Source organism: Pseudomonas paraeruginosa, from assembly GCF_003025345.2.
Classification (GTDB): Bacteria; Pseudomonadota; Gammaproteobacteria; order Pseudomonadales; family Pseudomonadaceae; genus Pseudomonas; species Pseudomonas paraeruginosa.
In genome coordinates this window covers 956,925-1,011,593 of sequence record NZ_CP020560.1, presented here as the reverse complement: position 1 = coordinate 1,011,593, position 54,669 = coordinate 956,925, and the positions used below count along the sequence as shown (strand labels likewise).

General features: G+C 68.2%; 54 protein-coding genes and 2 pseudogenes (2 of these 56 running past the window's edge). 25 read left to right on the top strand and 31 right to left on the bottom strand.

The genetic code is table 11. The annotated features are described in order from the left end of the window. On the top strand, positions 1–163 hold the end of the coding sequence (locus tag B7D75_RS04910; RefSeq protein WP_003093127.1) for a globin. Its footprint begins 230 nt before the window's first position; only the last 163 of its 393 coding nucleotides appear in the window; the start codon falls outside the window, past its left edge; the stop codon is at positions 161–163. Positions 164–196: 33 nt separating this feature from the next. Here B7D75_RS04910 and B7D75_RS04905 read toward each other — a convergent pair whose 3' ends face one another. Next, complete coding sequence (locus tag B7D75_RS04905) at positions 197–766, bottom strand: pseudouridine synthase (RefSeq protein WP_034079824.1); 570 nt, start codon at positions 764–766, stop codon at positions 197–199. Positions 767–904: 138 nt separating this feature from the next. Between B7D75_RS04905 and B7D75_RS04900 the strand changes: the two genes are divergently transcribed. Next, the gene (locus B7D75_RS04900; protein WP_012074449.1) at positions 905–1,993 is read left to right on the top strand and encodes an MBL fold metallo-hydrolase; all 1,089 of its coding nucleotides are present in this window, start codon (positions 905–907) and stop codon (positions 1,991–1,993) included. Here the strand turns inward: B7D75_RS04900 and B7D75_RS04895 are convergent. The 6 genes from B7D75_RS04895 to ladS form a co-directional block, all read right to left on the bottom strand. Further along, positions 1,951–2,517 carry an SEC-C metal-binding domain-containing protein gene (locus B7D75_RS04895; RefSeq protein WP_012074448.1) on the bottom strand — a complete coding sequence of 189 codons (567 nt, stop codon included), beginning with the start codon at positions 2,515–2,517 and terminating at the stop codon, positions 1,951–1,953. The two genes, B7D75_RS04900 and B7D75_RS04895, sit on opposite strands and share 43 nt — an antisense overlap. A 153-nt stretch (positions 2,518–2,670) precedes the next feature. After that, the gene (gene amn, locus B7D75_RS04890; RefSeq protein ID WP_023443091.1) at positions 2,671–4,170 is read right to left on the bottom strand and encodes an AMP nucleosidase; all 1,500 of its coding nucleotides are present in this window, start codon (positions 4,168–4,170) and stop codon (positions 2,671–2,673) included. A 54-nt stretch (positions 4,171–4,224) separates the two neighbouring features. Further along, positions 4,225–4,656, bottom strand: coding sequence for a PaaI family thioesterase (locus B7D75_RS04885; RefSeq protein ID WP_034079822.1), 432 nt, complete (start codon positions 4,654–4,656; stop codon positions 4,225–4,227). 11 nt (positions 4,657–4,667) lie between these two features. Then, positions 4,668–6,317 (bottom strand): acyl-CoA dehydrogenase family protein, encoded by a 1,650-nt coding sequence (locus B7D75_RS04880; protein ID WP_034079821.1) that lies wholly within the window; start codon positions 6,315–6,317, stop codon positions 4,668–4,670. Continuing rightward, entirely contained in the window at positions 6,314–6,961 is a 648-nt protein-coding gene (locus B7D75_RS04875) for a TetR/AcrR family transcriptional regulator (protein WP_012074445.1), read from the bottom strand. Before B7D75_RS04875 ends, B7D75_RS04880 begins: the two co-directional genes overlap by 4 nt. A 105-nt stretch (positions 6,962–7,066) precedes the next feature. Beyond that, positions 7,067–9,454, bottom strand: coding sequence for a hybrid sensor histidine kinase/response regulator LadS (gene ladS, locus B7D75_RS04870; protein ID WP_043100514.1), 2,388 nt, complete (start codon positions 9,452–9,454; stop codon positions 7,067–7,069). A gap of 208 nt (positions 9,455–9,662) precedes the next feature. Here ladS and B7D75_RS04865 point away from each other — a divergent pair, with 208 nt between their 5' ends. The 4 genes from B7D75_RS04865 to B7D75_RS04850 all read left to right on the top strand — a co-directional run bounded on the left by B7D75_RS04865 (position 9,663) and on the right by B7D75_RS04850 (position 13,176). Then, positions 9,663–10,460 carry a hydroxymethylpyrimidine/phosphomethylpyrimidine kinase gene (locus tag B7D75_RS04865; protein ID WP_034079820.1) on the top strand — a complete coding sequence of 266 codons (798 nt, stop codon included), beginning with the start codon at positions 9,663–9,665 and terminating at the stop codon, positions 10,458–10,460. Between the two features lie 10 nt (positions 10,461–10,470). Further along, a complete protein-coding gene (gene thiE / locus B7D75_RS04860; protein WP_012074442.1) occupies positions 10,471–11,100 on the top strand; it encodes a thiamine phosphate synthase in 630 nt (209 codons plus the stop codon). Between the two features lie 38 nt (positions 11,101–11,138). Continuing rightward, complete coding sequence (gene hemL, locus B7D75_RS04855) at positions 11,139–12,422, top strand: glutamate-1-semialdehyde 2,1-aminomutase (protein WP_012074441.1); 1,284 nt, start codon at positions 11,139–11,141, stop codon at positions 12,420–12,422. 205 nt (positions 12,423–12,627) lie between these two features. Then, positions 12,628–13,176 (top strand): tetratricopeptide repeat protein, encoded by a 549-nt coding sequence (locus B7D75_RS04850; RefSeq protein ID WP_012074440.1) that lies wholly within the window; start codon positions 12,628–12,630, stop codon positions 13,174–13,176. A gap of 18 nt (positions 13,177–13,194) precedes the next feature. Here B7D75_RS04850 and B7D75_RS04845 read toward each other — a convergent pair whose 3' ends face one another. Then, a complete protein-coding gene (locus B7D75_RS04845; RefSeq protein WP_003093157.1) occupies positions 13,195–13,527 on the bottom strand; it encodes a DUF1820 family protein in 333 nt (110 codons plus the stop codon). 127 nt (positions 13,528–13,654) lie between these two features. On the opposite strand from B7D75_RS04845, the gene miaB reads away from it, so the two are divergent. From miaB to lnt, 5 genes are all read left to right on the top strand, one after another. Continuing rightward, the gene (gene miaB, locus B7D75_RS04840) at positions 13,655–14,995 is read left to right on the top strand and encodes a tRNA (N6-isopentenyl adenosine(37)-C2)-methylthiotransferase MiaB (RefSeq protein WP_107113791.1); all 1,341 of its coding nucleotides are present in this window, start codon (positions 13,655–13,657) and stop codon (positions 14,993–14,995) included. Positions 14,996–15,164: 169 nt separating this feature from the next. Next, on the top strand, positions 15,165–16,187 hold the full coding sequence (locus B7D75_RS04835; RefSeq protein WP_003157107.1) for a PhoH family protein: 1,023 nt from the start codon (positions 15,165–15,167) through the stop codon (positions 16,185–16,187). Then, complete coding sequence (gene ybeY / locus B7D75_RS04830; protein ID WP_003157108.1) at positions 16,177–16,659, top strand: rRNA maturation RNase YbeY; 483 nt, start codon at positions 16,177–16,179, stop codon at positions 16,657–16,659. Before B7D75_RS04835 ends, ybeY begins: the two co-directional genes overlap by 11 nt. Further along, positions 16,656–17,495 (top strand): HlyC/CorC family transporter, encoded by an 840-nt coding sequence (locus B7D75_RS04825; RefSeq protein WP_012074437.1) that lies wholly within the window; start codon positions 16,656–16,658, stop codon positions 17,493–17,495. The genes ybeY and B7D75_RS04825 overlap by 4 nt, the downstream gene beginning before the upstream one ends. Positions 17,496–17,691: 196 nt before the next feature. Beyond that, the gene (gene lnt, locus B7D75_RS04820) at positions 17,692–19,227 is read left to right on the top strand and encodes an apolipoprotein N-acyltransferase (RefSeq protein ID WP_107113790.1); all 1,536 of its coding nucleotides are present in this window, start codon (positions 17,692–17,694) and stop codon (positions 19,225–19,227) included. A 48-nt stretch (positions 19,228–19,275) separates the two neighbouring features. Here the strand turns inward: lnt and B7D75_RS04815 are convergent, their stop codons facing one another. Together B7D75_RS04815 and B7D75_RS04810 are read right to left on the bottom strand one after the other, a co-directional pair. Next, the gene (locus B7D75_RS04815) at positions 19,276–20,037 is read right to left on the bottom strand and encodes a YdcF family protein (protein ID WP_053816713.1); all 762 of its coding nucleotides are present in this window, start codon (positions 20,035–20,037) and stop codon (positions 19,276–19,278) included. A gap of 72 nt (positions 20,038–20,109) precedes the next feature. Continuing rightward, a complete protein-coding gene (locus B7D75_RS04810) occupies positions 20,110–20,541 on the bottom strand; it encodes a hypothetical protein (RefSeq protein ID WP_034079893.1) in 432 nt (143 codons plus the stop codon). 170 nt (positions 20,542–20,711) lie between these two features. Between B7D75_RS04810 and leuS the strand changes: the two genes are divergently transcribed. From leuS to B7D75_RS04780, 6 genes are all read left to right on the top strand, one after another. Beyond that, complete coding sequence (gene leuS / locus B7D75_RS04805) at positions 20,712–23,333, top strand: leucine--tRNA ligase (protein WP_033998585.1); 2,622 nt, start codon at positions 20,712–20,714, stop codon at positions 23,331–23,333. Positions 23,334–23,399: 66 nt separating this feature from the next. Beyond that, positions 23,400–24,023 carry an LPS-assembly lipoprotein LptE gene (locus tag B7D75_RS04800; protein WP_053816712.1) on the top strand — a complete coding sequence of 208 codons (624 nt, stop codon included), beginning with the start codon at positions 23,400–23,402 and terminating at the stop codon, positions 24,021–24,023. 37 nt (positions 24,024–24,060) lie between these two features. Beyond that, on the top strand, positions 24,061–25,098 hold the full coding sequence (holA, locus tag B7D75_RS04795; RefSeq protein ID WP_003152232.1) for a DNA polymerase III subunit delta: 1,038 nt from the start codon (positions 24,061–24,063) through the stop codon (positions 25,096–25,098). A gap of 91 nt (positions 25,099–25,189) precedes the next feature. Next, positions 25,190–25,342, top strand: a complete 153-nt coding sequence (arfA, locus tag B7D75_RS04790) for an alternative ribosome rescue factor ArfA (protein ID WP_003152231.1) — start codon at positions 25,190–25,192, stop codon at positions 25,340–25,342. A gap of 178 nt (positions 25,343–25,520) precedes the next feature. Beyond that, entirely contained in the window at positions 25,521–25,655 is a 135-nt protein-coding gene (locus tag B7D75_RS29900) for a hypothetical protein (protein WP_023442969.1), read from the top strand. Positions 25,656–25,915: 260 nt separating this feature from the next. Then, positions 25,916–27,262, top strand: a complete 1,347-nt coding sequence (locus tag B7D75_RS04780; RefSeq protein WP_003152230.1) for a lytic murein transglycosylase — start codon at positions 25,916–25,918, stop codon at positions 27,260–27,262. Positions 27,263–27,423: 161 nt separating this feature from the next. Here B7D75_RS04780 and B7D75_RS04775 read toward each other — a convergent pair. Beyond that, positions 27,424–27,941 (bottom strand): annotated as a pseudogene (locus tag B7D75_RS04775) (alpha/beta fold hydrolase); the annotation flags it as partial. A gap of 105 nt (positions 27,942–28,046) precedes the next feature. Here B7D75_RS04775 and B7D75_RS04770 point away from each other — a divergent pair. After that, the gene (locus B7D75_RS04770) at positions 28,047–28,940 is read left to right on the top strand and encodes a LysR substrate-binding domain-containing protein (protein WP_107114652.1); all 894 of its coding nucleotides are present in this window, start codon (positions 28,047–28,049) and stop codon (positions 28,938–28,940) included. A 228-nt stretch (positions 28,941–29,168) separates the two neighbouring features. Here the strand turns inward: B7D75_RS04770 and lipA are convergent, their stop codons facing one another. The 12 genes from lipA to B7D75_RS04710 all read right to left on the bottom strand — a co-directional run bounded on the left by lipA (position 29,169) and on the right by B7D75_RS04710 (position 40,287). Continuing rightward, the gene (gene lipA, locus B7D75_RS04765) at positions 29,169–30,152 is read right to left on the bottom strand and encodes a lipoyl synthase (protein ID WP_041025292.1); all 984 of its coding nucleotides are present in this window, start codon (positions 30,150–30,152) and stop codon (positions 29,169–29,171) included. After that, positions 30,149–30,802: a lipoyl(octanoyl) transferase LipB gene (gene lipB / locus B7D75_RS04760; protein ID WP_003093177.1), complete on the bottom strand. Its 654-nt coding sequence runs from the start codon at positions 30,800–30,802 to the stop codon at positions 30,149–30,151. The genes lipA and lipB overlap by 4 nt, the downstream gene beginning before the upstream one ends. After that, positions 30,802–31,083 carry a DUF493 domain-containing protein gene (locus B7D75_RS04755; RefSeq protein WP_003153382.1) on the bottom strand — a complete coding sequence of 94 codons (282 nt, stop codon included), beginning with the start codon at positions 31,081–31,083 and terminating at the stop codon, positions 30,802–30,804. The genes lipB and B7D75_RS04755 overlap by 1 nt, the downstream gene beginning before the upstream one ends. Before the next feature lie 70 nt (positions 31,084–31,153). Beyond that, complete coding sequence (locus tag B7D75_RS04750; protein WP_034079811.1) at positions 31,154–32,314, bottom strand: D-alanyl-D-alanine carboxypeptidase family protein; 1,161 nt, start codon at positions 32,312–32,314, stop codon at positions 31,154–31,156. A gap of 65 nt (positions 32,315–32,379) precedes the next feature. Beyond that, on the bottom strand, positions 32,380–33,408 hold the full coding sequence (gene rlpA / locus B7D75_RS04745) for a septal ring lytic transglycosylase RlpA (protein ID WP_052150454.1): 1,029 nt from the start codon (positions 33,406–33,408) through the stop codon (positions 32,380–32,382). Further along, complete coding sequence (gene mltB, locus B7D75_RS04740; protein ID WP_023443052.1) at positions 33,405–34,427, bottom strand: lytic murein transglycosylase B; 1,023 nt, start codon at positions 34,425–34,427, stop codon at positions 33,405–33,407. The genes rlpA and mltB overlap by 4 nt, the downstream gene beginning before the upstream one ends. A gap of 8 nt (positions 34,428–34,435) precedes the next feature. Beyond that, positions 34,436–35,539, bottom strand: coding sequence for a rod shape-determining protein RodA (gene rodA, locus B7D75_RS04735; protein WP_074197275.1), 1,104 nt, complete (start codon positions 35,537–35,539; stop codon positions 34,436–34,438). A 31-nt stretch (positions 35,540–35,570) separates the two neighbouring features. Further along, positions 35,571–37,511, bottom strand: a complete 1,941-nt coding sequence (gene mrdA, locus B7D75_RS04730) for a penicillin-binding protein 2 (protein WP_003153390.1) — start codon at positions 37,509–37,511, stop codon at positions 35,571–35,573. Positions 37,512–37,523: 12 nt separating this feature from the next. Continuing rightward, positions 37,524–37,991, bottom strand: a complete 468-nt coding sequence (rlmH, locus tag B7D75_RS04725; protein ID WP_107113789.1) for a 23S rRNA (pseudouridine(1915)-N(3))-methyltransferase RlmH — start codon at positions 37,989–37,991, stop codon at positions 37,524–37,526. 7 nt (positions 37,992–37,998) lie between these two features. After that, entirely contained in the window at positions 37,999–38,355 is a 357-nt protein-coding gene (gene rsfS / locus B7D75_RS04720) for a ribosome silencing factor (RefSeq protein ID WP_003153392.1), read from the bottom strand. A gap of 22 nt (positions 38,356–38,377) precedes the next feature. Beyond that, on the bottom strand, positions 38,378–39,022 hold the full coding sequence (gene nadD, locus B7D75_RS04715) for a nicotinate-nucleotide adenylyltransferase (RefSeq protein WP_003153394.1): 645 nt from the start codon (positions 39,020–39,022) through the stop codon (positions 38,378–38,380). Beyond that, entirely contained in the window at positions 39,022–40,287 is a 1,266-nt protein-coding gene (locus B7D75_RS04710; protein WP_107113788.1) for a glutamate-5-semialdehyde dehydrogenase, read from the bottom strand. Before B7D75_RS04710 ends, nadD begins: the two co-directional genes overlap by 1 nt. Positions 40,288–40,582: 295 nt before the next feature. Between B7D75_RS04710 and B7D75_RS04705 the strand changes: the two genes are divergently transcribed. After that, on the top strand, positions 40,583–41,806 hold the full coding sequence (locus B7D75_RS04705; protein ID WP_107113787.1) for an alpha/beta fold hydrolase: 1,224 nt from the start codon (positions 40,583–40,585) through the stop codon (positions 41,804–41,806). 7 nt (positions 41,807–41,813) lie between these two features. Here the strand turns inward: B7D75_RS04705 and B7D75_RS04700 are convergent, their stop codons facing one another. Continuing rightward, positions 41,814–42,671: a class I SAM-dependent methyltransferase gene (locus B7D75_RS04700; protein ID WP_012074423.1), complete on the bottom strand. Its 858-nt coding sequence runs from the start codon at positions 42,669–42,671 to the stop codon at positions 41,814–41,816. Between the two features lie 63 nt (positions 42,672–42,734). On the opposite strand from B7D75_RS04700, the gene B7D75_RS04695 reads away from it, so the two are divergent. After that, positions 42,735–43,454, top strand: coding sequence for a DNA-3-methyladenine glycosylase (locus tag B7D75_RS04695; protein WP_003155579.1), 720 nt, complete (start codon positions 42,735–42,737; stop codon positions 43,452–43,454). After that, positions 43,451–44,764, top strand: coding sequence for a bifunctional DedA family/phosphatase PAP2 family protein (locus B7D75_RS04690; protein WP_053813411.1), 1,314 nt, complete (start codon positions 43,451–43,453; stop codon positions 44,762–44,764). Before B7D75_RS04695 ends, B7D75_RS04690 begins: the two co-directional genes overlap by 4 nt. A 10-nt stretch (positions 44,765–44,774) precedes the next feature. Here B7D75_RS04690 and B7D75_RS04685 read toward each other — a convergent pair whose 3' ends face one another. The 3 genes from B7D75_RS04685 to B7D75_RS04675 are packed head-to-tail and all read right to left on the bottom strand — an operon-like array spanning position 44,775 to position 46,460. Then, on the bottom strand, positions 44,775–45,368 hold the full coding sequence (locus tag B7D75_RS04685; RefSeq protein WP_058136950.1) for an LON peptidase substrate-binding domain-containing protein: 594 nt from the start codon (positions 45,366–45,368) through the stop codon (positions 44,775–44,777). Positions 45,369–45,387: 19 nt separating this feature from the next. Then, the gene (locus B7D75_RS04680; protein ID WP_043103692.1) at positions 45,388–46,098 is read right to left on the bottom strand and encodes an LrgB family protein; all 711 of its coding nucleotides are present in this window, start codon (positions 46,096–46,098) and stop codon (positions 45,388–45,390) included. Then, entirely contained in the window at positions 46,098–46,460 is a 363-nt protein-coding gene (locus B7D75_RS04675) for a CidA/LrgA family protein (protein WP_003155583.1), read from the bottom strand. The genes B7D75_RS04680 and B7D75_RS04675 overlap by 1 nt, the downstream gene beginning before the upstream one ends. A 193-nt stretch (positions 46,461–46,653) precedes the next feature. Here B7D75_RS04675 and B7D75_RS04670 point away from each other — a divergent pair, with 193 nt between their 5' ends. From B7D75_RS04670 to B7D75_RS04660, 3 genes are all read left to right on the top strand, one after another. Beyond that, a complete protein-coding gene (locus tag B7D75_RS04670) occupies positions 46,654–47,109 on the top strand; it encodes a MaoC family dehydratase (protein ID WP_012074418.1) in 456 nt (151 codons plus the stop codon). Between the two features lie 208 nt (positions 47,110–47,317). Further along, positions 47,318–49,057 carry a C13 family peptidase gene (locus B7D75_RS04665; protein ID WP_107113786.1) on the top strand — a complete coding sequence of 580 codons (1,740 nt, stop codon included), beginning with the start codon at positions 47,318–47,320 and terminating at the stop codon, positions 49,055–49,057. A 46-nt stretch (positions 49,058–49,103) separates the two neighbouring features. Further along, positions 49,104–49,745, top strand: coding sequence for an oxidoreductase (locus B7D75_RS04660; RefSeq protein ID WP_107113785.1), 642 nt, complete (start codon positions 49,104–49,106; stop codon positions 49,743–49,745). A 19-nt stretch (positions 49,746–49,764) separates the two neighbouring features. On the opposite strand, the gene B7D75_RS29695 is transcribed toward B7D75_RS04660, so the two are convergent. From B7D75_RS29695 to eatR, 4 genes and pseudogenes are all read right to left on the bottom strand, one after another. Next, on the bottom strand, positions 49,765–50,058 hold the full coding sequence (locus tag B7D75_RS29695; protein ID WP_124082834.1) for a YceK/YidQ family lipoprotein: 294 nt from the start codon (positions 50,056–50,058) through the stop codon (positions 49,765–49,767). Continuing rightward, positions 50,042–50,670 (bottom strand): annotated as a pseudogene (ubiX, locus tag B7D75_RS04655) (flavin prenyltransferase UbiX). The gene B7D75_RS29695 and the pseudogene ubiX overlap by 17 nt, the downstream one beginning before the upstream one ends. Then, a complete protein-coding gene (mpl, locus tag B7D75_RS04650; RefSeq protein ID WP_034079802.1) occupies positions 50,667–52,034 on the bottom strand; it encodes a UDP-N-acetylmuramate:L-alanyl-gamma-D-glutamyl-meso-diaminopimelate ligase in 1,368 nt (455 codons plus the stop codon). Before mpl ends, ubiX begins: the two are co-directional and overlap by 4 nt. A gap of 145 nt (positions 52,035–52,179) precedes the next feature. After that, positions 52,180–54,102, bottom strand: a complete 1,923-nt coding sequence (gene eatR, locus B7D75_RS04645) for a sigma-54-dependent transcriptional regulator EatR (protein ID WP_034079801.1) — start codon at positions 54,100–54,102, stop codon at positions 52,180–52,182. Between the two features lie 337 nt (positions 54,103–54,439). Between eatR and exaC the strand changes: the two genes are divergently transcribed. After that, positions 54,440–54,669: the 5' end (the start) of an acetaldehyde dehydrogenase ExaC gene (gene exaC, locus B7D75_RS04640; protein ID WP_053813409.1), read on the top strand. The gene runs 1,291 nt beyond the window's last position; the window shows 230 of its 1,521 coding nt (coding positions 1–230); it begins with the start codon at positions 54,440–54,442; the stop codon falls past the right edge of the window.

Sequence of the window (54,669 nt, the reverse complement as noted above, 5' to 3'; positions counted from 1 at the left end):
TTCGCGCGCCGCGCTGGATATCCGTCCGGAACTCTACGACCTGTGGCTCGACGCCCTGCTGATGGCGGTCGCCGAGCACGACCGCGACTGCGACGCCGAGACCCGCGACGCCTGGCGCGACGTGATGGGTCGCGGCATCGCCGTGATCAAGTCGTACTACTGATCGGTCCGCGCCCGCTGGACGACGCCCCTCTCGTCAGTCCAGCCGCGCCGGCACTTCCCGCCACTCCCCCAGGCCCAGGCCGTCCAGGCTCCAGGGGCCGATCCGCACTCGCACCAGCCGCAGCGTCGGCAAGCCCACCGCCGCCGTCATCCGCCGCACCTGGCGATTGCGCCCCTCGCGGATCACCAGTTCCAGCCAGTGGGTCGGCACCGACTTGCGAAAACGCACCGGCGGCACCCGCTCCCACAAGGCCGGCTCGTCCAGCAGACGCGCCTCGGCGGGCAGGGTCGGGCCGTCGTTGAGCGTCACTCCCTCGCGCAGACGCCGCAATTGATCCTCCTCCGGCGTGCCTTCGACCTGCACCCAGTAGGTCTTCGGCAGCTTGTGCCGGGGGTCGGCGATGCGCGCCTGCAGGCGACCGTCGTTGGTCAGCAGCAACAGGCCCTCGCTGTCGCGGTCCAGGCGCCCGGCCGGATACACGCCCGGCACCGGGATGAAGTCCTTGAGGGTCGAACGCCCTTGCTCGTCGTTGAACTGGGTCAGTACGTCGAACGGCTTGTTGAACAGCAGCAGCTTCGGCTCGCTCGGCGGCGCCTTGGCCATCCGGCGTGGCGCAGGACGGGCGGGATGACGCGGGGAAGAACGCGGGGGACGGGACATGACTGGAAACGAGTTGGCTTGATCGGGATACCGGGCGGCATGCTAGGTTGTCGGCGAGCCTGACCGCAAGAGCATCCCCTCATGCCCTCCCTGCGTCCCACCTGGCTGATCAGCCTGCTGACCCTGGCCGGCTGCACCGGCAGCGCCTACCAGGGTCCACCCTCGGATCATTTCGACGGCGAGCGTTTCCGCAACATCCAGCCCACCGAGCAGAAGAGCCTGCGCGACCTGCTCAAGTGGCAATGGAACCGTCCGCCACAGCGCCCCTGGATCGCCCTGCCGCCCACGGAAACCCCGGCCAGGGTGGACGAACGCGCACACGGCGACGAATTGCGGGTCACCTACATCAACCACGCCACCCTGCTGATCCAGCACCGTGGCCTGAACATCCTCACCGACCCGGTCTGGTCGCAGCGAGTCAGCCCGCTCCCCTTCATCGGCCCGAAGCGCCACCACCCACCCGGACTGACCCTCGACCAGTTGCCGCCGATCGACCTGATCCTGGTCAGCCACAACCACTACGATCACCTCGACCTGGAAAGCCTGCGCCAGCTCCATCGGCGCTGGCCGGCGGCCAAGGTGGTCAGCGGCCTGGGCAACGCCGGGCTGATCCGCCGGACCGGCTTCGTCGATGTCGAGGAAATCGACTGGTGGCAGGAGCTGGCGCTGGGCGAGGGCATGACCCTCCACGGCGTACCGGTGCAGCACTGGTCGTCGCGCACCCGCAGCGACACCAACCGCACGCTCTGGCTCGGCTTCGTCATCGACTCGCCGGACGGCCCGCTGCTGTTTCCCGGCGATACCGGGCTAGGCCCGGAGTTCGAGCTGATCCGCCGGCGCTTCGGCCCGCTGCGCTTCGCCGCCCTGCCGATCGGCGCCTACGCGCCGCGCTGGTTCATGCGCAACCACCACATGAACCCCGAGGACGCGGTGCAGGCCCATCGCACGCTGCAGGCGCAAACCAGCATGGCCATCCACTTCGGCACCTTCAATCTCACCGACGAAGAGCAGGACGACCCGCCCCGGGCGCTCCGGGCGGCGCTGCTCGCCCAAGGCGTGGACGCCACCAGCTTCCGGGCGCCGAAGCCGGGCGAACAGTGGCGCGTCGCGCCGCGCGCCGAGCAGGTTCAGGAGGTCGAGGACACCAGGCGCGTGCAGCAATTGCGGTAGCGCTTGCCGCTGCCACAGGGGCAGGCCTGGTCAGCGCGACCGCCGAGCGCCAGCCAGCTTTCCAGGCGCCCGGACATGCCGGCCAGGCGCTCGCGGGCTTCCTCGTCGAGTCCGGCGCGGGACAACCGGCGCTGCAGGCCGAGGTAGTCCTCCAGCAGCACGTCGCGACTCAGCGCCTGGTACTGGTCGGCCAGCGGCACGCCTTCGTAGCGCCGTTGCGGATCGGCCAGGAAGGCGATGGCTTGCGCCTGCGGCAGGACGTTCCACAGGTTGCCACGCGGATCGCGCCAGCAGGCACCGAACCGCGCGCGCAAGGCCAGGCCGCGCCATTCTTCGAGGATCCAGCCGTCGACCCGCTCACCACCGAGGCTGTCCACCGCCCGCCCGACCGAGAACCACGGCTCGCCAGCCAGGCTTTCCGGCATCGGCAGGGGCGATGCCACTTCCGGCGTGCCGTCCGGCACCAGGCGGCGGGCGAAACGACGCAGCGGGTTGCTGAGATGGGGCGGGGCACTGAACGGCATGGGGCTCACATCGATGGGCAGGCGTGGTCGTTCCGACCGGCAGGAGGCGCCGCGGTTCCGCGCGGAGCGAAGGGCCATCATTGTAAGCCCTCGACGTCGCGCGGCGTAGCGGGGCGCCCCCCGGTTTTCACGAGGAAGGCGGGAGGCGACGGCTCAACGGAACGGCGGCTCGTCGAAACTGCGCAGCTTGCGCGAGTGCAGCGAGTTGAGCTGGCTGCGCAGCAGGTCGAGGGCGGCGATGCCGATCCGCAGGTGCTGGTTCACCGCGCGCTCGTAGAAGGCGTTGGCCGAGCCGGGCAGCTTGATCTCGCTGTGCAGCGGCTTGTCCGAGACGCACAGCAGCGTGCCGTAGGGCACCCGCAGGCGATAGCCCTGGGCGGCGATCGTACCGCTCTCCATGTCCACCGCGATGGCCCGGGCCAGGTTGATCAGAGGCCGCTCCTGGGCCCAGCGCAGTTCCCAGTTGCGGTCGTCGTAGGTCAGCACGGTGCCGGTGCGCAGGCGCCGCTTGAGGGCTTCGCCACGCTCGCCGGTGACGTCGGCGGCGGCCTCCTGCAGGGCCACCTGGACCTCGGCCAGCGCCGGGATCGGGATATGCGGCGGCAGGGCGCGGTCGAGAATGCCGTCGCGGCGCATGTAGGCATGGGCCAGCACGTAGTCGCCGATGGTCTGCGACTGCCGCAGGCCGCCGCAGTGGCCGATCATCAGCCAGCAGTGCGGACGCAGCACGGCCAGGTGGTCGGTGATGTTCTTCGCGTTGGACGGGCCGACCCCGATGTTGACCAGGGTGATGCCGTCGCCGTCGGCGGCGATCAGATGGTAGGCCGGCATCTGGTAGCGGTGCCAGACCACCCCGGCGACGATGGCGTTGGCCTCGCCCTCGTCCATCCCGCGCTCGATGATCACGTTGCCCGGCAGGACCATGCGCACGAAGCGCGGGTCCTCGCGCAGGCGGGTCAGGCCGAGGCGGATGAACTGGTCGACGTAGCGGTGGTAGTTGGTCAGCAGGATCCACGGCTGAACGTGGCGCCAGTCGCTGCCGGTGTAGTGCACCAGGCGGCGCAGGGAGAAGTCCACTCGCGCGGCGTCGAACAGCGCCAGCGGCAACTGGTCGGCGCGCTCCCATTCGTAGAGCCCATCGGCGATGTCGTCGGAGGCGGCGGACAGGTCGGTGCTGGGGAACACCCGCGCCAGCTCGGCGGCGGTCACCCCGGAGCCGGCCAGCTCGTCGCCCTGCTCGACCACGTAGGGATAGGGGATGTCCTGTTGGCTCGGGCCGACCTGCACCTGCACGGTGAAATCGTCCATCAGCGGACGCAACTGTTCCAGCAGGTACTTGCGGAAGGCGTCGGGGTGGGTGACGGTGACACTATAGTCGCCCGGCACCTGGACCTTGGCGTAGGCGCGGGTAGAGGACGGCACCTCGCCCTGGCAGCGGTAGCCGATGCGCAGTTGCGGGTAGTGGAAGTTCTGCCGCTCGGCCTCGCTCGGCTCGACGCGCTCCTTGATGTAGCGCTTGAGCGCCTGGCTCAGCGCCGAAGTAGCCTCGCGATGCAGCGCGGCGAGGCGGTCGACGGCCTCCTCGGCCGTGCGGGCGACGACGAACCCGTCGTCGGAATCGATACTCATGGTGGATTTCCTGTCGGTTCGCATGGGAAACATCTTGCCTGTACCGACAGGAAAACACAGCGCTTTTCTCCCGTTGCCTCATTCGGGCAACGCCACTACCGCCATGGTCACGGTGGCCTTGCTGAACAGGCATCGCCGGCCGCCCTCCTCGGCGAACACCTCGGCCTCGACCACCGTCACCTGGCGCCCGGCCTTGAGCACCTCGGCGCGACACAACAGGCGCTGGCAGCGCGCCGGGCGCAACAGGTTGAGCTTGAACTCCAGGGTCAGCACGGTCTGCCCCTCCGCCACCAGGGTCGCGGCGGCGGCCCCGGCGGCATGGTCGGCCAGGGTCGCCTGGACCCCGGCATGGACGAAGCCGTTCTGCTGGGCGTGACGTGGCAGGATCTCCAGCCCCGCCTCGACCCAGCCCGGCCCGCAGTCCAGCGGACGGATGCCGAGGTCACCGACGAAACCGGCCGCGGCGAAGCCCTGCTCGACCAGCTCCCGGTAGCGCGGATGCGCCTGCATCGCGGCGCGCCTCAGGCCAGGTGCGGGGTGGCGCGAGCCAACAGCGCCTCGACCTCGGCGCCACGCGGCAGGGTGCCGTAGACCCGCCCGCCGTCGCCCAGGCGACTGCCGATGAAGGCATCGGACACCACGGAGTTGCCGGCTTCCAGCAACAGCTTGGCCTGCAGGGCGACCGCCACGTCCTCGGTGAGCTGACGGGCGCGGTACTGGATGTCGGCGGTGTCGGCGAAAGCTGCCTTGAGGTTGCCGATGTGCGCGGCGAGACGGGCATCGCCATGGCCGTCGCCAAGTTCGGCGAACAGCGCGTCGAGCACGCCCGGCTCCTTCGACAGAGCACGCAGCACGTCCAGGCACTGGACGTTGCCGGAACCTTCCCAGATCGAGTTCACCGGCGCCTCGCGGTACAGCCGCGGAAGGATGGTTTCCTCGACGTAGCCGGCACCGCCCATGCATTCGGAGGCTTCGTTGATCATCGCCGGCGCACGCTTGCAGATCCAATACTTGCCCACCGCGGTGACCAGGCGGGCGAACTTCTCCTCCTGCTCATCGTGGGCACGGTCCAGGGCATGCCCCATGCGCAGGGTCAGGGCCAGGGCCGCCTCGCTTTCCAGCGCCAGGTCGGCGAGCACGTTCTGCATCAGCGGCTGCTCGGCCAGCACCCGCCCGCCGACCTTGCGGTAGGCGCAGTGGTGCGCGGCCTGGGTCAACGCCTGGCGCATCAGCGCGCTGGAACCGATCATGCAGTCGAAGCGGGTCATGGCGACCATCTCGATGATGGTCGGCACGCCACGGCCCTCCTCGCCGACCATCCAGGCCAGGGCGCCGCGGTACTCGATCTCGCTGGAGGCGTTCGACCAGTTGCCCAGCTTGTCCTTCAGGCGCTGGATGTAGAACTGGTTGCGGCTACCGTCCGGCCGGTGGCGCGGCAGCAGGAAGCAGGTCAGGCCCTTGTCGGTATAGGCCAGGGTGAGGAAGGCGTCGCACATCGGCGCCGAGCAGAACCACTTGTGCCCGACCAGTTCGTAGGCCTGGCCCGGCCCGGGAATCCCCACCGGGTAGGCCCGCGTGGTGTTGGCACGGACGTCTGTGCCGCCCTGCTTCTCGGTCATTGCCATGCCGATGGTGACGCCCGCCTTCTGCTCCATCGGCACGTTGCGCGGGTCGTACTCGCGGGAGAGGATCTTCGGCAGCCATTTCTCGGCCAGGTCCGCCTGCAGGCGGATCGCCGGCACGCTGGCGTAGGTCATGGTCAGCGGGCAACCGGTGCCGGCCTCCGCCTGGCTGTGCAGGTAGGACAGCCCGGCCCGCGCCACCTGGGCGCCGGGTCGCGGGTCGGTCCAGGGCAGCGAGGGCAGTTCGTGCTCGATGGCGGCGCGCATCAGCTCGTGGTAGGCGGGATGGAATTCCACCAGGTCGACGCGGTTGCCGTAGCGGTCGTGGCTGTGGAATTCCGGTTTGTGCTGGTTGGCCAGGAAGCCGGCCGCCATCAGCGGGCCGCCGGCCAGCTCGCCGTAGCGCTGAAGGCGCTCCTCGGCCCAGCCGCCCTGGTAGCGACGCACCCACTCCTGGAGAGGCAGGTCGAGGCGGTAGAGGTTGGCGCCATCCAGCGACGGTACCTGATTGGTCACTTCGTGGGTTTCGGCGTACTGGTGCAGGTTCATGAGGGTTCCTCGCAGACAGGCGCGCCCACCGCGCGCAGGCAGAAGTTCACCAGAGCCGTACTCACCGGCTCCAGACTCGGTTCCGGCTGGCCGCTGTCGCGAGCGGCGCGCGCCGGGGGAGACAAGGGGCCGACCAGCGCCTCGGCGATGGCCCCGACCAGGCAGGCCGCGGCAAGCGGCACCAGGGAAAGCCGGAATGCGCCGCTGCGCCGGCCTTCCTCGAGCAGTTCGACGAACAGCGCGGCGTAGGCCTCGCGATAGCGCAGGCGCTGCTCGTCGACTTCCGGGTCCACCGGCTCGGCGATCAGGGCGAAGGCCAGCCGCTGGCTGCTCCAGGCGCGCGCGGCGAAGCGCCGCAAGCCCTCGGCCAGGCGCCAGGCGGGCGCGCCGGGACCGCGCAGGACGACGGCCAGGGCATCGACCTCACGCTGGCTGGCGCGGCGGAAGATTTCCGCCGCCAGCTCGCCTTTGCCACGGAAATGGCGGTACAGGCTGCCGGTGGCGATCCCCGCGTCGTCGGCCAGGGCCTGCATGGTCAGCGCGGCGAAACCGCCCTCCGCGACACGCCGCAGGCCCAGCTGGAGGATACGCTCGCGCAGCGCGGAATCGCGTTGCAGGCGGCGTTCGGTGACACGATAGACCATGACTGAATCCGGATTCACTTTTTCCCAGTGAATCACGCTTCAGGCTTTGCCTAAAGAGACATACAGGTCGCGCAGGCCGGCATTTCAGCCAGCCGAGGAAAGGCTTCAGGCGGACTTGGTGACGATCGGCTGGCACAGCAGCCAATCGTGCAGCAGGGTCTGCAACTCTTCGAACTTGACCGGCTTGGCCATGTAGTCGCTCATGCCTGCCGCCAGGCAGCGCTCGCGATCGCCGCTGTGGCTGTGGGCGGTCAACGCCAGCACCGGCAGTTCCGCGCAGCCGGGCAGCGCGCGGATCGCCCGACAGGTGGCGAAGCCGTCCATCACCGGCATCTGGCAGTCGAGCAGGACGCCGTCCGGCCGCTCGCGCGCCAGCGACTCCAGCGCCTCGCTGCCGTTGTCGGCGGTGCGCACCCGGTAGCCGAGCTTGAGCAGCATGCCGCGAGTCACCAACTGGTTGATGGCATTGTCCTCCACCACCAGCACCGTGCACTCCTCGGGACGCCGCACCGCCTGCCCGCCGGCGCGCCGCGGCGGCGGCGCCAGGCCCTGGGCCGGCTGGGTCAGTTGCAGGCGCAGGAGGAAGCGGCTGCCCTGTCCCGGCCGGGACTCATGGCTCAGCTCGCCGCCAAGCAGCTCCACCAGCTTGCGGCACAACGCCAGGCCGATGCCAAGCCCACCATAGCCCCGGGTCAGCGAGCTGTCGGCCTGGACGAAGCGCTGGTAGAGGTCGCTGCCGGCGGCCATGTCGAAACCGATGCCGGTGTCGATCACCTCCACCCGCAACGCCACGCCGTCATGGGTACGCCCGGCGGCGACGCGCAGGGTCACGCTGCCCCTGGCGGTGAACTTGATCGCGTTGTCGATCAGGTAGCCCAGCGCCTGGGCCAGCTTGCCGGCATCGCCTTCGAGGGTATCCGGCAGGCTGTCATCCAGTTGCAGGACGAAGCGCAGGCCCTTCTCCTCGGCGCGCGGCGCGTATTGCGCGCGCAGGCTGTCGAACAGGCCGCGCAGGCTGAACGGCTCGCGCCGCGGGTAGAGCTTGCCGGCCTGCAGCTCGATGAGGGCGAGGATGTCGTTGACCATCCGCATCATGTCCCGCGCCGAGCCGGCGGCGGTGCGCTGGTACTCGGCGAGTTCGACGTCCATCGGCACCGTCTGCATCAGTTCCAGCGAACCGATCACCCCGCTCATCGGCGTGCGCAACTCGTGGGTGACCGTGGCGAGGAACTCGTCCTTCAGGCGGTTGCTGTTGGCCAGTTCCTGGTTCAGCGCCTCCAGCTTGCGGCTGGACTCCTGGAGGATCCGCGCGCGCTCCTCCTTCATCGCGTTGATCCGGTCGGCCAGCGCCAGCGACAGCAGGCCCACCTCCAGCGCCGAACCGATCTGGCTGGCATACATGGTGAGGAACATGTTCGGCAGGTAGCCCAGCACCATCAGGGTGTTGACGATGCCGCCGAGGAGGAAGGCGGTCCAGGCGATGATGAAATAGCGCGCCACCCGCATGCCGCGCAGCCAGGCGAGGATGCCGGCGGCGAAGATCAGGCCGGTGAAGGCCAGCGCCAGGTAGGTGGCCAGGCGCAGGGCCACGGCGTAGCTCATGGTCAGCGCCAGCAGCATCACCAGCGCACCGACCGCCATCAGCGCCAGCAGGCCGCGATCGACCCACACGCTGTGGTCGCGGGTGTGCAGGAAACTGCGGGCGAACTGGCAGCCGAACAATGCCGCCGAGCCGATCAGGAACGGCGTGGCGGCGTTCGCCCACCAGGGATTCTCAGGCCAGAAGTACTCGATGCCGGCACCGTTCACCGACACCTGGTAGAGACCGAACGAGGCGATGTAGAGGATGTAGTAGAGATAGCTGGTGTCGCGGACGCTGAGGAAGATGAACAGGTTGTAGATCAGCATCACCAGCAGCACGCCGTAGATGATGCCGAGCACGTAGATGCGCCCGGGCTGCTCCTCCAGGTAGGCCTTGGGCGACCAGAGGGTCAGCGGCGCCTGGATCGACCCCTGGCTTTCCAGCCGCAGGTAGACGCGTTGCGGCTTGTTCGGCTCCAGCGGCAGCTCGAAGAGGTAGTTGTTCTGCCGGATCGGCCGGCTGGCGAACGGCAGGGTGTCGCCGGTGCGCTGGGCCAGGCGGTAGCCGCCCTGACCGTCGGGCAGGTACAGGTCGAGCTTGTCCAGCGGCGGATAGGCCAGCTCCAGCAGCCAGGTGCGCGGATCGCCCGTGGCCAGCGGACGATAGTCGAGGTCCAGGCGCAGCCAGAACACCGAGCGCGAATAGCCGGCGTTCAATACCTCCTTGTCATGGCGGCGAAAGCTGCCATCGATGGCTCGGGAGGTGATGTCGTTGATGTCGGCGCTGCCACGCACGTCCTCGAAGACGTCGATGGACTGCCCCAGCGGCAGGCGCTCGACCCGTTCGTCGAAGCTCACCGCGCCCGCCAGGCAGGGCAACGCAAGAAGAAAGAGAATCAGCCAGTGCCGCATGATGCCCCGCAATGCCCCTCGAGCGGACCGGGAGCCCCACCTCCCTCGATATGGTCCGCCCTTGGCGGGCGTTGTTTGAATATCGCCGAACTTTAGCACACGCCGCGCCACATCCGGCCTGGCGAGCGTCACAGGCTGGCCGGCCGATGCGGCCGAAGGTCGCCCGCGCCTCCGCCGCACGACGCTTTTAGTGGTAAGCTCCCGCGCCATGAAAACACCGACCTCCCGCCCCGTAGTGCTTTGCCTGTCCGGCCACGACCCCAGTGGCGGTGCCGGCCTGCAGGCCGACATCGAAGCCCTGCTCGCCCAGGGTTGCCATGCCGCCCCGGCGGTCACCGCGCTGACCGTGCAGGACACCGTCAACGTCAGCGACTTCCGCGTCCTCGACCGTGAATGGGTGCTGGCCCAGGCCAACGCCGTGCTCGCCGACCTGCCCGTCGCCGCGGTCAAGCTGGGCATGCTCGGTTCGCTGGAGATGGTCGACACGGTGATCGAACTCCTCGCCGCCCACCCGCACCTGCCGGTGGTCTGCGACCCGGTGCTGCGCGCCGGCGGCGGCGGCGCGCTGGGCAAGGGCGACGTCGGTTTCGCCATGCGCGAGCGGCTGCTGCCGCGCGCCACCATCGCCACCCCCAACCTGCCGGAAGCGCGCCTGCTCGCCGACCTGCCGGAAGGCAGCGCCGACCAGTGCGCCGAGCGCCTGCTGGAGCATTGCCAGCACCTGCTGATCACCGGCGGCCACGGCGATGAAAGCGAAGTGCACAACCGCCTGTACAGCCGCGACGGCAGCCGCCGCACCTTCACCTGCCAGCGCCTGCCCGGCAGCTATCACGGCTCCGGCTGCACCCTGGCCAGTACCCTGGCCGGCCGCATCGCCCTCGGCGAGGCGCTGGACACCGCCGTGCAGAGCGCCCTCGACTACACCTGGCGCACCCTGCGCGACGCCGAGAGCCCAGGCCACGGCCAGTACGTGCCGCGCCGCCTGCCCACCGACTTCTGCCACTGAGAGCCACGAGATGAAGCTGCGCGGCCTGTACGCCATCACCGATAGTCAGCTACTGGACGACGGTCGCCTGCTGCCCTACGTCGAAGCGGCGCTGCGCGGCGGTGCGCGCCTGCTGCAGTACCGCGACAAGTCCTGCGACCAGGCGCGGCGCCTGCGCGAGGCGGCAAGCCTGCGCGAACTCTGCGAGCGGCATGGCGCGCAGCTCATCGTCAACGACGACGCCGAGCTCGCTGCGCGCCTTGGCGTCGGCGTGCACCTCGGCCAGACCGACGGTTCGCTGTCCGCGGCGCGCGCCCTGCTCGGCCGCCAGGCGCTCGTCGGCGCCACCTGCCATGCCAGCCTGGAACTGGCCGAGCAGGCGGTGGCCGACGGCGCCAGTTATGTCGCCTTCGGCCGCTTCTTCAACTCCAGCACCAAACCCGGCGCTCCCGCCGCCAGCGTCGAACTGCTCGACCAGGCGCGGCCGCGCCTGCACCTGCCGATCACCGCCATCGGCGGCATCAGCCTGGACACCGCGCCCGGCCTGATCGCCCGCGGCGTCGACCTGATCGCCGTGATCCATGCGCTGTTCGCCGCCGCATCCGCCGCCGAGGTGGAACGCCGCGCCCGCGCCTTCAGCGCCCTGTTCGAAACCGCCTGACGCCTCCGCGCCTCGCCCGAAGAGATAGAGAGCTAGCCATGTCCCGTTCCGAAACGCTGTTCAGCAACGCCCAGAAACACATCCCCGGCGGGGTCAACTCCCCGGTGCGCGCCTTCAAGAGCGTCGGCGGCACCCCGCTGTTCTTCAAGCATGCCGAAGGCGCCTATGTGCTGGACGAAGACGACAAGCGCTACGTGGACTACGTCGGCTCCTGGGGCCCGATGATCCTCGGCCACAGCCACCCGGACGTGCTCGACGCGGTGCGCCGGCAGCTCGACCACGGCCTGTCCTACGGCGCGCCGACCGCGCTGGAAGTGGAAATGGCCGACCTGGTCTGCGCCATGGTGCCGTCGATGGAAATGGTGCGCATGGTCAGCTCCGGCACCGAGGCGACCATGAGCGCGATCCGCCTGGCCCGGGGCTATACCGGACGCGACAGCATCATCAAGTTCGAAGGCTGCTACCACGGCCACTCCGACAGCCTGCTGGTGAAGGCCGGCTCCGGCGCCCTGACCTTCGGCGTGCCGAATTCCCCGGGCGTGCCGGCGGCCTTCGCCAAGCACACCCTGACGCTGCCTTTCAACGACATCGAGGCGGTGCGCGAGACCCTCGCCGAGGTCGGCACGGACGTCGCCTGCATCATCGTCGAGCCGGTCGCCGGCAACATGAACTGCGTGCCGCCGGCGCCGGGCTTCCTCGAAGGCCTGCGCGAGGCTTGCGACGAGCATGGCGTGGTGTTGATCTTCGACGAGGTGATGACCGGCTTCCGCGTTGCCCTCGGCGGCGCCCAGGCCTATTACGGGGTCACCCCGGACCTGTCGACCTTCGGCAAGATCATCGGCGGCGGCATGCCGGTGGGTGCCTTCGGCGGCAAGCGCGAGATCATGCAGCAGATATCCCCGCTGGGCCCGGTCTACCAGGCCGGCACCCTGTCGGGCAACCCGCTGGCGATGGCCGCCGGCCTGACCACCCTGCGCCTGATCAGCCGCCCCGGCTTCCATGACGAGCTGGGCGCCTACACCACGCGCATGCTCGAGGGCCTGCAGCAGCGCGCCGACGCCGCCGGCATCCCCTTCGTCACCACCCAGGCCGGCGGCATGTTCGGCCTGTATTTCACTGACGCCGAGGCCATCGTCACCTTCGAGGACGTGATGACCAGCGATGTGGAGCGTTTCAAGCGCTTCTTCCACCTGATGCTCGACGGCGGCGTGTACCTGGCGCCGAGCGCCTTCGAAGCCGGTTTCACCTCGATCGCCCATGGCGACAGGGAACTGGAAATCACGCTGAACGCCGCAGAGAAAGCCTTCGCCGCGCTGAAGTGACCTCCCTTGCGGCGCCCTTCCGGGCGCCGCCCGCCCCTGGCGCAGGACATTCCTACCCGAAACGCATAGGCACACCGACAAAGTTCCCGAAAAGACAGTAAAGACTTTGTAAGGAGGCGTCGGCTTATTTCATAATGTGAGGGTCAGCGCATTTCGTTGGCCGGGCAGCCCCTGCCCGCCCCGATCCAGGAGGTGTCTTCCCCTCATGTTCCGTACCGGCCGCACCCTCGCCCTGGGTTGCCTGTTGCTCCTCCAGCCGCTGCTCGCGCAGGCGGGAGGCAACTCGTTGCTGATTCCAGCGACCGGCCGCTGCGCGCTGAACACCGTTCCCGAAGAATTGCAGCAAGCCCTCGCCACCTGCCAGAAGGTCGCCAACGACGGCGACGCCGAGGCGCAATACGAACTGGGCGAGTTCTTCTACGACGGCCAGCGCATCCCGCGCGACCTCCAGGCCGCCCTCAACTGGTTCGAGAAAGCTTCGCTGCAGGGCCATGCCCTGGCCCAGTACCACCTGGGCACCATGTTTTTCCGCGGCGAAGGGGTACCGGCGAACAACGTACAGGCCTACATCGTGCTGAAGATGGCCGCGGTGAACGGCGCCGAGGACGCGCTGGACAGCGCCGACCTGGTGGCCGAGCAGATGAACCGCGACGAGCTGGACATCGCCACCCGGGTTCTCGGCCAGATCTTCCGCAACTATCTGATCGAGTTGCAGACCGCCGGCGGCGTCACGCCCTTCGCGCCGCTGCCCTGACCCTCGCGCCCAGGTGGATCAGTCGCTCTTGCCGGGCATCGGCATGGGGAACGGCATGACGTTGCCGGCACCCTTGGCCTCGCTGATCTTCGGCGTGCCGAGGCGCTCGACCTCGTCGATACGGACGATCGCATGCATCGGCACGAAGCTGCGCAGCACGCCTTCGAACTGCGCCTTGAGCTTCTCCTCGCTGGGATCCACCACCACCTGGGTACGCTCGCCGAAGACGAACTCCTCGATTTCCAGGAAGCCCCACAGATCGCTCTGGTAGATCTGCTTGGCGTACATCTCGAAGACCTGGCCCTGGTTGAGGAAAATCACCTTGTAGATGGGGTTTTCGCGCTTGTTCATGGCGGGGAAAGCAATGCCGGAAAAAGAAGGGCGCGAATCATAGCACAGCCTTTCGGCCAGCAACGCTAGGAAGCCGGCCCCCCTCCCTCTATAATGCCCGGTCCTTTCGAACTGTCCGACGAAGCGCATGGCCAAGAAGCTTTTCATCGAAACCCACGGCTGCCAGATGAACGAGTACGACTCCTCGCGAATGGCGGACCTGCTCGGTGAACACCAAACCCTCGAGGTGACCGAAAACGCCGCCGAGGCCGACGTCATCCTGCTCAATACCTGCTCGATTCGCGAGAAGGCCCAGGAAAAGGTGTTTTCCAAGCTGGGCATGTGGCGCGACCTGAAACAGCAGAATCCCGACCTGGTGATCGGCGTCGGCGGCTGCGTGGCGAGCCAGGAAGGCGCGGCGATCCGCGAACGCGCGCCCTACGTCGACGTGGTCTTCGGCCCGCAGACCCTGCACCGCCTGCCGGAAATGATCGATGCCGCGCGCAGCACGCGCAAGCCGCAGGTCGACGTGTCCTTCCCGGAGATCGAGAAGTTCGACCGCCTGCCGGAGCCGCGGGTCGACGGTCCCACGGCCTTCGTCTCGGTGATGGAAGGCTGCAGCAAGTATTGCAGCTTCTGCGTGGTGCCCTATACCCGCGGCGAGGAAGTCAGCCGGCCGTTCGACGACGTCATCGCCGAGGTCATCCACCTGGCCGAGAATGGCGTCCGCGAAGTCACCCTGCTCGGGCAGAACGTCAATGGCTTCCGCGGCCAGACCCACGACGGCCGTCTCGCCGACTTCGCCGAGTTGCTGCGGGTGGTCGCCGCCGTCGACGGAATCGAGCGGATCCGCTACACCACCTCGCACCCGCTGGAGTTCTCCGACGCGCTGATCCAGGCCCACGCCGAGGTGCCGGAACTGGTGAAGTTCATCCACCTGCCGGTGCAGTCGGGCTCGGATCGCGTGCTGGCGGCGATGAAGCGCAACCACACGGTGCTGGAGTACAAGTCGCGGATTCGCAAGCTGAAGGCCGCGGTCCCGGACATCTGCATCAGCTCCGACTTCATCGTCGGCTTCCCCGGGGAAACCGAAAAGGACTTCGAGCAGACCATGAAGCTGGTGGAAGAGGTCGGCTTCGACTTTTCCTTCTCCTTCATCTACAGCGCGCGTCCCGGCACGCCCGCCGCCGATCTCGCCGACGACCTGCCGGAAGAAGTGAAGAAACGGCGCCTGCAGATCCTCCAGGGCCGCATCCACCAGCAGGGCTACGAGATCAGCCGGCGGATGGTCGGCAGCACCCAGCGGATCCTGGTCACCGACTTCTCGAAGAAGGACCCCGGCATGCTCCAGGGGCGCACCGAGAACAACCGGATCGTCAACTTCCGCTGCGACAATCCACGCCTGATCGGCCAGTTCGCCCAGGTGCACATCGACGACGCGCTGCCGCACTCGCTGCGTGGCACGCTGATCGAGGGCACCCTGCACTGAGCCGGCACGACCGTACGGCGGGGCCGCTGAACCTTCCCGCCGTGCCGCTGAACCAACGATTCAGCAGGCGCGCCGGGAGCGCCACCGCGATGCGGCAACTTTGCGCGAGGGTATCCAGCGGTTATCCTCTTCCCTATCAACCAGTCACTGGCGAGTACGACAGAACACCTTGAACGCCCCCCAGGAACTTCATCGATTCATCCTCGAGCCGTTCGACGCCCGCAGCTTCGCGACACTTTGCGGGCAGTTCGACGAGCATCTCCACCAGATCGAGAAACGCCTCGATATCGAGATCCGCAACCGCGGCAACCAGTTCGAGCTGGCCGGCGAACCGCGCCGGACCAAGGTCGCCGAACGCCTGCTGCAGCGCCTCTACCGCGAAGCGCAGAACGGTACCGATCTCAGCCCCGACACCGTGCACCTGTTCCTCCAGGAGTCCGGCCTGGAAGACCTCGAGGAGCTGCAGAGCGCGCCGCAGATCACCCTGAAGTCGCGCAAGGCGCACATCCGCCCGCGCGGCGCCAACCAGCAGCGCTACGTCAAGGCGATCCTCGACCACGACATCAACTTCGGCATCGGCCCGGCCGGCACCGGCAAGACCTACCTCGCCGTGGCCTGCGCGGTGGACGCCCTGGAGCGCGAGCAGATCCGCCGCATCCTGCTGGTGCGCCCGGCGGTCGAGGCCGGCGAGAAGCTCGGCTTCCTGCCCGGCGACCTGTCGCAGAAGATCGACCCCTACCTGCGCCCACTGTACGACGCCCTCTACGAGATGCTCGGTTTCGAGCACGTGGCCAAGCTGATCGAGCGCAACGTCATCGAGGTCGCGCCGCTGGCCTACATGCGCGGGCGCACGCTGAACAACAGCTTCATCATCCTCGACGAGAGCCAGAACACCACCGTCGAGCAAATGAAGATGTTCCTCACCCGGATCGGCTTCGGCTCCACCGCGGTGATCACCGGCGACGTCACCCAGGTCGACCTGCCGCGCGGCACCCGCTCCGGCCTCAGGCACGTGATCGAGGTGCTGCAGGACGTCCCCGGCATCAGTTTCACCCACTTCAAGCCCAAGGACGTGGTGCGCCACCCGCTGGTGCAGCGTATCGTCGAAGCCTACGAACGCCACGAAAGTCGCCAGCAGGGCCAGGTGCGACCGGTCGATGGGAGCGGCAAGGGCGGTCACGATGCCGCTTGAGCTCGACCTGCAGGTCGCCAGTGACGCCGCCGACCTGCCCAGCGAGGCGCAGTTCCGCGCCTGGTGCGAACTGGCCCTGCGCCAGCGGGCGGAGTCGGAACTGACCATCCGCCTGGTGGACGAGGCCGAGGGCCTGGAGCTGAACAGCACCTACCGGCACAAGGACTACGCGACCAACGTGCTGTCCTTTCCCGCCGACGTGCCGGAGGAGTTCCTCGATATCCCGTTGCTCGGCGACCTGGTCATCTGCGCCCCGGTGGTCGCCCGCGAGGCGCGCGAACAGCACAAGCCCCTGCAGGCCCACTGGGCGCACCTGGTGATCCACGGCTGCCTGCACCTGCTCGGCTACGACCATATCGACGACGCCGAAGCGGAAGAAATGGAAACACTGGAACGTGAATTGCTGGCGGAACTGGGCCATCCCGACCCATACGCCTGCGACGACGAAGAGCCACCGAGCAAGGAAAAATGAGCGAAGACCGATCGAGCAACGGGCACAAGTCCTGGCTGGACAAGATCACCCAGGCTTTTGCCCACGAGCCGAGAAACCGCCAGGAGCTCCTCGAGCTGCTGCGCGATGCCCACGACAACAAGCTGCTGGACAGCGAGGCGCTGTCCATCGTCGAGGGGGCGATCCAGGTCGCCGACCTGCAGGTTCGCGACATCATGGTGCCGCGTTCGCAGATGATGAGCATCCGCTCGACCCAGACACCGAAGGAATTCCTCCCCGCCATCATCGAGGCCGCCCACTCGCGCTATCCGGTGATCGGCGAAAGCCTCGACGACATCATGGGCGTGCTGCTGGCCAAGGACCTGCTGCCACTGATCCTGCACAACGACGAGCGTCCGTTCGACATCAAGGAACTGCTGCGCCCGGCCACCTTCGTTCCCGAATCCAAGCGCCTCAACGTCCTGCTCCGCGAATTCCGCGCCAACCGCAACCACATGGCCATCGTCATCGACGAATACGGCGGCGTGGCCGGCCTGGTGACCATCGAGGACGTGCTGGAGCAGATCGTCGGCGACATCGAGGACGAGCATGACGTCGAGGAAGACAGCTACATCAAGCCGCTGCCCAGCGGCGATTTTATCGTCAAGGCGCTGACTCCGGTGGATGCCTTCAACGACTTCTTCGGCTCGGAGTTTTCCGACGAGGAATTCGACACCGTCGGCGGCCTGGTGATGAGTGCCTTCGGCCATCTGCCCAAGCGCAACGAGGTGGTAGAACTCGGCGAGTTCCGCTTCCGCGTGCTCAACGCCGACAGCCGCCGCGTGCACCTGCTGCGCCTGTCGCCACTGCAGAACTGAGCCTGCCCCCCCTGCGCCACGGTGCGGGGGCATCTTCCCTCGTCGTCCTTCTGGCGTCTCGCCAGCCCCTCCTTTACTCTTGCGCCTTGCGCCAGACCGGCACGTCCGCCGGTGACGCCACGGGCGGCTTGCGTCGGCCCCGGAAAGCGGCCCGTGTCTGCGCAGTCGGACATTGAACAGGTTCTAAGGACATTCGATGCGTTGGATTTCTCGTCCCGGCTGGCCCGGGCACCTGCTGGCGCTGGCCGCGGGCGCGCTCACCCCACTGGCCCTGGCGCCCTTCGACTACTGGCCGCTGGCGATCCTCTCGATCGCCCTGCTCTATCTCGGCCTGCGCGGCCTGCCCGCCCGCGCCGCGCTATGGCGCGGCTGGTGGTACGGCTTCGGCGCGTTCGGCGCCGGCACCAGCTGGATCTACGTCAGCATCCACGACTATGGCGCCGCCTCGGTGCCGCTGGCGAGCTTCCTGATGCTCGGCTTCACCGCCGGCGTCGCCTTCTTCTTCGCCCTGCCGGCCTGGCTGTGGGCGCGCTGCCTGCGCCGCGACAACGCGCCGCTGGGCGACGCCCTGGCGTTCGCCGCGCTGTGGCTGGCGCTGGAACTGTTCCGCAGCTGGTTCCTCACCGGCTTCCCCTGGCTCTATGCCGGCTACAGCCAACTGCAGGGCCCGCTGGCCGGGCTGGTCCCGGTGGGCGGCGTGTGGCTGTCGTCCTTCGTCATCGCTCTCAGCGCGGCCCTGCTGGTGAACCTGCCGCGCCTCTTCCCGCACGGTGCCAGCCTGCTGCTGGCGCTGGTCCTGCTGCTCGGCCCGTGGGCGGCCGGCCTCTATCTCAAGGGCCACGCCTGGACCCATTCGGCCGGCGAACCGCTGAAGGTAGTGGCGATCCAGGGCAACATCGCCCAGGAGCTGAAGTGGGACCCGACGCAGGTCCGCGCGCAACTCGACCTCTACCGCGACCTGAGCCTGCCGCAGCAGGACGTCGACCTGATCGTCTGGCCGGAAACCGCGGTGCCGATTCTCAAGGACATGGCCAGCGGCTACCTCGGCGCCATGGGCCAGGTCGCCGCCGACAAGAAGGCCGCGCTGATCACCGGAGTACCGGTGCGCGAGCGCCTCGCCGACGGAAACAGCCGCTACTTCAACGGCATCACCGTGGTCGGCGAAGGCGCGGGCACCTACCTCAAGCAGAAGCTGGTGCCGTTCGGCGAATACGTGCCGCTGCAGGACCTGCTGCGCGGCCTGATCGCCTTCTTCGACCTGCCCATGTCCGACTTCGCCCGCGGTCCGGCCGACCAGGCGCTGCTCAAGGCCAAGGGCTACGAGATCGCCCCGTACATCTGCTATGAAGTGGTCTATCCGGAGTTCGCCGCCGCCCTCGCGGCGCAGAGCCAGGTCCTGCTGACGGTGAGCAACGATACCTGGTTCGGCACCTCCATCGGCCCGCTGCAGCACCTGCAGATGGCGCAGATGCGCGCCCTGGAGAGCGGCCGCTGGATGATCCGCGCGACCAACAATGGCGTCACCGGGTTGATCGATCCCTACGGCCGGATCGTCAAGCAGATCCCGCAGTTCCAGCAGGGCATCCTGCGTGGCGAGGTGATACCGATGCAGGGCCTCACGCCCTACCTGCAGTACCGTGTCTGGCCGCTGGCCAGCCTGGCCGGCGTGCTGCTGCTATGGGCCCTGCTCGGTCGCCGGTTGCGCCCGCAGGAGCGCCGGCTGTTCGGCTGAGGCCAGCGCTCGCTCGACGACCGGCGCCGCAGCGGCGCCGGCCGCGTTTCAGCGGTAGAACAGGCGATAACCGAGCAGGCCGACGGCCTCGTTCAGCAGCATGCCGCTCTGCCAGAACGCCTGCGCCTCCGGCAGCCAGCCGCCGAACGGGCGCAGGTTGGCTCCACCGAGGAAACCGACCGGCGCCGGGATCACCTCGAAGCCCTGGCGCTCGAAACTCCAGCGCGCCCGCTGCATGTGCCAGGCCTGGGTCACCAGCACCACCCGGCGCACGCCGGCCTCGCGTAGCAGCGGGGCGCTGAGGGTGGCGTTCTCCCAGGTCGTGCGACTGAGGCCTTCCTGCCAGCGGGCCGGCACGCCGAAATCCTCCAGCAGCGCGTTGGCCATCAGCGCCGCCTCGCTGGGCGGCCGGCCATAGTGCAGGCCGCCGCTGGTCAGCACCGGCAGGGACGACGCCCTGACCAGCCGCGCGGCGTAGCGCAGCCGCTCGGCCGCCAGCAGGCTGGGGGCGTCGTCGCCCCAGGCCGGATCGCTGGTCTGCCGCCCGGCACCGAGGATGACGATGGCGTCGGCGCGCTGCGCCAGGCCCGGCCAGTCTTCCGCCCGCAGCGCGGGTTCGCTCTCGATCCAGCGGCCCATCCATTCCACGCTCAGCGGCATGCTCATCAGCCACAACCCGAAGAATCCGCAGACGCCGCACAGGCGCGCCAGCCGCGGCCGCCTGTCACGCCACCAGAACGCCAGGAACAGCAATACCAGCAGACCGCCGGGCGGCAGCAGCAGTTGCTTGAAGAAATAACGGATCGGCATCGTCCCCTCCCTGTCGGAAGGAGGCAATCTAAAGGATTGTGCGACGCGTGGCGAAACTTCGGTAGTAAGCCTCTAGCGACCGTTGCCCGAGCGGAACAGTTGCGAACCGCAGTGGCCGCACGGCAGCACGCCATGCCCCTTGCTCCACTGCACCGGGGCGCCGCAGAGCGCGCAGAGCAATTGTCGCTGCTTGAGCGAGACATGCCGGCGCATCGGTGTCGTTTGCGGCCGTGGCGGCCGCGCCGTCCTGCCGGGCTGGCGCTCGAGCAGCGCCAGTTCCTCCGCGGCCGCGTGCCAGCCGCGCAACCAGTGCAGGTCCTGGTCGAGATAGGCGCGTATCAGCCCCATCTCCGCTTCGCTGAGGCCGCGCAACTCGAGTTCCGTGGGGCGCTCGTCGCGCAGGCGCTCGGCCGTATCCGCTTCATCCAGAGCCAGGGCGAGACGCTGCAGCAGCCTCTCGTACAGCCCACCTCCCGTCACACTCGCACGTTGCAGCTCAGCCATCGAACACCTCTGAAGGTACCACTGGACGGCCAGCCATCGACCGTCCATAGGGCAAGCTTAGCGTTCCCGTCCGGCCGAACCGCTCCCGGCGACAAACGGCGCGGGCTATCGACGGCGGTGGGGGTCATGTATGCTACGAGGCTTTCGAACAGTCACGTCTAAGTAGCGCCATGCACGAGCAATATCAGCCACTCGAGATCGAAACCCAGGCCCAGAACTACTGGAAAGAACACCAGTCCTTCCTCGTCAGGGAGCTACCCGACAAAGAGAAGTTCTACTGCCTGTCGATGTTCCCGTATCCGAGCGGCAAGCTGCACATGGGCCACGTGCGCAACTACACCATCGGCGACGTGATCAGCCGCTACCACCGCATGCAGGGCCGCAACGTGCTGCAGCCGATGGGCTGGGACGCGTTCGGCATGCCGGCGGAAAACGCCGCGATGAAGAACAACGTCGCGCCGGCGGCCTGGACCTACGACAACATCGCCTACATGAAGTCGCAGCTGGACAGCCTCGGCCTGGCCATCGACTGGACCCGCGAAGTCACCACCTGCAAGCCGGATTACTACCGCTGGGAGCAGTGGTTGTTCACCCGCCTGTTCGAGAAAGGCGTGATCTACCGCAAGAACGGCACCGTGAACTGGGACCCGGTCGACCAGACCGTACTCGCCAACGAGCAGGTGATCGACGGGCGCGGCTGGCGCTCCGGCGCGCTGATCGAGAAGCGCGAGATCCCGATGTACTACTTCAAGATCACCGCCTACGCCGAGGAACTGCTGGAAAGCCTCGACAACCTGCCCGGCTGGCCGGAGCAGGTGAAGACCATGCAGCGCAACTGGATCGGCAAGTCGCGCGGGATGGAGATCGCCTTCCCCTACGACCAGGCCTCGATCGGCCACGCCGGCCAGTTGAAGGTCTTCACCACCCGCCCGGACACGCTGATGGGCGCCACCTACGTGGCCGTCGCCGCCGAGCATCCGCTGGCCACCCAGGCCGCGCAGAACGATCCGCAGTTGCAGGCATTCATCGACGAGTGCAAGCGCGGCGGCGTCGCCGAGGCCGACATCGCCACCCAGGAAAAGAAAGGCCTGGCCACTTCCCTGTTCGTCGAACACCCGCTGACCGGCGACAAGCTGCCGGTGTGGGTCGCCAACTACGTGCTGATGAACTACGGCGAAGGCGCGGTGATGGCGGTGCCCGGCCATGACGAACGCGACTTCGAATTCGCCAACAAATACGGCCTGCCGATCCGCCAGGTGATCGCCAGGGTCGAAGGCGAGAACGACTTCGAGCCCGCCGTATGGAAGGAATGGTACGGCGCCAAGGACGAGTCCGTGCGCACCGTCAACTCCGGCAAGTACGACGACCTCGGCTACCAGGCCGCCTTCGACGCCATTGGCGCCGACCTCGAGGCCAAGGGCCTGGGCCAGGCGCGCACTCAGTTCCGCCTGCGCGACTGGGGCATCAGCCGCCAGCGCTACTGGGGCTGTCCGATCCCGATCATCCATTGCGACGCTTGCGGCGACGTCCCGGTGCCGGCCGAGCAGTTGCCGGTGGTCCTGCCGGAGGACGTGGTGCCGGACGGCGCCGGCTCGCCGCTGGCGAAGATGCCGGAGTTCTACGAGTGCAGCTGCCCGAAGTGCGGCCAGCCGGCCAAGCGCGAAACCGACACCATGGACACCTTCGTCGAGTCGTCCTGGTACTTCGCCCGCTACGCCTGCCCGCAGTTCGAAGGCGGCATGCTGGACAAGAAGGCCGCCGACTACTGGCTGCCGGTCGACCAGTACATCGGTGGCATCGAGCACGCCATCCTGCACCTGCTCTACGCGCGCTTCTTCCACAAGCTGATGCGCGACGAGGGGCTGGTCGGCAGCGACGAGCCGTTCAGGAACCTGCTGACCCAGGGCATGGTGGTTGCCGACACCTATTACCGGACCACCGCCAATGGCGGCAAGGACTGGTTCAACCCGGCCGACGTCGAGGTCGAGCGCGACGCCAAGGCCAAGGTGGTCGGCGCGCGCCTGAAGAGCGACGGCCAGCCGGTGGAGATCGGCGGCACCGAGAAGATGTCGAAGTCGAAGAACAACGGCGTCGACCCGCAATCGATGATCGACCAGTATGGCGCCGATACCTGCCGCCTGTTCATGATGTTCGCCTCGCCGCCGGACATGAGCCTGGAGTGGTCGGACGCCGGCGTCGAAGGCGCCAACCGCTTCCTCCGCCGCGTCTGGCGCCTGGCCCACGCCCACGTCAGCGCCGGTCTCCCCGGCGCGCTGGACGGCGCCAGCCTGAGCGATGCGCAGAAGCAGGTGCGTCGCGCCATCCACCTGGCGATCAGGCAGGCCAGCCAGGATGTCGGCCAGCACCACAAGTTCAACACCGCCATCGCCGCGGTGATGACCCTGATGAACGTGCTGGAGAAAGCACCGAGCCAGGACGCCCAGGATCGCGCGCTACTCCAGGAGGGCCTGGAAACCGTGGTCCTGCTGCTCGCGCCGATCACTCCGCATATCTGCCACGTGCTGTGGGAGCAGCTCGGCCACGCCGAGGCAGTGATCGACGCACGCTGGCCGGTCGTCGACGAAAGCGCCCTGGTGCAGGACACCTTGCAACTGGTGGTGCAGGTCAACGGCAAGCTGCGCGGGCACATCGACGTGGCCGCCAGCGCCAGCCGCGAGGACGTCGAGGCGGCGGCGCGGGCCAACGAGAACGTGCTGCGCTTCACCGAGGGACTGAGCATCCGCAAGGTCATCGTGGTTCCGGGCAAGCTGGTCAACATCGTCGCCAACTGACGCGCGACTACATTCGACGCCCCCGGAGAGCCGGGGGCGCTGATCAACAGGAGTGAGGGAAGCTTGATGAAACGTATCCTGACCAGCGCCGCGCTGATCGGTATGACCACCCTGCTGGCTGCCTGCGGCTTCCAACTGCGCGGCCTGGGCGATGCGCAGTTCGCGCTCAAGGAACTCGACGTCAGCGCGCGCAATGCCTACGGTCCGACCGTGCGTGAGCTGAAGGAAAATCTGGAAAACAGCGGCGTGAAGGTCACCAGCAGCGCTCCCTACCACCTGGTGCTGGTCCGCGAGGACAGCCAGCAGCGCACCGTCAGCTACACCGGTTCGGCGCGCGGCGCGGAGTTCGAGCTGACCAACACGATCAACTACGAGATCGTCGGCGCCAACGACCTGGTCCTGATGCGCAACCAGGTGCAGGTGCAGAAGGTCTACGTGCACGACGAGAACAACCTGATCGGTTCCGACCAGGAAGCCGCGCAACTGCGCAGCGAAATGCGCCGCGACCTGATCCAGCAGCTCTCCATGCGCTTGCAGACGCTGACTCCGGCGCAACTCGACGAGGCCCAGCGCCAGGCCGAAGCCAAGGCCAAGGCGGAAGCCGACGCCCTGCGCGCCGCCGACGAGGCCGAACGCCAGCGCCGCGCCGCCGAGCCGCAGCAGTCGCCGATCGAGTTCCCCACCCCGTGACACCCCGGGGCCGGCCTTGCCGGCCCCGCCCTTCCCTATGAAACTGACTCCCGCGCAACTCGCCAAACACCTCCAGGGCCCACTGGCAGCGGTCTATGTCGTCAGTGGCGACGAACCGCTGCTGTGCCAGGAAGCCTGCGACGCCATTCGCCAGGCCTGCCGCGAACGCGACTTCGGCGAGCGCCAGGTGTTCAATGCGGAAGCCAACTTCGACTGGGGCCTGCTGCTGGAAGCTGGCGCCAGCCTGTCGCTGTTCGCCGAGAAGCGCCTGATCGAACTGCGCCTGCCCTCCGGCAAGCCCGGCGACAAGGGCGCGGCGATTATCCAGGAATACCTGCAGCGGCCACCGGAAGACACCGTGTTGCTGCTGAGCCTGCCCAAGCTCGACGGCAGTACGCAGAAAACCAAGTGGGCCAAGGCCCTGATCGATGGCGGCGCCGCGCAGTTCATCCAGGTCTGGCCGGTCGACGTCCATCAGTTGCCGCAGTGGATTCGCCAGCGCCTGTCCCAGGCCGGGCTGTCCGCCAGCCCCGAAGCCCTGGAGCTGATCGCCGCGCGGGTAGAAGGCAACCTCCTCGCCGCCGCCCAGGAAATCGAAAAGCTCAAGCTGCTCGCCGAGGGCAACCAGATCGACGCCGCCACCGTCCAGGCCGCGGTCGCCGACAGCGCACGCTTCGATATCTTCGGCCTGATCGACGCGGCCCTGGGCGGCGAAGCCGCCCATGCCCTGCGCATCCTCGAAGGGCTGCGTGGCGAGGGCATCGAACCACCGGTGATCCTCTGGGGTCTGGCCCGGGAGATCCGCCTGCTGGCTGGCCTGGCCCAGCAATACGGGCAGGGCATTCCCCTGGAAAAGGCCTTCGCCCAGGCACGCCCGCCGGTCTGGGACAAGCGCCGGCCGCTGCTGACCCGCGCCCTGCAGCGCCACTCGAGCAGCCGCTGGAACCAGATGCTGCGCGACGCCCAGTTGATCGACGCGCAGATCAAGGGCCAGGCGCCCGGCAGCCCCTGGAGCGGCCTCTCGCTTCTCACCCTGACCCTCGCAGGCCAGCGTCTCGGCCTGCCGGCAGCCTGAAGGCGCAACCGGCACTGGACAATCCGCGGCGACAGGCAGATGATGCGCGCGCTGGCGAGCGCCAGCCCGATCACCTTCGAGGACCTCTGCCATGGCAAAGAAAAGCAAGCGGCCGAACAAGGCCAAATCCCTGATCGCCCAGCCCCTGTTCCGCAGCCGTCAGGAACAGGCGAAGAAAGGCAAAGGCAGCTACCGCCGCGAAGCCTCCCGTAACTGGGAGGCTTCTTTCGTTATGGCGGCCTGAAACAACCGCTGGCCCATTCCTCCCGCAACGACCTGCCTCTCCCACACTCCCCGCCATCCCCCCGAAGCCCTTCGACAAGACCAAGCTCACCGCCACCAGGTCGCCCATGGGCACACCATCGCCAGCGTGCCGGACATGGTCCCATCGGGTTGGGCAAAAAGCCGGTGGTTCCTCCATCATGATTCGCAGCCTCGACATCCCGCGCGGCCGACTGGCAGTCCCCTGGCCATTGCGGCGCGAGAGCCAGGCTCGGGTATTCGATGCCGGCGCCGAAGCGGACAGCGATGTCGCGCAGAACGAAGGCCGGGAATAGGAAGTCGAATGCCTCGAACGTGCCGTGCGCCCCGCCGCCGATTCCGGACCGGGGTGCCGCGAGGCGTCGACAAGCGGCGCAGCGATACGGACGAAACCATTGGCCGCCCGACAGTGACCGAACATATGGCGAAAGATATCCACCGCGCCGATGGCACCGCATTGGCGAACCCGAGCCCTGCCGGCGCGTCCAACGACGGCAGACGCGTCCAGGCCGGCGTGCTAAGGTGGCCCGTCCCGAGGACCCTGCTGAGGAGAGCAATGCGTAACCCCGAACGATCCGCCCTGCTGAAGGTGAGCGGGCTGCTGGGCAGCACCGTGATCGCCATGGGGCTTGGCCTCTCCAGCGCCTGCGCGCAAAAGAATCCGGCGCTCGAATACAACCAGCCTGCCGCCCCCCTGCCGGCCAAGTCATCCACTGGCGCGCGCCCGACCGTCCCGGGTTACTCCAGCGTTACGGCGGATGCCGCACAGCCCGCACAGAGCTTCGAGCAGTGGCGCGAAGCCTTCCGCCAGCAGGCCCTGGCCGATGGCATCGACGCGCAGACCTTCGATCGTGCCTTCGCCGACGTGCAACCCGATCCCGCCGTGGTCGAAGCCGACCGCAGCCAGCCGGAATTCACCCGTCCGGTGTGGAAGTATCTGGAAGGCGCCCTCGATCCCTTGCGGGTCCGCCAGGGCCAGGCACGCCTGGCGCGCCACGCGCGGATCCTCGAGCAGGTCGACGCACGCTACGCCGTGGACGCGAACGCGGTGGTGGCGATCTGGGGCATGGAAAGCAACTACGGCTCGCACATGGGCAACAAGAACGTGATCCGCTCCCTGGCCACCCTGGCCTACGAGGGACGCCGGCCGGAGTTCGCCCACGCCCAGTTGCTCGCCGCCCTGAAGATCCTCCAGCACGGTGACGTTCCGGCCTCCTTCATGATCGGCTCCTGGGCCGGCGCCATGGGCCAGACCCAGTTCATCCCGACCACCTACAACCAGTACGCAGTGGATTTCGACGGCGACGGCAGGCGTGATATCTGGGGTTCCCCCGGCGACGCCCTGGCCTCGACCGCCAATTACCTGAAGGCTTCCGGCTGGATCGCCGGTCAGCCCTGGGGCTTCGAAGTCCGCCTGCCCGCGGGCTTCGACTACTCCCAGGCTGAGCTCACCATCCGCAAGCCCCTGAGCGAGTGGCAAGGACTGGGTGTACAAGGCGTGGCTGGCGCCGGCCTGCCCGCACACCTCGCCGGCGAACAGGCTTCCCTGCTGCTGCCCGCCGGCCATCGCGGCCCGGCGTTCCTGGTGCTGCACAACTTCCGTGCGATCCTCAAGTACAACAACTCCAGCGCCTATGCCCTGGCGGTCGGCCTGCTCGCCGACAGCTTCAAGGGCGGCGGCCGGATCGTCGCCGCCTGGCCGCTGGAGGATGTGCCGCTGAGCCGTTCGCAACGTATCGAACTGCAACAGCAGTTGGCCGCACGCGGACACGATCCGGGCGCGGTGGATGGCATCATCGGCGCCAATACGCGCAAGGCGATCCGCGCCTGCCAGCAGGAGTTCGGCTGGCCGGCGGACGGCTATCCGACCCCGGCGCTGCTCGATCGCCTGCGCACGCCATAGGGCCGCCGGCGGAGCTTATGGTCCCACGTCCTGCACGACCGCTCGCGGTATACCGGCTCGTATAACGCCACGGGCGTTATCCACCGCCCCGCCCCGCATCGGCGGATAACCGCGATGCGGTTATTCGCCCTACCGGCGAGCGCTTCCGCAGCGCCTCGCAGGGCCGCCTCGCGCGGCGGGAAGTGGCCGACGCCATCCAGCAGCAGGCGCCGGCAGCGTCCGCTGAAATACTGTTCGCGGCCGCGGGAGCCGTCAGGATGGGTACAGGCGTCCGCGCCGCCGTGCAGGACCAGGGTCGGCACAGCCATGCGTGGCGCCGGCAGCAGCTGTGCTCCCGGTGAGCCAACGCCCTCGCGCAGGCCGCGAGCATTGGCCACCGCGCGAGCGCCCCAGTCATGCCCACCAGCAGAGGACGGCGTAGCGCCAGGCTGTCGATGAGCCCCAGCAGGTCACAACCCAGCGCCGCCAGTTGCCCGCTGCGCGGCGTCGCGGCATGCCTGAAGCGGGCCGGCGCCAGTACCCGGTAGCCGGCGCTCGCCAGGGTTTCCGCCACGGCCTTCCAGCCATGCGGGCTGTCCGGCCAGCCGTGGAGCAGGACGGCGTTGCGTTCGCCCTGGGGACTCCACTCCAGGTAGGCGATTTCCAGGTCGTCGGTGGAAGCGAAGGCATAGCGGCTCATCGGGCACCTCCGGGAGGATGAACCGCCATCCTGGAACGATCTCCACGCGTGATTCATGAATAGTTAGCGTCTACTCTTCATGAAACGAAATGAATGGATGACTTCATGGAGCTTGCCGTCCCCGTCTCCCAATCGCTGGACATCGTATTGCTGCGCACCTTTCTCGAAGTGGTCGACAGCGGAGGGTTCGCCCTCGCCGCGGACAACCTGGCGCTCACCCCCTCCGCGGTCAGCGGGCACATCAAGCGCCTGGAGCAAAGCGCCGGGGTTGGCCTGCTGAGCCGCACCACCCGCCGCCTGGAGCTGACCCAGGCAGGCGAGACGCTCTACGGCTATGCCCGCAACATCGTCGAACTGGAGCGCGAGGCACGCGCCAGGCTGCACGGCACGCCGATCCGCGAGCGTTTGCGCATCGGCGCCTCGGAGGATTTCGCCAGCGCCTGGCTGCCCAGGGTCCTGCAGCGCTTCCGCCGCTGGCACCCGGAAGCCTCCATCGAACTCAAGGTGGGCATCACCAGCGACCTGCTCCGCCAGCAGGCCCAGGGCCGCACCGACGTGGTGTTCGGCAAGCAATGCCGGCGAGTCGAGGACGACGGCGAACTGCTCTGGGAGGAACCGCTGGTCTGGGCCGCCGCGAGCGCGGTCGAGCTATCCCCGGGTGAACCGCTGCCGCTGGCGTTGTTCCCCGAGCCTTGCGTCTACCGCGAGGCAGCGATCACCGCCCTGGGCGCCGCTGCGCGCCCCTGGCGACTGGTGTTCGAGAGCGCCAGCATGGCCGGCTGCCTGTCCGCCGCGCTGGCCGGTTTCGCCGTGACGGTGGTCGCACGCAGCCAGATGCGCGAGGGTTTGCGGGAAGTGGGGCCGGAGCAGGGCCTTCCGGATCTGCCGGAGGCGCGTTTCTACGCCTTCTCGCGCCAGCCCAGCCTGGCGGCCGAGGCGCTGGTGGAAGCGGTACGGCAACTCGGCCAGCGCAATCGCTTCGTCGCTGCACGGGGGTGAGCGCAAACGGCGCTCCACCCGCTGCCTCGGCCACGCAGGAATGAGCCGCCCCCGCGCAGGGCGGGTAACGACCCCGGCGTTATCCGCCGATGCCCCGAGCCTCGGCGCCGGCGGATAACCGCAAGCGATTGTTCGCCCTGCGCCTGAAGAGGCTTCGTGGCGGCCCAATGAAAAACGCCGCGTCCCTGCGCAGGGACGCGGCGTCGGAGGGCATTGGCGCGGTGACGATCAGCCGATCTTGTTGCCGTGCGCCTGCTGGTCGGCGTGGTAGGACGAGCGCACCAGCGGACCGGAGGCGACGTTCTTGAAGCCCATCCTCTCGCCTTCCTCGGCGAACCAGGCGAAGGTGTCCGGATGCACGAAGCGCTGCACCGGCAGGTGGTTGCGTGACGGCTGCAGGTACTGGCCGAGGGTCAGCATGTCGATGTCGTGCTCGCGCATCCGCTGCATGACCTCGATGACCTCTTCGTCGGTCTCGCCCAGGCCGAGCATCAGGCCGGACTTGGTCGGTACGTGCGGGACCATCTGCTTGAACTTCTGCAGCAGGTCCAGCGACCACTCGAAGTCCGAGCCCGGCCGCGAGGAGCGGTACAGCCGCGGTACCGTCTCCAGGTTGTGGTTGAACACGTCCGGCGGCTCGTTGGCAGTGATCTCCAGGGCGATGTCCATGCGCCCGCGGTAGTCGGGAACCAGGGTCTCGAGCTGGATGCCCGGCGACAGCTTGCGGATCTCGCGCAGGCAGTCGGCGAAGTGCTGGGCACCACCGTCGCGCAGGTCATCGCGGTCCACCGAGGTGATCACCACGTACTTCAGGCGCAGGTCGGCGATGGCGATCGCCAGGTTGGTCGGCTCGTCGACGTCCAGCGGCTTCGGCCGGCCGTGGCCGACGTCGCAGAACGGGCAGCGGCGGGTGCAGATGTCGCCCATGATCATGAAGGTCGCGGTGCCGCCGGAGAAGCACTCGCCCAGGTTCGGGCAGGACGCTTCTTCGCAGACGCTGTGCAGCTTGTGCTTGCGCAGCAGTTGCTTGATGCGGTCGACCTCGGGGGAAACCGGGATGCGCACGCGGATCCAGTCGGGTTTCTTCGGCAGTTCCTCGGTGGGAATGATCTTCACCGGAATCCGCGCGACCTTTTCCGCGCCGCGCAGCTTCACGCCGACTTCCACCTTGCCCGGCTTGGCTTCTCCGGACTTCTCCACAACAGTGCTCATGTCAGTTCGATCCCGCCCGTAAGGGTCTTCTGTTCAGCGTAGCCAAGGCGTGAGACGAGCTCAGCGCGCAATCGGGTACACACCTCGGCAAAATCCACCGGCCCAACCAGGTCGCGCAGTTGGGTCATGGGCATCCCGGCGTAGCCGCAGGGATTGATTCGTTGGAACGGACGCAGGTCCATGTCCAGGTTCAGCGCCAGGCCATGGAACGAGCAGCCGTTGCGGATGCGCAGGCCGAGCGAGGCGATCTTCGCCCCGTCGACGTAGACACCCGGCGCGTCCGGCTTGGCCACGGCCTGCACGTCATAGGATGCCAGCAGGCCGATCAGGCTCTGCTCGATCCGGCTGACCAGCTCACGCACGCCCAGGCCCAGGCGGCGGACGTCGAGCAGCAGGTAGGTGACCAACTGGCCAGGGCCGTGGTAGGTCACCTGGCCGCCGCGATCCACCTGGATCACCGGGATGTCGCCGGGGAACAGCACATGCTCCGCCTTGCCGGCCTGGCCCTGGGTGAAGACCGCAGGGTGCTGCAACAGCCAGGCTTCGTCCATCACCGATTTGTCGCGTTCGGCAACGAAGCGCTGCATGGCATGCCAGGTCGGTTCGTAGGGAACCTCGCCGAGCTCACGGAAGCCCAGCTCGAGACCCATCAGAGCACCATGTGCACGCGTCCGGTCGCGCGCAGGTCGTTATGGATGGCTTGCAGTTGGTCGACATCGGTGGCGGTGATCAGCACCTGCACCGAGAGGAAGCGCCCCTTGCTGCTGTCGCGGACCACCAGGGTCTCGGCGTCGAGGTCCGGCGCATGGCGCCGGATGATTTCCACGACCAGGTCGGAGAAACCTTCGCCGGCGTCGCCGATCACCTTGATCGGGTAGCGCTCGCAGGGGAATTCGATTTTCGGGGGTTGAACGTCAGGGGTATCGGTCATGGCGGCGGCGGACCCGTGGTCCGCTGGGACGGGCGCCCGCTGGCCTCGTGAGCGGGCGGGCGCCGGTCGGTCAGTTGAACAAACCGTAGAAGAACAGGCGGATGCTATCCCACAGGCGGCGGAAGAAACCACCCTCCTCGACGGCGTTGAGGGCGACCAGGTCGGCGGTGCGGATGACCTTGTCGTCCAGCTTCACTTCCACTTTGCCGATCACCTGGCCCTGCTGGATCGGCGCCATCAGCTGCGGCTCCAGGACCATGCTGGCCTGCAGCTTCTGCATCTGGCCGCGCGGCAGGGTCATGGTCAGGTCCTCGGCGAGGCCGGCCTTCACTTCATGCTCGGAACCTTTCCAGACCAGGCCCTTGGTCAGCTCGGTGCCCTTCTTGTAGAAGTTGCGGCTTTCGAAGAAACGGAAGCCATAGGTCAGCAGCTTCTGGGTCTCGGCGGCGCGGGCCTGCTCGCTGTTGGTGCCGAACACCACGGCGATCATGCGCTGGCCGTCGCGCACAGCGGAAGCCACCAGGCAGTAGCCGGCCTCCTCGGTGTGGCCGGTCTTCAGGCCGTCGACGGTCTTGTCGCGCCACAGCAGCAGGTTGCGGTTCGGCTGCTTGATGTTGTTCCAGAGGAATTCCTTCTGCGCGTAGATCGCATAGTGGCTCGGCTCGCCGTAGATGATCGCGCGGGCCAGCACCGCCATGTCGCGGGCCGAGGAATAATGGTCCGGGTTGGGCAGGCCGGTGGCGTCCATGAAGTGCGAGTTGGTCAGGCCCAGCTTCTGCGCGGTGGTGTTCATCATGTCGGCGAAGGCGTCTTCGCTGCCGGCGATATGCTCGGCCAGGGCGACGCTGGCGTCGTTGCCGGACTGGATGATGATGCCATGCAGCAGGTCGCTCACCGAGACCTGGCTGCCGACCTTGATGAACATCCGCGAGCCGCCGGTGCGCCAGGCATGTTCGCTGACGGTGACCAGGTCGTTCTCGCCGATGCGGCCGGCCTCGATCTCCTTGGTGGCGATGTAGGCGGTCATCAGCTTGGTCAGGCTGGCCGGCGGCAGGCGCTGGTCGCCGTTGTTCTCGACCAGTACCTGGCCGCTCTCGCCGTCCATCAGGACGTACGACTTGGCGGCCAGTTGCGGCGGCGCCGGAACCATGGATTCAGCAGCCCAGCCAGCCGTAGGGGCGATGAACAGGACAAGCAGTGACAAGCGTTTCGCGATAGTGGTGATGTTCATCCGTCTCTCTGGTTCTACCAATGGTCAAACAATCCCTTGCGGGAATTCCCTGCGTGAGTAGGCGCTCAGTCGGGGCGTACCAGCGTCGGCTGGCCAAGATTGGCCACGCGGATGCTGTCCTGGGTGCGGCTAGCCTCGTCCGCCGAACCGATCGGTCCCAGCCGCACCCGGTGCAGGATCTGCTGGTTGCGCACGACCGAGCTGATAAACACCGGCGCAGCCGTCACGCTGCTCAGCTTGGCCTTCAGCAGCTCCGCCGCATCCGGGTTGGCGAAGGCGCCCACCTGGAGATACAGGCCATCGGCTGGTAATGAAGCGTTTTTTTTTGAGTCGATCTGCACCGGCAGCACGGCTGCGGCGTGCTGCGTCGGCGGCGGGGTATAGGTCTCGATCGGCTGCGCCATTGCCACCGCCTGCGGCTGCGCCGCGCCAGGAGCGGCCTGGGCCACCGCCTGCCTGGGCTGCGCCAGGACCATCGGCGCCGGCCGGCCGCGCTGGGCCCACCATTGCACCGGGTCGATGCCTTCGACCTTGACCCGCGCGGTGCCGGACTCGGCATAGCCGAGCTTCTTCGCCGCGGCGAAGGACAGGTCGATGACCCGGTCGGAATAGAACGGTCCGCGGTCGTTGACGCGGACGATCACGCTCTTGCCGTTGTCCAGGTTGGTCACCCGCACGTAACTCGGCAGCGGCAGGGTCTTGTGCGCGGCGGTCATGCCGTACAGGTCGTAGGTCTCGCCGTTGGCGGTGGCCTGGCCGTGGAACTTGGTGCCGTACCAGGAGGCGGTGCCGACCATCCGGTAGGCCCGCGCGTCGTTCATCGGGTAGTAGGTCTTGCCCAGCACGGTATAGGGGTTGGCCTTCACCGAACCGTTGTGCGGCATCGGCACCGCATCGGGGATCCGCGACACGTCGACGTCCCACCAGGGGGCGCCGTCGCGATGCGGACGGGAATAGTCGCCCGGCCCGGAAATGCCCGCCTGCCTGGCCGGCTGCTGGGGCGCCTTGCTGGAGCAACTGCTCAACAGCACGGCCGCCAGCCCGAGGCCGCAGACGGCGGGCAGGATCAGGGAGGAGCGGACACGCTTGCTCAATGGGCACCTCGCGCGCGGGCAATCTCGCCCGCCAGCTGATAAACCGCCATGGCATACATGGCGCTGCGATTATAGCGGGTGATCACGTAGAAGTTCGGCAAACCGACCCAATACTCGATGCCCTTGTCGCCGACGAAACGCATCGCCGTGACCTTCTGCTCGTCGCGCAGCGCATCGTGGGTGCGCCAGCCGCGGGCGCGCAGCTCGCCCAGGCTCATGGTCGGGTCGACGCCCCTGGTCACCGCGCTCTCGGCGCTCTCGTCGTTGATCTCGGCCATCGAGACCACCGGCTCGCCGGTGACCCAGCCGTGCTGCTTGAAATAGCTGGCGACGCTGCCGATGGCGTCGGTCGGGTCGCTCCAGATGTTGATATGGCCGTCGCCGTCGAAGTCCACCGCGTAGGCGCGGAAGCTGCTCGGCATGAATTGCGGCAGGCCCATGGCGCCAGCGTAGGAGCCGGTCAGGCTGAGCGGGTCGACCTGCTGTTCGCGGGCGAGCAGGAGGAACTCGCGCAATTCCTTGCGGAAGAAGTCGGCCCGCGGCGGATAGTCGAAGCCGAGGGTGGACAGCGCATCCATCACCCGGTAGCTGCCGGTGTTGCGGCCGAAGAAGGTTTCCACGCCGATGATCGAGACGATGATCTCGGCCGGTACGCCGTATTCCTTCTCCGCCCGCGCCAGGTCCTCGGCATGCTTGTTCCAGAAGTCGACGCCCCGACTGATGCGTGCGTCGCTGATGAAGATCGGCCGGTATTCCTTCCACTGCTTGACCCGCTCGGCCGGGCGCGAGATCGCATCGAGGATCGACTGCTTGCGGTTCACGTCGCGGAACAGCCCCATCAGCTGCTCTCCGGCGAAGCCGTAGTCGCGGGTCATCTCGCTGACGAACTCGGCCACTTGCGGCGAGCCGTCGTAGTCCCCCGCCTGGGCCGCCCCGGACAGGCCAACGAAGCCGGCCACGCCGACCCATTGGACGCCCCTGGCCGCCCATGTACGCAGTACGTGCATTGCGTTCTTCACTCTTGGTCTCAAACCTGGGCGATCCATTTCCGATGGGTATGGATCGACATCAGAACCCCGAACCCTGACAACAGGGTAACCAGCGAAGTTCCGCCATAACTAATGAAAGGCAGCGGTACCCCCACCACCGGCAACAACCCGCTCACCATACCGATATTCACGAAGACATAAACGAAAAACGTCATGGTGATGCCCCCGGCCAGCAGTTTGCCGTAGAGCGTCTGCGCCTGGGCGGTGATGACCAGGCCGCGACTGATCAGCAGCAGGTAGAGCACCAGCAGCAGGCAGACGCCGACCAGGCCGAACTCCTCGCCGAGGACCGCAATGATAAAGTCGGTATGGCTTTCCGGCAAAAAATCCAGGTGCGACTGGGTGCCCAGCAGCCAGCCCTTGCCGAATACCCCGCCGGAACCGATGGCCGCCTTCGACTGGATGATGTTCCAGCCGGTACCCAGCGGGTCGCTTTCCGGGTCGAGGAAGGTCAGCACCCGCTGTTTCTGGTAGTCGTGCATGATGAAGAACCACATCGCCACCGCGATCGGCACCGCCGCCGACACCGCGCCGACGATCCAGCGCCAGCGCAGGCCGCCGACGAACAGAACGAAGCCGCCGGAAGCGAGGATCAGCATGGCGGTGCCGAGGTCGGGCTGCTTCAGGATCAGCACGAACGGGGTGATGATGATCGCCAGGCTGATCACCATGTGCTTGAGTCCCGGCGGCAGGTTGCGCTTGGACAGGTACCAGGCCACCGTCATCGGCATCAGCAGCTTCATGAATTCCGAGGGCTGGAAGCGGATCACCCCGGGGATGTTGATCCAGCGCGTCGCGCCCTTGGCGTCGTGGCCGATCACGTCGACCACCACCAGCAGCGCGACCCCCACCAGGTAGCCCAGCGGCACCCAGCGGGCCATGAAGCGCGGTTCGATCTGGGCGATGATCACCATCATGCCCAGGCCCAGGCCGAACGAGGTGGCCTGCTTCATCAGCATGTCCCAGCTCTTGCCGCTCGCCGAATAGAGGACGAACAAGCCGGTGGCGCCGAGGATCAGCAACAGCAGCAGGAGGATGCCGTCGATGTGCAGGCGCTGCAGCAGGCTGGCGCGCCGGCGCATCACGTCTTCGTTGGACAGGGTACGGTCGAAGTTACTGTTCAAGGGCGGGCGCCTCCGGCTCGGCTGCCGTGGGTTCGGGCCTGGCCACCGCCGCCGCCAGCGGCGCCACGGGTTCGGCGTATTCGGCCTTGAGCTTGCCGTGCTCGTCGAGCAGCCAGGCGTCCATCACCTGCTTGACCACCGGGGCGGCGACGCCGGAGCCGGACTCGCCGTTCTCCACCATCACCGCCACCGCGATCTGCGGGTTGTTGGCCGGCGCGAAGCCGACGAACAGGGCATGGTCGCGATGTCGCTCGAGCAGCTTGGAGCGGTCGTAGCGCTCGTTCTGCTTGATCGCCACCACCTGGGCGGTACCGCTCTTGCCGGCGATCGGATAGACCGAAGTGGCGCCGACCTTGCGCGCCGTGCCGCGGGCGCCATGCACCACCTGCTGCATGCCGTAGTCGACGCGGTCCCAGTTGGCCGGGTCGCGCAGCACGATGTCGGGCATCGGGTTGGGGTCGAGCGGCGGCTGGCCGTCGATGGTCTTGGCCAGGTGCGGGCGGATCCAGTGGCCCTTGTTGGCCAGCAGCGCGGTCATCTGCGCCAGCTGGATCGGTGTCGCCTGCATGTAGCCCTGGCCGATGCCGAGGATCAGGGTCTCGCCCGGGTACCAGGCCTGGCGCCGAGTCTTGCGCTTCCATTCGCGCGAGGGCATCAGCCCGTCGGCCTCGCCGAACATGTCCAGGGCGACCTTCTGGCCGAAGCCGAAACGGCTCATGAAGGCGTGCAGACGGTCGATCCCCAGTTTGTGCGCGAGGTCGTAGAAGTAGGTGTCGTTGGACCGGTAGATCGCCGACTCCAGGCTCACCCAGCCATCGCCGTAGCGGTTCCAGTTACGGTACTTGTGGTCGTAGTTGGGCAACTGGTAGTAGCCGGGGTCGAACACCCGCGAAGTCGGCGTGACCACGCCGGCGTCGAGGCCGGCCAGCGCCACCGCCGGCTTCACCGTCGAGCCCGGCGGATAGAGCCCGCGCAGGACGCGGTTGTACAGCGGCCGGTCGATGGAGTCGCGCAGCTCGGCGTAGGCCTTGAAGCTGATGCCGGTGACGAACAGGTTGGGGTCGTAGCTCGGCTGGCTGACCATCGCCAGCACGTCGCCGGTGGACGGCTGGATCGCCACGATGGCCCCGCGACGGCCGGCCAGGGCGTTCTCGGCAGCCTCCTGCAGGCGGCTGTCGATGCTCAGGACGATGTCCTTGCCGGGAATCGGATCGGTGCGCTTGAGTACCCGCAGCACCCGCCCGCGGGCGTTGGTCTCGACCTCCTCGTAGCCGACGGTGCCGTGCAGCTCGCTCTCGTAGAAGCGCTCGATGCCGGTCTTGCCGATATGGTGGGTGCCGCTGTAGTTGATCGGGTCGAGGTTCTTCAGTTCCTGCTCGTTGATCCGCCCGACGTAGCCGACCGAATGGGCGAAGTGCTCCTTGAGCGGGTAGTGGCGGACGAACTGGGTCGCCACGTCGACGCCCGGCAGGCGGAACTGGTTCACCGCGATGCGGGCGATCTGCTCCTCGTTGAGCTCGAACATGATGGGAACCGGCTCGAACGGACGCCGCCCCTGTTTCATGCGCTTCTCGAAGATGGCCCGGTCGTCCTCGCTCAGGCCGAGGATCTCCACCAGCGTGTCGAGGGTCTTCTGCAGGTCCTCGGTGCGCTCGCGGGTGATGGTCAGGCTGAAGCTCGGCCGGTTGTCGGCGATGATCACCCCGTTGCGATCGAAGATGATCCCGCGGGTCGGCGGGATCGGCTGCACGTGGACCCGGTTGTTCTCCGACAGCGTCGAGTGGTACTCGTACTGGGTCACCTGCAGGTGGTACATGCGCGCCACCAGCACCAGGGTCAGCAGGACCACCGCCACCGCCCCGACGATGACACGCCGACGCACCAGGCGGGCGTCTTTCTCGTGGTCTTTCAGGTGGATCGGCTGCGGCATCGGGACTGGGGACTATTTGTGGTAGGGGTGCCCGGACAATACGGTCCAGGCCCGGTAGATCTGCTCGCCGACCAGGATCCGCACCAGCGGGTGCGGCAGCGTCAACGGCGACAGCGACCAGCGCTGCTCGCTGCGCGCGCAGACCTCCGGCGCCAGCCCTTCCGGGCCGCCGACCATGAGGTTCACGGTACGCGAATCGAGGCGCCAGCGGTCCAGCTCGCGGGCCAGTTGCTCGGTGCTCCAGGGCCGCCCTTCGACCTCCAGGGTAACCACCCGTTCCCCCGGCTGCACGCGCGCCAGCATGGCCTCGCCTTCCTGACGGATCAGGCGCGCCACGTCGGCGTTCTTGCCGCGGGTGTTGAGCGGGATCTCCACCAGTTCGAGGGACAGCTCGGCCGGCAGGCGCTTGACGTACTCCTGCCAGCCTTCCTCGACCCAGCGAGGCATGCGCGAGCCAACCGCGATCAGGCGCAACCGCATGCCGGCGTCACTCTTCCGGCTGGTGCTGGGCGCGGCTCTGCTCGGCGCCCTGCCAGAGGCGCTCCAGGTCATAGAACTGGCGGGTCGCCGGGAGCATCACGTGGACCACCACGTCGCCCAGGTCGAGCAGCGCCCATTCGCCGGACTCCAGGCCTTCGCTGCCCAGGGGCTTGACGCCGTTTTCCTTGGCCTTGGTCAGGACGTTGTCGGCCAGCGACTTGACCTGGCGGCTGGAACTGCCGCAGGCGATCACCATGTAGTCGGTGACGCTGGTCTTGTCCCGCACATCGAGGGTCACGATGTCCTGGGCCTTGAGGTCTTCCAGGGCATCGATGGCCAGCTGGACGAGTTGTTCGGTTTGCATTGAGTCGGTCTCTGTTTCTTTATCAGTGTGGCGCACGATACAGGTGGTGCGCCTCGATGTAGTTCAATACCGCGTCCGGCACCAGGAAACGCACGGAACGCCCGTTCCCCAGCAACGCGCGGATCTGGGTGGCGGACACCGCCAGCGGCGTCTGCCAGACGAAGGTGATCTGCCCGCCCGGTCCTTTCAGGGCCCGCGGGTCGGCCACGCTCCGCGCCGCCAGCAGGTCGCGCAGCGCTTCCGGCGGCTCGCTGTCGGCATCCGGACGCTGCAGCACGATAATGTGGCAGTGCTCCAGCAACGCCTCCCAGCGGTGCCAGGTCGGCAGGCCGCAGAAGGCATCCCAGCCGATCAGCATGAACAACTGGTCGTCGGCCGCCAGCTCCGCCCGCACCGACTCCAGGGTGTCGATGGTGTAGGACGGTTTGTCGCGCAGCAGTTCGCGGGCGTCGACCGTCAGCCGCTCGACCCCCGCCACCGCCCGCTCGACCATCGCCAACCGCTGCGCGGCCGACACCTGCGGGGCGTCCCGGTGCGGCGGCCGAGCATTGGGCAGCAGGCGCAGTTCGTCGAGGGCGAACTGCTCGGCCATTTCCACGGCGCTGCGCATATGTCCGATATGCACGGGGTCGAAAGTGCCGCCGAACAGGCCGATACGTTTGCCCATCAGGTGCGCACGTGACCGTCGCCGAAGACGACGTACTTCTCGCTGGTCAGGCCCTCCAGGCCGACCGGGCCGCGGGCGTGCAGCTTGTCGGTGGAAATCCCGATCTCGGCGCCGAGGCCGTACTCGAAGCCGTCGGCGAAGCGGGTCGAGGCGTTGACCATCACCGAAGCGGAATCCACTTCGGCGAGGAAACGCCGCGCATCGCTGAAGTTCTCGGTGATGATCGCGTCGGTGTGCTGCGAGCCGTAGGTGTTGATGTGCTCGATCGCCGCGCCGAGGCCGTCGACGATGCGGATCGACAGGATCGGCGCGTTGTACTCGGTACGCCAGTCCTCCTCGGTAGCCTCCAGCACGTCTGCGCCGAGCAGCGCGCGGGTCGCGGCGTCGCCGCGCAGTTCCACACCCTTCTCGCGGTAGATCGTGGCCAGGGGCGGCAGCACCCGTTCGGCGATGCCGGCGTGCACCAGCAGTGTCTCCATGGTGTTGCACGGCGCGTAACGCTGGGTCTTGGCGTTGTCGGCGACGCGGACCGCCTTGTCCAGGTCGGCGGCGACGTCGATGTAGACGTGGCAGATGCCGTCCAGGTGCTTGATCACCGGCACCCTGGCCTCGCGGCTGATGCGCTCGATCAGGCCCTTGCCGCCGCGCGGGACGATCACGTCGACGTACTCGGGCATGCTGATCAGCGCGCCGACCGCGGCGCGGTCGGTGGTTTCCACCACCTGCACGGCGGCGGCGGGCAGCCCGGCCTCGGCCAGGCCCTGCTGGATGCAGCGGGCGATCGCCTGATTGGAGTGGATCGCCTCGGAGCCGCCACGCAGGATGGTCGCGTTGCCGGACTTCAGGCACAGGCTGGCGGCATCGATGGTCACGTTCGGCCGCGACTCGTAGATGATCCCGACCACGCCCAGCGGCACGCGCATCTTGCCGATCTGGATGCCCGAGGGCACGTAGCGCATGTCGCGAATCTCGCCGATCGGGTCGGGCAACGTGGCGACCTGGCGCAGGCCCTCGATCATGTCGTCGATGCGCGCCGGGGTCAGCGCCAGGCGGTCCAGCATCGCCGGCTCCAGGCCGTTGGCGCGGCCGGCGGCGAGGTCCTGCTCGTTGGCGTGGGACAACTCCGCGCGAGCGGCGTCCAGCGCATCGGCCGCGGCCAGCAGGGCGCGGTTCTTCTGCGCGGTGGCGGCGCGCGCGAGCAGCCGCGAGGCGGCGCGGGCGTCGCGGCCAAGGCGGCTCATATAGTCGAGGACGGACTCGGTCATGGTCTCGGCATCTGGCATCAGGGAAATGCGCGATTATAGCGAGCCTGCCCCGGCGCGCCCAGCCGCAACAGCCGGTCGGTAGACAGCGCGTTCCGCCGCCCCGGCGGTAACGCGGCGGCCCCGCTGCGCCTGGGCCTGTGCGCGAGACGGTGACACCCGGGCAAAGGCGCCGGCCGAAGGATAGGTAAACAAAATTGCTACCTCTGTTTACCTTCGAGATGCGCCTGGCCGCTGCACCCACCGCCAGCCGCCCGGCAGAACAACAATAACGACGCACACACCGCGGGGCCTCGCCATGCGCTACCGGACCGACTACAGCGCGCAGTCGCTGAGCAGCGAACCGAATCTCCTCCTCCTCGACGGCTGGCAACTGCGCTACCAGGCCTTCGCCGCCCGCGTCGACGACCCGCGCCCGCCGGTGCTCCTGCTGGGCGGCGCCTTCCAGAGCTTCCGCTCGTTCGCCGGCGAGGTCAGCGAACTGCTCGCCGAGCACCCGGTGATCCTCCTCGACCTGCCGAGCCAGGGCGGCAACCTGCAACTGGCGGCCGAACTGAGCCTGGAAGACCTCGCCGACCTGATCGCGGCCTTCGCCGAACGGCTCGGCCTGCCGCCGTTGATGCCCATCGGCCTGTCCTACGGCTCGGCCCTGGCCGCGCTGTTCGCCGCCCGCCATCCGCGCCGCTGCGCGCGCCTGCTGCTGGCCGGCATCACCGCGTTCGGCCGTCCCGGCGCCCGGCTGCTGCTGGTGGAAGCCCTGGCCCGGCTCGACGAAGGCGACCAGAGCGCCTTCGCCCACGGCGTACTGACCGGCCTGATCAACCCGCTACAGCTGGAGCGTACCGGCGTCTCCCCGCTGTTTCGCAAGGCCATGCTGCGCCAGTTGCAACGCCTGACCGCGGCGGAGATCGAACGCTACCGGCAGAACAGCCGGCGCCTGCTGGCCTTCGGCGGCTTCGAGCGGCACCCGACCTGCCCGACCCTGGTGCTCGCCGGCGAGTACGACCATTTCACCCAGCCCTGGGAACATGCGGTGTTCGCCCATGCCTGCGGGAACGCCGAGTTCGCCCTGATCCACGACGCCGACCATCTAGCCCAGTTCGAACGGCGCGAGGCCTGTGCCCGGCTCTACGGCCCGTTCCTGCGCGGCGAGGCGCTGCCGGAGCGGGCGGAGGGCAGTACGCGGATCCCACGCACGCGCCTGCTAGACCTGGAGCGACGCTTCGAGGCCCGCCGCCGGCCTGCCCATGGACACGCACGACTGGACCATCCGCAACTCGGCGATCGCTCGGCGGAGCTGCTGGAGCTCGGCTATTTCGGCGGGCGGCTGCACGCCGACCTGCCCGAATCCCGCCCGCAACGCGGCTGGCGGTTGCGCATCGACGGCCTGGCGGACCTGGACATCCTGCCCCTGCGTCCGACCGCCGGCGGCTTCGCCTTCATCTTCCCGCACTCCGACCCGGCGGCCAGCGCCGGACTGGCCGCCCTCCTCGCCGCCTGGCAGCGGGCGCAGGTCGCCTGAGAAACGACTACGCCGTGCGGCTTTCGATCACCCGCACCAGGCTCGGCAGGCGTCCCTGCGGCAAGCCCAGGGCGGCGCCGTCGCGCTGGGGGTCGAGCACCAGGGTCGAGGCGAAGCCGCAGCGGGCGAAGGCTGCCTCGATCTCCGCGGCATTGCGGTAGTGCAACGGATAGCTTCCCCGCGTCAGCCGCCCGATGATCCCCACGCCCCAGCGGATCTGCCGATAGCGCGGGTGTTCGCGCAGGTCCGGATAGAGGTCGGTCAGGTAGGTGCCCTGGGGGAAGCGTTTCAGTTCGGTCGCCAGGCGACTCCAGAAGGCCTCGATCACCGGGCGCTGGAAATAGTTCACCAGGCCCTCGGTGATCACCACCAGCGGACGCTGGCGGTCGAGCCCGGCGAATAACGCGGCGAGGCTGCGTTCGCCGTCCTCGGCGAGGATATCCACGGCCGCCACCGCGTGCTCCGGGCCCAGCCAGCCCTGCTCGCGGAGCAGCGCCGCCTTGCGCGCGGCCATCGGCGGCAGGTCGGCCTCCAGGTAGCGCAGCTGTGGATAGCGCTGCCGGAAGCGTCGCCCGCGCGGCGACAGTCCGCAGGCCATTTCCACCACCTGGACCACCCCCTCGCGCTCGACGGCCTGGGACAGGCGCGCGTCGATCAGCAGGTGTCTTTGTAACAGGAAATCCTCGATGTTCAGCCCGAAACCGAGCTGCGCGCCCCAGTTGATCGGCGCGACGAAGCCGTGCACCCAGCGGCCGAAAGCGGTGGCGAAGGCCGGTTCGGCGAGCCGGTGGCGGAACCAGACATACCCGGTGTAATGGGCGCTGGGCGTGATGTGGGCACTGTCGACACGCTCTCGTTCAACCATGATTCAGGCTCTTGTTGTTATCATTCGCCAGCCTATGACTGCCATGGTCCCAGCGACAATCCCATGTCCCGCGATCCCATCCTTAGTTTGCCCTGGCCGGACGCCCGGCCACTCCCCGACGCCTTCTTCGACCGCGATGCACTGCTGGTCGCCCGCGAACTGCTGGGCAAGGTGATCCGTCATCGCCATGGAAACCTCTGGCTGGCGGCGCGAATCATCGAGACCGAGGCCTATTACCTCGACGAGAAAGGCAGCCACGCCTCGCTCGGCTACACCGAGAAGCGCAAGGCGCTGTTCCTCGATGGCGGGCACATCTATATGTACTACGCGCGCGGCGGCGACTCGCTGAACTTCAGCGCCGGCGGGCCGGGCAACGCGGTGCTGATCAAGTCCGGCCATCCCTGGCTGGATCGCGTCAGCGACCACGCGGCGCTGGAGCGGATGCAGAGCCTCAACCCGGACAGCCAGGGCCGTCCCCGCGAGATCGGCCGCCTGTGCGCCGGCCAGACCCTGCTGTGCAAGGCCATGGGCCTGAAGGTGCCGGACTGGGACGCACAGCGCTTCGATCCGCAGCGGCTGTTCGTCGACGATGTCGGCGAACGCCCCAGCCAGGTGGTCCAAGCCGCTCGGCTGGGCATTCCGAAGGGGCGCGACGAGCACCTGCCGTACCGTTTCGTCGATGCCGCCTTCGCCGCCTTCTGCACCCGCAACCCGCTGCGCCGCGGCCAGCTCGCCGGGCGCGACTACCAACTACTCGGACCCCAGGACCCGCACCTGCAATGAGCCTCGACGCCTTCAACGCCTGGATGGCCGCCAACCCAGAATGGCTGGGCCTGGCCATCTTCCTCGTCGCCTTCCTCGAATGCGCGGCCATCGTCGGCATCGTCCTGCCCGGCGTGGTGCTGCTGTTCGGCGTCGCGGTGATCGCCGGCAGCGGCGCCCTGGGCCTCGGCGAGACCCTGCTGCTGGCCTACACCGGCGGGGTGCTCGGCGATCTCAGCTCGTACTGGATCGGCCGCCGCTTCCACCAGAACATCCGCCGCCTGCCCGGCCTGCGCAGCCATCCGCAGTGGATCACCGCCGCCGAGGTGTACTTCGAGCGCTACGGTATCGCCAGCCTGCTGGTCGGTCGCTTCATCGGCGCCCTGCGGCCGATGCTGCCGATGGTCGCCGGCATGCTCGACATGCCGTTCGGCCGTTTTCTCGGCGTTTCGCTGATCGCCGCCGCCGGCTGGGCGGTCGCCTACCTGTTGCCCGGCTGGGCCACCGGCGCAGCCCTGCGCCTGCCGTTGCCGGAAGGCTTCTGGAGCGAAGCCGGGATCGTCGCGGTCTGCCTGGCGGTGCTGGTCGGCGTGGTAGTCCAGGCCAGCCTGCGGCGCAAACGCTGGGCAACCGCGGTGGCGGCCGCGCTGAGCCTGGTCCTGCTGCTGGCGATGACCGTCGCCTGGCCGTACCTGCAGGACCTCGACCAGGGCCTGATGACGCTGGTCCAGGAGCACCGCAACGCCGAGCTGAACCCGGTGATGGTGGTGGTCACCCGGCTCGGCGATTTCCGCACCCAGTTCATCGCCGGCGCCCTGCTCGGCGGTATCCTCCTGCTGACCCGGCAATGGCGTCCGGCCGCGTTCGCCATCGGTACCCTGGTCGGCACCGCCCTGGCCAACCAGGCGCTGAAGACCCTGTTCGCCCGCGCCCGCCCGGAAGTGCTGGCCGAACCGCTGAGCAGCTTCAGCTTCCCCAGCGGACACAGCTCGGCGTCCTTCGCCTTCTTCCTCACCCTGGGCGTGCTCGCCAGCCGCCAGCAGCCGCCACGCTGGCGCCTGACCTGGGTACTGCTGGCGGTGATCCCGTCGCTGAGCATCGCCCTGTCGCGGGTCTACCTTGGCGTGCACTGGCCGTCGGACATCATCGCCGGTGCCCTGCTCGCCACCACGGTATGCGCCGCCAGCCTGTGGCTGAGCCAGCGCCGCGAGTCGCTGCCGGCGCTGCCGCAACGGGTCTGGTGGCTGCTGTTGCCGGTCTGCGTGGCAACCCTGGCGATCGCCGCCGGCTGGGCCCTGCCGGAGGCCATCGCGCGCTACCGGCCACTGTGACGGCGGCGGTTCAGTCGCTGCCCAGTTCGCCCTGCAGATGCTCCAGCAGCACCTGGATCCGCGCCAGTTGCGTCTGCGCGTTGGGCAAAGCGAGCAGCTCCAGCTTGCGCTCGGTGTCGAACGGCAGCAGGTAGGCCAGCTGGTTCGCCAGGTCCTGCTGGCCGGCGGGCTCGCCGCCCATCTCCAGCGCGGCCACCATAGGATGCTCGGCCAGTACGCCGAGCAGCGCGGCGAGATCGTTGTGCTCGTGGGTCAGGGGCTGCTCCGGCAGGTCGTCGAACCACTCGATCTCGCCGACGCTGAGCTGGTCGGCCTGGACCTCCACCGACAGCACCTGGAAACGCCGGCCGCCTTCCACGCGGATCCCCAGCAGGCCGTTCGGGCGCTGCTGCCAGTCGCGGATCGACGCCTCGCAGCCGACCATCGCCAGGCGGCTCGGCGCTTCGCCGACCTCCCGCCCTTCGCCGATGGTCACCACGCCGAAACCGGTGCCCTGCTTCATGCAGCGGCTGAGCATGTCCAGGTAGCGCGCCTCGAAGATCTGCAGATCCAGGCGGCAACCGGGGAACAGCACGGCGTTGAGGGGGAACAGCGGCAACTTCATCGCGACTCCTCGGGCATCGTCAGGCGACCAGCGCTACCGCCAACGGTAGCAGCACTGCGGTGGCGACGCCCATCAGGCTCATCGCCAGGGCGGCGAAGGCGCCGCACTCCTCGCCCTCCTGCAAGGCCCGCGAAGTGCCCACCGCATGGGCGGTCATGCCCAGCGCCATGCCCTGCGCGGCGGGATGGCGGACACCGATGGCGCGCAACAGCTCCGGGCCGAGGATCGCCCCGAGGACCCCGGTGATCAGGACGAACACGGCGGCCAGCGCCGCCACGCCGCCGATCTGACTGGCCACCAGCATGGCGATCGGCGAGGTCACCGACTTCGGCGCCATGCTCATCAGCATCCGCGGTTCGGCGCCGAACAGCCAGCCGAATGCGATGCCCAGCACCGTCGCCAGCGTACCGGCGACGACCAGGGTCAGCAGGGTCGGCCAGAACAATTGGCGGATACGCCGCAGATTGAGGAACAGCGGCACCGCCAGGGCTACCGTGGCGGGACCGAGGAGGATGGTCAGGACCTTGGCGCTGGCGCTGTATTCCTCGTAGTCGATGCCGCAGAGCAGCAGCACGCCGATCACCACCAGCATCGACACCAGCACCGGCTGCAGGAATACCCAGCGGGTCCGTTCGTAGGCGGCCAGGGCCATTTGGTAGGCGCCGAGCGTCACGCCGACGCCGAACAACGGATGGTGGATCACCGCCGCGAGGGCGGCCTGCCAGGCCATCAGGGTTCCTCCCGGCGACGTTGCTGGCGGTCGATGAGCTTCTGCATCATCCAGCCGGCGAACAGGAACGAGACCACCAGCGACAGCACGAGCGCGCCGACGATGGCCCAGAAGTCGGCGGCGATCTCCCGCGCGTAGGCCATCACCCCGACCGCCGCCGGCACCAGCAGCAGCGGCAGGTAGCGCAGCAGCGCGCCGGCCGCCTCGTTGAGCGGCTTGCCGACCTCGCCACGCAGCAGGAAATAGCCGAACAGCAGTACCAGGCCGATGATCGGCCCGGGCAGCATGGGCAACAACAGAACGTTCAGACCGGTACCGAGCAACTGGAACAGCACCAGCCAGGTCAGACCACGAAGCAACATGGGCACCTCCAGCCAGGGCCGACCATTATGCCCAGCCCGCCCGGACATTGGCACGCTCTTCGCCTGGCCATCGGTCGTAGTCGCGGCGCCGCATGACCGGGTATTCGCCAGGCCGATGGTTTCTTGACCCGCTCGCCGACGCGTGCTGATCTTCCTGCACCTCGAGAACAACAGCCATCCTCCCGGAGGACTTATGCCATTCGTACCCGTAGCAACGCTCAAGGACTATGTCGGCAAGGATCTCGGCCATTCCGAATGGCTCACCATCGACCAGGAGCGGGTCGACCAGTTCGCCGAATGCACCGGCGACCACCAGTTCATCCACGTCGACCCGGAGAAAGCGGCGAAGACGCCCTTCGGCGGCACCATCGCCCACGGCTTCCTGTCCCTGTCGCTGATCCCGAAACTGATGGAAGGCCTGCTGGTACTGCCCGAAGGGCTGAAGATGGCGGTCAACTACGGCCTCGACACGGTCCGCTTCATCCAGCCGGTGCGGGTCGGCTCGCGGGTCCGCCTGGGCCTGACCCTGCTCGACGTCAACGAGAAGAACCCCGGCCAGTGGCTGATCAAGGCCCGCGCCACCCTGGAGATCGAAGGCCAGGAGAAACCCGCCTATATCGCCGAGACCCTCAGCCTCTGCTTCGTCTGAGCCCGCCCCAGCGAGCGCTGCCGTTCGCTTGACGGCCAGGCGCCGTTGCGCCGCTATCCCCCTTTCCCTGAAAGGAGAGGGAGCCGATCGCCCCCGCTCGCGGGGGCGTCCTGCGCCGGCGGGGAAATACTCTACTGCCAGGCAACGATTTTTCCGCCACACTGTCTCCCCTTCACCCTCGGACCGAACCACTCATCGGGAACGCCGCATGCTTCGCCCCGCCAGGTCTCTCTCGCTCTGCTCCGCCCTGGTCATCCTGCTCGCCGCCTGCGGCGAGGGCGAACCGCTGCTGCCGGCCGACGCACGCCTGCCGGACGGCGCGCGCTATCGCGGCGAACTGGTGGACGGGCGCCTGGAAGGCCAGGGCCGGCTGGACTACGACAACGGCGCCTGGTACGTCGGCCGCTTCGAGCATGGCCTGCTGCATGGCCATGGCACCTGGCAGGGCGCCGACGGCAGCCGCTACAGCGGCGGCTTCGCCGCCGGCCTGTTCGACGGCCAGGGCCGCCTGGCGCTGGCCGACGGCAGCGTCTACCAGGGTGGATTTCGCCAGGGTCTGTTCGATGGCGAAGGCGCTCTGGAGCAGCAGGGCGATCGCTACCGCGGCGGCTTCCGCAAGGGCCTGTACAGCGGCCAGGGCAGCCTGGAGGGCAGCGACGGCAGCCGCTACCAGGGCAGCTTCCGCCGGGGCCGGCTGGAAGGTGAAGGCCTTTTCACCGATAGCCAGGGCAACCAGTACGCCGGCACCTTTCGCGACGGCATGCTGAACGGCAAGGGGCGCTGGAACGGCCCCGATGGCGACCGCTACGACGGGCAGTTCAAGGACAACCAGTTCCATGGCCAGGGTCGCTACGAAAGCGCCAGCGGCGATGTCTGGAGCGGCCGCTTCAGCGAAGGCGCGCTGAACGGCACCGGAGAGTTCCTCGGCGCCGATGGCAGCCGCTATCGCGGCGGCTTCCAGTTCTGGCGCTTCCATGGCCAGGGCCTGCTCGAACAACTGGACGGCAGCCGCTACGAAGGCGGCTTCGCCGCCGGCGCCTATGCCGGACAAGGCAGCCTGAGTCGCGCCGACGGTAGCCGCGAGCAGGGACTCTGGGCCGACGGCAAGCGCATCCGCGACGCCGCCGGCAAGGTCCTGCCCGACACCCTCGAGGTCGGCCTGCTGGCCCAGGGTCGCCTGCTCGACGAAGAACTGGACAAGCTTCCGGCCTCGACGCCGGCCAGCGAGCTCTATGCCCTGAGCCTGGGCGGCGACGGTCGCCAGGGCGTGTTCCTGCGCGAGGCCGATTACGCCGGCGACCTGCTCGGCCAGCGTTTCGCCGCTCGTGGCGTGATCCGCCTGGTCAACCATCGCGACCACTTCGGCGACCGCCCGCTGGCCACCCGGGAAAGCCTGTCCCGCGCCGTGCGCACCCTGGCCGAACGCAGCGGGCCGGAAGACCTGGTCTTCATCTACCTGACCAGCCACGGCTCCAGCGACCACCAGTTGGCCCTGGACATGCCCGGCCTGAACCTCGGCGACCTGCCGGCCGCGGAACTGGCCGAACTGCTCGCGCCGCTGCGCAAGCGCGACAAGGTGCTGGTGGTATCGGCCTGCTACAGCGGAGGGTTCATCCCGCCGCTGAAGGACGAACGCACCCTGGTCCTGACCGCGGCGCGTGCCGACCGGGTCTCGTTCGGCTGTTCCGACGACGCCGATTTCACCTACTTCGGCCGCGCCTTGCTGGCCAATGCGCTGCACCGCACCGATGACCTCGCCAGGGCCTTCGAACTGGCGAAGGAGGAAGTGCGTCAAAGAGAGAAGGAAGAGGGTTTCGAAGCCTCGGAACCCCAAGCCTGGCTACCGGAACGCGTGCTCGCGCACTGGCGGACGCTGCGGGGGCAGCATGCCGCGGGTGCGCTCGCGTCCCGGGAGGAAACAACCGGCGAGGGCACGGCGGGCAAATAGATTCGCCGCGCACTACGCTCATTGGTGTGGAAGGGGAGATACACACATGCACTCGACGCCCAAGCGCGTTCTGCTCGCCGGCGCGACCGGTCTTACCGGCGAACACCTGCTGGACCGGATATTGAGCGAGCCGACCCTCGCCAAGGTCATCGCGCCCGCCCGCAAGGCGCTGGCCGAGCATCCGCGGCTGGACAACCCGGTCGGCCCACTGGCCGAACTGCTGCCGCAACTGAGCGGGAGCATCGACATCGCCTTCTGCTGCCTCGGCACCACGATCAAGGAAGCCGGCTCGGAGGAAGCCTTCCGCTCGGTCGATTTCGACCTGCCGATCGCGGTCGGCAAGCGCGCGCTGGAAATGGGCGCCCGGCATTACCTGGTGGTCAGCGCCCTGGGCGCCGACGCCAAGTCGTCGATCTTCTACAACCGGGTCAAGGGCGAACTGGAACAGGCCCTGCAGGAGCAGGGCTGGCCACAACTGACCATCGCCCGGCCATCGCTGCTGTTCGGCCCGCGCGAGGAATTCCGCCTCGCCGAGATCCTCGCCGCGCCGATCGCCCGGATCCTTCCCGGCAAGTACCACGGCATCGAGGCCTGCGACCTGGCTCGCGCGCTCTGGCGCCTGGCGCTGGAAGAAGGCAAGGGCGTGCGCTTCGTCGAGTCCGACGAGTTGCGCAAGCTGGGGAAATGAGCCTCGGGCGGGTCCCGCCCTACATGCCGCCGCTGACGCCGAGGTTGAGGCCGATGGCGGTGGCCAGCGAGAACGGCAGCAACAGGGTGTCCAGCAGCGCGCTGCCCGGCAGGTCGAGACCCGCATGAGCCGGTGCCTCGGCGCCGAAGCGCTCCATCGGGCAGCAGCCGCCGTGCAGGCTGTACCAGTCCAGCCGGGTGCCGGCATAGACCACCGGCGCGCCGGGCTTGGCCGCGTCCAGCGTGCGCACGGTAGCGCAGCCGGCCAGTTGTAGCGCCAGGATCAGCAGCAGCGCCCTACTCGTCGCTGACAAGGTGCTGTTCCCCCAGCGCGGCAGCATGTCCTGGGGAATCCCCAGGGTATTGAGGATCCGCGCCACGACGAAATCGACCAGGTCTTCCACCGACTGTGGCTGGTAGTAGAAACCCGGCGCCGCCGGCAGGATCACCGCGCCAAGGTTGGACAGCTTGAGCATGTTCTCCAGGTGGATGCTGGAGAACGGCGCCTCGCGCGGCACCAGCACCAGTGGCCGGCGCTCCTTCAGGGCGACATCGGCGGCGCGCTCGATGAGGTTGTTGCAGGCGCCGGCGGCGACCGCCGACAGGGTGCCGGTGGAGCACGGGCAGATCACCATCGCATTGGGCGCGCTGGAGCCCGACGCCGGTGGCGCCATCCAGTCGTGCTGGCCGAACACGCGGATCTGTCCGGCGGCGGCGCCGCAGTATTCGGTGAGGAAGGCCTGCATCGCCCGCGGCTTGGCCGGCAGGGCGACGTCGGTCTCGGTGGCCATCACCAGTTGCGCGGCCTTGGAGATCAGGAAATGCACCTCGCGCTCTTCCTGCACCAGACAGTCGAGCAAACGCAGGCCGTACTGGGCGCCGGAAGCGCCGGTCATCGCCAGGGTAATGCGTTCCGGACCGCTCATCGCGCCCCTCGTTCGGCCAGGTCCGCGGCCAGCTTGCCATGCAAGCCGCCGAAGCCGCCGTTGCTCATGATCACCACCTGGGCGCCAGGCTTCGCCAGGTGGCGCACCTGGACGATGATCGCCTCCAGGGAGTCGCAGACCTGCGACGGCACCGCGCACTGCGCGGCGGTGGCGGCCAGGTCCCAGCCCAGGTTCGGCGGCGCGTACCAGAGCACCTGATCGGCCTGGCGCACGCTGTCCGGCAGGCCGTCGCGATGGGCGCCGAGCTTCATCGAGTTGGAGCGCGGCTCGACGATGGCGATCACCTGGGTGTCCGCGCCAACCCGCTTGCGCAGGCCGTCGAGGGTGGTGGCGATGGCGGTCGGATGGTGGGCGAAGTCGTCGAAAATGGTCACGCCATCGACTTCCGCGACCTTCTCCATGCGCCGCTTGACGTTGCGGAACGCGCTGAGCGCCGCAGCGCCCTGGTCCGGCAGCACGCCGACATGGCGCGCAGCCGCCAGGCTGGCGAGGGCGTTGGCAACGTTGTGCAGGCCGGTCAGAGGCCAGTTCACCTCACCCTGGAGCACGCCGTCGAACAGCACCTCGAAGCGCGAACCATCCTCGGCGAGCAGGCGCGCCTGCCATTGGCCGCCTTCGCCGGTGGTCTGCACCGGGGTCCAGCAGCCCATCTCCAGCACGCGTTCGAGCGCTTTCTCGGCGCTCGGGCGGATGATCAGGCCCTCGCCCGGCACGGTGCGCACCAGATGGTGGAACTGCCGCTCGATGGCCGCGAGGTCGGGGAAGATGTCCGCGTGATCGAACTCCAGGTTGTTCAGGATCGCCGTGCGCGGACGGTAGTGGACGAACTTCGAGCGCTTGTCGAAAAACGCGCTGTCGTACTCGTCGGCCTCGACCACGAAGAACGGCGTGCCGCCCAGGCGCGCCGAGACCCCGAAGTTCTGCGGCACGCCGCCGATCAGGAAGCCCGGGCTCATGCCGGCGTGCTCCAGGACCCAGGCGAGCATGCTGGTGGTGGTGGTCTTGCCGTGGGTACCGGCCACCGCCAGCACCCAGCGCCCTTGCAGCACGTGGTCGGCCAGCCATTGCGGGCCGGAGACGTAGGGCAGGCCCTTGTTCAGGACATGCTCCACCGCCGGATTGCCGCGCGACAGGGCGTTGCCGATCACCACCAGGTCCGGCGCCGGCTCCAGGTGGGCCGGGTCGTAGCCCTGCATCAGTTCGATGCCCTGGGCCTGCAGCTGGGTGCTCATGGGGGGATAGACGTTGGCGTCGGAACCAGTCACCCGGTGGCCCAGTTCCTTGGCCAGCACGGCCAGCGAGCCCATGAAGGTCCCGCAGATGCCGAGTACGTGGATGTGCATGCAGACTCCTGCAGATCAAGCCGTCGAAGGCGCTGTGAATGGGCGGCAGATTAGCACAGCGGAGGTGCCGGCCGCCCGGCGTCGCGGCATCAGACGACGCGGCGCGGACGCGGTTCCCGGCAGAGCGGGAAGCGCGTCCGCGCACTCAGGCCCGGCCGCGCACCAGGCCGTGGCGGCGCAGCTTGCGGTACAGCGTGTTGCGGCTGATCCCGAGTTGCTCGGCGACCCGGCTCATATGCCAGCGCTGGCCGTCCAGCGCCGCCAGCAGGGCGACGCGCTCGGCGTCCTCCAGGCTGTTGGCGGCGACCGGCGCCGCCTCGGCCGTCGGCAGCGCCGCCAGGGCCTGGCGGATATCGGCCGGCAGGTCGCGCAGGCCGACCCGGCCGTCCTCGCAGAGCGCCACCAGGGTCCGCAGCACCGTGCGCATCTGCCGGACGTTGCCCGGCCAGCGATAGGCCAGCAGGCCCCGGCGAACCTCGGCATCGAGCTGGATGGCCTGGCCCCTGGCCTCCTCGGCCAGCAGGTAGTCGAGCAGTTCCTCGCGGTCGCTGCGCTCGCGCAGCGGCGGCAGGCTGAGGACCATGCCGTTGAGGCGATAGTAGAGGTCCTCGCGGAAGCGCCCATCGGCGACCAGGCCGGCAAGATCGCGGTGGGTGGCGCTGATCAGGCGCACGTCGACATCCTGCGGCTCGCCGCCCAGCGGCACCACCCGGCGCTCTTCCAACACCCTCAGCAGGCGGGTCTGCAGGGCCAGCGGCATGTCGCCGATCTCGTCGAGGAACAGGGTGCCGCCGTCGGCCTGCTGCAGCTTGCCGCGCATGCCCTCCTTGCGCGCGCCGGTGAAGCTGCCGCCGCGGTAGCCGAACAGTTCGCTCTCGATCAGAGTTTCCGGGATCGCCGCGCAGTTCAGCGCGACGAACGCCTGGCGCGCGCGCGGTCCGGCCAGGTGCACGGCCTTGGCGAAGGCTTCCTTGCCGGAGCCGGTCTCGCCGTTGAGCAGCAGCGGCACGTCACGCGCATAGACCTTCAGCGCCCGGCGGAAGTCGGCGGCCAGCTCGGCGTCGCCCAGGCACAGGCCCGGCGCCGACGGTGGCGCGGGTACGGACGGCACCACCAGGGCCTGCGGGATCGCCCGCGGCGCGCCCCGCAACATGGCGTACAGGGTCCGTCCCTCGCGGGTGCGCAGCGGCCAGCTGGCGGCGGGTTGCGGCGAGGCGCGGCCGAGCAGGTCGTCGAGGCGGCAATCGAAGAAGGCTTCCACCGGCTGGCCGAGCAGGCGCTGGCGCGGACAGCCGAGCAGGTTCAGCGCGCTCTGGTTCACCGCGCGGATCCGCCCGTCCTCCTCGAAGGCCAGCAGACCCTCGCTGAACAGGCCGACATAGTCGCCCTGGACATGGAAGCGCAGCAGCCAGGAACCCTCGAAGCGACGGAGGAAGTAGCAGCCTTCGATGATCTTCGCCGACAGGTTGACCAGCGCCATGGTGTGGAACTGGCTCTGCCGCGACACCTCCTGGCGCGCCGAGGATACGTCGAGCACCGCCATCAGTTCGCCCTGTGGGTCGAACACCGGGCTCGCCGAGCAGGTCAGGCCGGTGTGGCGGCTGCGGAAGTGCTCTTCCTGCTGGATGGTCAGGGCCTGCCGCTCGACCACGCAGGTGCCGATGCCGTTGGTCCCTTCGCAGGGTTCGCTCCAGTCGGCGCCGAGCCAGAGGCCGGCGTGCTCGAAGGTCTGGCGCTGGGCGTCGGCGTTGACGCAGTTGAGGATGACCCCGCGGGCGTCGGTGAGCAGCACCGCGTGATCGCTGCCGGAAAGCTGCTGGTAGAGGCTGTGCATCTCGCCGTCGGCGATTTCCAGCACCTGTTGCAGGCGCTCGCGGCGTTCGAGCATGCGCGCGTGCTCGAGCACCATCGGAGCCATCGGCTGGCCCGGATCGAGATGGTGCTGCTCCAGGCAACGCAGCCAGGAACGGGCGATGGACGGGTCGGTGGCCGGGCCGCCCGGCGGGATCTTGCCCTGGGCGACGGTCAGCACTTGCCGCGCGTGGCGGCTCATGGAGCTGGCAGGCATTGTTATGGTCTCCGCGAGGGATGGGCCGTCTCTTGCCTGGGCGCGGTGGATCGGTCCGCGTCTATCCGGACGGCTAGACGTGCAGCATCCAACAGGGCGGGGCGCAATGCAACGACGGACTGACCGATGAGTCATGCGCTGCGCCGGAAACGGTACGAATTGTCACCCCCGGACGTCTCACCCGCGTGACACGGCCCCCTCGCCGACACCCCGCAGGAAAGCCCCAGCCGCTCTGCCACGGGCCTTTCGCAACTCTGGCCCGGCCCTTGCTGCATGCTCTCGACAAGCGCGACAGCGCATCCTCCCCTAATAAACACAAGAGCCAGGAGATACCACCATGCGTTATGCCCATCCCGGTAGCGAAGGCGCCATCGTTTCCTTCAAGGCCCGCTACGGCAACTACATCGGTGGCGAATTCGTGCCTCCGGTCAAGGGCCAGTACTTCACCAACACCTCGCCGGTGAACGGCCAGCCGATCGCCGAGTTCCCCCGCTCCACCGCCGAGGACATCGACAAGGCCCTCGACGCCGCCCACGCCGCCGCCGACGCCTGGGGCCGCACCTCGGT

What these genes read in the sequence shown, in the direction of transcription:
- B7D75_RS04905 (WP_034079824.1), bottom strand. Translation starts at nt 766, where the DNA reads ATGGCCAAGGCGCCGCCGAGCGAGCCGAAGCTGCTGCTGTTCAACAAG.
- B7D75_RS04900 (WP_012074449.1), top strand. Translation starts at nt 905, where the DNA reads ATGCCCTCCCTGCGTCCCACCTGGCTGATCAGCCTGCTGACCCTGGCC.
- B7D75_RS04895 (WP_012074448.1), bottom strand. Translation starts at nt 2,517, where the DNA reads ATGCCGTTCAGTGCCCCGCCCCATCTCAGCAACCCGCTGCGTCGTTTC.
- amn (WP_023443091.1), bottom strand. Translation starts at nt 4,170, where the DNA reads ATGCGAACCGACAGGAAATCCACCATGAGTATCGATTCCGACGACGGG.
- B7D75_RS04885 (WP_034079822.1), bottom strand. Translation starts at nt 4,656, where the DNA reads ATGCAGGCGCATCCGCGCTACCGGGAGCTGGTCGAGCAGGGCTTCGCC.
- B7D75_RS04880 (WP_034079821.1), bottom strand. Translation starts at nt 6,317, where the DNA reads ATGAACCTGCACCAGTACGCCGAAACCCACGAAGTGACCAATCAGGTA.
- B7D75_RS04875 (WP_012074445.1), bottom strand. Translation starts at nt 6,961, where the DNA reads ATGGTCTATCGTGTCACCGAACGCCGCCTGCAACGCGATTCCGCGCTG.
- ladS (WP_043100514.1), bottom strand. Translation starts at nt 9,454, where the DNA reads ATGCGGCACTGGCTGATTCTCTTTCTTCTTGCGTTGCCCTGCCTGGCG.
- B7D75_RS04865 (WP_034079820.1), top strand. Translation starts at nt 9,663, where the DNA reads ATGAAAACACCGACCTCCCGCCCCGTAGTGCTTTGCCTGTCCGGCCAC.
- thiE (WP_012074442.1), top strand. Translation starts at nt 10,471, where the DNA reads ATGAAGCTGCGCGGCCTGTACGCCATCACCGATAGTCAGCTACTGGAC.
- hemL (WP_012074441.1), top strand. Translation starts at nt 11,139, where the DNA reads ATGTCCCGTTCCGAAACGCTGTTCAGCAACGCCCAGAAACACATCCCC.
- B7D75_RS04850 (WP_012074440.1), top strand. Translation starts at nt 12,628, where the DNA reads ATGTTCCGTACCGGCCGCACCCTCGCCCTGGGTTGCCTGTTGCTCCTC.
- B7D75_RS04845 (WP_003093157.1), bottom strand. Translation starts at nt 13,527, where the DNA reads ATGAACAAGCGCGAAAACCCCATCTACAAGGTGATTTTCCTCAACCAG.
- miaB (WP_107113791.1), top strand. Translation starts at nt 13,655, where the DNA reads ATGGCCAAGAAGCTTTTCATCGAAACCCACGGCTGCCAGATGAACGAG.
- ybeY (WP_003157108.1), top strand. Translation starts at nt 16,177, where the DNA reads ATGCCGCTTGAGCTCGACCTGCAGGTCGCCAGTGACGCCGCCGACCTG.
- B7D75_RS04825 (WP_012074437.1), top strand. Translation starts at nt 16,656, where the DNA reads ATGAGCGAAGACCGATCGAGCAACGGGCACAAGTCCTGGCTGGACAAG.
- lnt (WP_107113790.1), top strand. Translation starts at nt 17,692, where the DNA reads ATGCGTTGGATTTCTCGTCCCGGCTGGCCCGGGCACCTGCTGGCGCTG.
- B7D75_RS04815 (WP_053816713.1), bottom strand. Translation starts at nt 20,037, where the DNA reads ATGCCGATCCGTTATTTCTTCAAGCAACTGCTGCTGCCGCCCGGCGGT.
- B7D75_RS04810 (WP_034079893.1), bottom strand. Translation starts at nt 20,541, where the DNA reads ATGGCTGAGCTGCAACGTGCGAGTGTGACGGGAGGTGGGCTGTACGAG.
- leuS (WP_033998585.1), top strand. Translation starts at nt 20,712, where the DNA reads ATGCACGAGCAATATCAGCCACTCGAGATCGAAACCCAGGCCCAGAAC.
- B7D75_RS04800 (WP_053816712.1), top strand. Translation starts at nt 23,400, where the DNA reads ATGAAACGTATCCTGACCAGCGCCGCGCTGATCGGTATGACCACCCTG.
- holA (WP_003152232.1), top strand. Translation starts at nt 24,061, where the DNA reads ATGAAACTGACTCCCGCGCAACTCGCCAAACACCTCCAGGGCCCACTG.
- arfA (WP_003152231.1), top strand. Translation starts at nt 25,190, where the DNA reads ATGGCAAAGAAAAGCAAGCGGCCGAACAAGGCCAAATCCCTGATCGCC.
- B7D75_RS29900 (WP_023442969.1), top strand. Translation starts at nt 25,521, where the DNA reads ATGATTCGCAGCCTCGACATCCCGCGCGGCCGACTGGCAGTCCCCTGG.
- B7D75_RS04780 (WP_003152230.1), top strand. Translation starts at nt 25,916, where the DNA reads ATGCGTAACCCCGAACGATCCGCCCTGCTGAAGGTGAGCGGGCTGCTG.
- B7D75_RS04770 (WP_107114652.1), top strand. Translation starts at nt 28,047, where the DNA reads ATGGAGCTTGCCGTCCCCGTCTCCCAATCGCTGGACATCGTATTGCTG.
- lipA (WP_041025292.1), bottom strand. Translation starts at nt 30,152, where the DNA reads ATGAGCACTGTTGTGGAGAAGTCCGGAGAAGCCAAGCCGGGCAAGGTG.
- lipB (WP_003093177.1), bottom strand. Translation starts at nt 30,802, where the DNA reads ATGGGTCTCGAGCTGGGCTTCCGTGAGCTCGGCGAGGTTCCCTACGAA.
- B7D75_RS04755 (WP_003153382.1), bottom strand. Translation starts at nt 31,083, where the DNA reads ATGACCGATACCCCTGACGTTCAACCCCCGAAAATCGAATTCCCCTGC.
- B7D75_RS04750 (WP_034079811.1), bottom strand. Translation starts at nt 32,314, where the DNA reads ATGAACATCACCACTATCGCGAAACGCTTGTCACTGCTTGTCCTGTTC.
- rodA (WP_074197275.1), bottom strand. Translation starts at nt 35,539, where the DNA reads ATGCGCCGGCGCGCCAGCCTGCTGCAGCGCCTGCACATCGACGGCATC.
- mrdA (WP_003153390.1), bottom strand. Translation starts at nt 37,511, where the DNA reads ATGCCGCAGCCGATCCACCTGAAAGACCACGAGAAAGACGCCCGCCTG.
- rlmH (WP_107113789.1), bottom strand. Translation starts at nt 37,991, where the DNA reads ATGCGGTTGCGCCTGATCGCGGTTGGCTCGCGCATGCCTCGCTGGGTC.
- rsfS (WP_003153392.1), bottom strand. Translation starts at nt 38,355, where the DNA reads ATGCAAACCGAACAACTCGTCCAGCTGGCCATCGATGCCCTGGAAGAC.
- nadD (WP_003153394.1), bottom strand. Translation starts at nt 39,022, where the DNA reads ATGGGCAAACGTATCGGCCTGTTCGGCGGCACTTTCGACCCCGTGCAT.
- B7D75_RS04710 (WP_107113788.1), bottom strand. Translation starts at nt 40,287, where the DNA reads ATGACCGAGTCCGTCCTCGACTATATGAGCCGCCTTGGCCGCGACGCC.
- B7D75_RS04705 (WP_107113787.1), top strand. Translation starts at nt 40,583, where the DNA reads ATGCGCTACCGGACCGACTACAGCGCGCAGTCGCTGAGCAGCGAACCG.
- B7D75_RS04700 (WP_012074423.1), bottom strand. Translation starts at nt 42,671, where the DNA reads ATGGTTGAACGAGAGCGTGTCGACAGTGCCCACATCACGCCCAGCGCC.
- B7D75_RS04695 (WP_003155579.1), top strand. Translation starts at nt 42,735, where the DNA reads ATGTCCCGCGATCCCATCCTTAGTTTGCCCTGGCCGGACGCCCGGCCA.
- B7D75_RS04690 (WP_053813411.1), top strand. Translation starts at nt 43,451, where the DNA reads ATGAGCCTCGACGCCTTCAACGCCTGGATGGCCGCCAACCCAGAATGG.
- B7D75_RS04685 (WP_058136950.1), bottom strand. Translation starts at nt 45,368, where the DNA reads ATGAAGTTGCCGCTGTTCCCCCTCAACGCCGTGCTGTTCCCCGGTTGC.
- B7D75_RS04680 (WP_043103692.1), bottom strand. Translation starts at nt 46,098, where the DNA reads ATGGCCTGGCAGGCCGCCCTCGCGGCGGTGATCCACCATCCGTTGTTC.
- B7D75_RS04675 (WP_003155583.1), bottom strand. Translation starts at nt 46,460, where the DNA reads ATGTTGCTTCGTGGTCTGACCTGGCTGGTGCTGTTCCAGTTGCTCGGT.
- B7D75_RS04670 (WP_012074418.1), top strand. Translation starts at nt 46,654, where the DNA reads ATGCCATTCGTACCCGTAGCAACGCTCAAGGACTATGTCGGCAAGGAT.
- B7D75_RS04665 (WP_107113786.1), top strand. Translation starts at nt 47,318, where the DNA reads ATGCTTCGCCCCGCCAGGTCTCTCTCGCTCTGCTCCGCCCTGGTCATC.
- B7D75_RS04660 (WP_107113785.1), top strand. Translation starts at nt 49,104, where the DNA reads ATGCACTCGACGCCCAAGCGCGTTCTGCTCGCCGGCGCGACCGGTCTT.
- mpl (WP_034079802.1), bottom strand. Translation starts at nt 52,034, where the DNA reads ATGCACATCCACGTACTCGGCATCTGCGGGACCTTCATGGGCTCGCTG.
- eatR (WP_034079801.1), bottom strand. Translation starts at nt 54,102, where the DNA reads ATGCCTGCCAGCTCCATGAGCCGCCACGCGCGGCAAGTGCTGACCGTC.